This window comes from Pseudomonas sp. GD04058, from assembly GCF_029836855.1.
In the GTDB taxonomy this organism is placed as follows: domain Bacteria; phylum Pseudomonadota; class Gammaproteobacteria; order Pseudomonadales; family Pseudomonadaceae; genus Aquipseudomonas; species Aquipseudomonas bharatica.
Genome location: NZ_JAOECN010000020.1, coordinates 57,672 through 103,830, shown reverse-complemented (window position 1 = coordinate 103,830; position 46,159 = coordinate 57,672). Strand labels below are relative to the sequence as shown.

Annotated in this window: 45 protein-coding genes (1 of these 45 running past the window's edge); 24 read left to right on the top strand and 21 right to left on the bottom strand. The window is 62.7% G+C overall.

All coding sequences use genetic code 11. The features are described 5' to 3' along the window. Positions 1 to 19: 19 nt before the first annotated feature. The 4 genes from N7650_RS17375 to purE form a co-directional block, all read right to left on the bottom strand. The gene (locus tag N7650_RS17375; RefSeq protein WP_279899276.1) at positions 20 to 553 is read right to left on the bottom strand and encodes a DUF3299 domain-containing protein; all 534 of its coding nucleotides are present in this window, start codon (positions 551 to 553) and stop codon (positions 20 to 22) included. 50 nt (positions 554 to 603) lie between these two features. Next, on the bottom strand, positions 604 to 849 hold the full coding sequence (locus N7650_RS17370) for a GlsB/YeaQ/YmgE family stress response membrane protein (RefSeq protein ID WP_009402432.1): 246 nt from the start codon (positions 847 to 849) through the stop codon (positions 604 to 606). Positions 850 to 935: 86 nt separating this feature from the next. Then, a complete protein-coding gene (locus tag N7650_RS17365; RefSeq protein WP_279899275.1) occupies positions 936 to 2,018 on the bottom strand; it encodes a 5-(carboxyamino)imidazole ribonucleotide synthase in 1,083 nt (360 codons plus the stop codon). A gap of 10 nt (positions 2,019 to 2,028) precedes the next feature. Then, the gene (gene purE / locus N7650_RS17360; RefSeq protein WP_009402441.1) at positions 2,029 to 2,520 is read right to left on the bottom strand and encodes a 5-(carboxyamino)imidazole ribonucleotide mutase; all 492 of its coding nucleotides are present in this window, start codon (positions 2,518 to 2,520) and stop codon (positions 2,029 to 2,031) included. A 258-nt stretch (positions 2,521 to 2,778) separates the two neighbouring features. On the opposite strand from purE, the gene N7650_RS17355 reads away from it, so the two are divergent. Next, on the top strand, positions 2,779 to 3,411 hold the full coding sequence (locus tag N7650_RS17355) for a hypothetical protein (RefSeq protein ID WP_009402442.1): 633 nt from the start codon (positions 2,779 to 2,781) through the stop codon (positions 3,409 to 3,411). On the opposite strand, the gene N7650_RS17350 is transcribed toward N7650_RS17355, so the two are convergent. Further along, positions 3,392 to 4,321, bottom strand: coding sequence for a LysR substrate-binding domain-containing protein (locus tag N7650_RS17350; protein WP_279899274.1), 930 nt, complete (start codon positions 4,319 to 4,321; stop codon positions 3,392 to 3,394). The genes N7650_RS17355 and N7650_RS17350 overlap by 20 nt on opposite strands. A 182-nt stretch (positions 4,322 to 4,503) precedes the next feature. Between N7650_RS17350 and aspA the strand changes: the two genes are divergently transcribed. The 5 genes from aspA to N7650_RS17325 all read left to right on the top strand — a co-directional run bounded on the left by aspA (position 4,504) and on the right by N7650_RS17325 (position 10,463). After that, positions 4,504 to 5,928 (top strand): aspartate ammonia-lyase, encoded by a 1,425-nt coding sequence (gene aspA, locus N7650_RS17345; RefSeq protein ID WP_009402447.1) that lies wholly within the window; start codon positions 4,504 to 4,506, stop codon positions 5,926 to 5,928. Positions 5,929 to 6,088: 160 nt separating this feature from the next. Then, the gene (locus N7650_RS17340; RefSeq protein WP_279899273.1) at positions 6,089 to 7,072 is read left to right on the top strand and encodes an asparaginase; all 984 of its coding nucleotides are present in this window, start codon (positions 6,089 to 6,091) and stop codon (positions 7,070 to 7,072) included. 52 nt (positions 7,073 to 7,124) lie between these two features. After that, positions 7,125 to 8,102 (top strand): AraC family transcriptional regulator, encoded by a 978-nt coding sequence (locus tag N7650_RS17335; protein WP_279899272.1) that lies wholly within the window; start codon positions 7,125 to 7,127, stop codon positions 8,100 to 8,102. A gap of 214 nt (positions 8,103 to 8,316) precedes the next feature. Next, the gene (locus N7650_RS17330; protein WP_279899270.1) at positions 8,317 to 9,363 is read left to right on the top strand and encodes a histone deacetylase family protein; all 1,047 of its coding nucleotides are present in this window, start codon (positions 8,317 to 8,319) and stop codon (positions 9,361 to 9,363) included. Further along, positions 9,360 to 10,463: a polyamine ABC transporter substrate-binding protein gene (locus N7650_RS17325; protein WP_279899268.1), complete on the top strand. Its 1,104-nt coding sequence runs from the start codon at positions 9,360 to 9,362 to the stop codon at positions 10,461 to 10,463. The genes N7650_RS17330 and N7650_RS17325 overlap by 4 nt, the downstream gene beginning before the upstream one ends. A 94-nt stretch (positions 10,464 to 10,557) precedes the next feature. Here the strand turns inward: N7650_RS17325 and N7650_RS17320 are convergent, their stop codons facing one another. Then, positions 10,558 to 12,090: a PLP-dependent aminotransferase family protein gene (locus N7650_RS17320; protein ID WP_279899267.1), complete on the bottom strand. Its 1,533-nt coding sequence runs from the start codon at positions 12,088 to 12,090 to the stop codon at positions 10,558 to 10,560. A 92-nt stretch (positions 12,091 to 12,182) separates the two neighbouring features. On the opposite strand from N7650_RS17320, the gene N7650_RS17315 reads away from it, so the two are divergent. From N7650_RS17315 to N7650_RS17305, 3 genes are read left to right on the top strand one after another with little or no spacing between them, the layout of a single operon-like run. Further along, complete coding sequence (locus N7650_RS17315) at positions 12,183 to 12,812, top strand: FMN-binding negative transcriptional regulator (RefSeq protein ID WP_279899265.1); 630 nt, start codon at positions 12,183 to 12,185, stop codon at positions 12,810 to 12,812. A 13-nt stretch (positions 12,813 to 12,825) separates the two neighbouring features. After that, the gene (locus N7650_RS17310; protein WP_279899264.1) at positions 12,826 to 13,275 is read left to right on the top strand and encodes a GNAT family N-acetyltransferase; all 450 of its coding nucleotides are present in this window, start codon (positions 12,826 to 12,828) and stop codon (positions 13,273 to 13,275) included. 14 nt (positions 13,276 to 13,289) lie between these two features. After that, complete coding sequence (locus N7650_RS17305) at positions 13,290 to 13,964, top strand: GNAT family protein (RefSeq protein ID WP_009402459.1); 675 nt, start codon at positions 13,290 to 13,292, stop codon at positions 13,962 to 13,964. 4 nt (positions 13,965 to 13,968) lie between these two features. Here the strand turns inward: N7650_RS17305 and N7650_RS17300 are convergent, their stop codons facing one another. Beyond that, positions 13,969 to 14,868: a homocysteine S-methyltransferase family protein gene (locus N7650_RS17300; RefSeq protein ID WP_064302185.1), complete on the bottom strand. Its 900-nt coding sequence runs from the start codon at positions 14,866 to 14,868 to the stop codon at positions 13,969 to 13,971. A 105-nt stretch (positions 14,869 to 14,973) separates the two neighbouring features. Between N7650_RS17300 and N7650_RS17295 the strand changes: the two genes are divergently transcribed. Together N7650_RS17295 and N7650_RS17290 are read left to right on the top strand one after the other, a co-directional pair. Further along, the gene (locus N7650_RS17295) at positions 14,974 to 15,795 is read left to right on the top strand and encodes an ABC transporter substrate-binding protein (protein ID WP_279899262.1); all 822 of its coding nucleotides are present in this window, start codon (positions 14,974 to 14,976) and stop codon (positions 15,793 to 15,795) included. After that, positions 15,792 to 16,613: an amino acid ABC transporter permease gene (locus tag N7650_RS17290; protein ID WP_279899260.1), complete on the top strand. Its 822-nt coding sequence runs from the start codon at positions 15,792 to 15,794 to the stop codon at positions 16,611 to 16,613. The genes N7650_RS17295 and N7650_RS17290 overlap by 4 nt, the downstream gene beginning before the upstream one ends. Before the next feature lie 106 nt (positions 16,614 to 16,719). On the opposite strand, the gene N7650_RS17285 is transcribed toward N7650_RS17290, so the two are convergent. The 4 genes from N7650_RS17285 to N7650_RS17270 all read right to left on the bottom strand — a co-directional run bounded on the left by N7650_RS17285 (position 16,720) and on the right by N7650_RS17270 (position 20,558). Continuing rightward, positions 16,720 to 16,998, bottom strand: a complete 279-nt coding sequence (locus N7650_RS17285) for a helix-turn-helix transcriptional regulator (protein WP_009402464.1) — start codon at positions 16,996 to 16,998, stop codon at positions 16,720 to 16,722. Then, a complete protein-coding gene (locus tag N7650_RS17280; protein WP_279899258.1) occupies positions 16,995 to 17,126 on the bottom strand; it encodes a hypothetical protein in 132 nt (43 codons plus the stop codon). Before N7650_RS17280 ends, N7650_RS17285 begins: the two co-directional genes overlap by 4 nt. Before the next feature lie 197 nt (positions 17,127 to 17,323). Beyond that, entirely contained in the window at positions 17,324 to 19,132 is a 1,809-nt protein-coding gene (oadA, locus tag N7650_RS17275) for a sodium-extruding oxaloacetate decarboxylase subunit alpha (protein WP_279899256.1), read from the bottom strand. Between the two features lie 10 nt (positions 19,133 to 19,142). Beyond that, a complete protein-coding gene (locus N7650_RS17270) occupies positions 19,143 to 20,558 on the bottom strand; it encodes an acetyl-CoA carboxylase biotin carboxylase subunit (protein WP_279899254.1) in 1,416 nt (471 codons plus the stop codon). A 204-nt stretch (positions 20,559 to 20,762) separates the two neighbouring features. On the opposite strand from N7650_RS17270, the gene N7650_RS17265 reads away from it, so the two are divergent. Beyond that, the gene (locus tag N7650_RS17265) at positions 20,763 to 21,710 is read left to right on the top strand and encodes a LysR family transcriptional regulator (RefSeq protein WP_279899253.1); all 948 of its coding nucleotides are present in this window, start codon (positions 20,763 to 20,765) and stop codon (positions 21,708 to 21,710) included. On the opposite strand, the gene N7650_RS17260 is transcribed toward N7650_RS17265, so the two are convergent. Both N7650_RS17260 and hexR read right to left on the bottom strand, forming a co-directional pair. Next, positions 21,652 to 21,870, bottom strand: coding sequence for a hypothetical protein (locus N7650_RS17260; RefSeq protein WP_080604778.1), 219 nt, complete (start codon positions 21,868 to 21,870; stop codon positions 21,652 to 21,654). The two genes, N7650_RS17265 and N7650_RS17260, sit on opposite strands and share 59 nt — an antisense overlap. A gap of 194 nt (positions 21,871 to 22,064) precedes the next feature. After that, positions 22,065 to 22,931, bottom strand: a complete 867-nt coding sequence (gene hexR, locus N7650_RS17255) for a transcriptional regulator HexR (protein WP_009402472.1) — start codon at positions 22,929 to 22,931, stop codon at positions 22,065 to 22,067. 103 nt (positions 22,932 to 23,034) lie between these two features. On the opposite strand from hexR, the gene zwf reads away from it, so the two are divergent. Next, positions 23,035 to 24,477, top strand: coding sequence for a glucose-6-phosphate dehydrogenase (gene zwf / locus N7650_RS17250; protein ID WP_279899251.1), 1,443 nt, complete (start codon positions 23,035 to 23,037; stop codon positions 24,475 to 24,477). Positions 24,478 to 24,481: 4 nt separating this feature from the next. Here the strand turns inward: zwf and N7650_RS17245 are convergent, their stop codons facing one another. Then, positions 24,482 to 27,352 carry an EAL domain-containing protein gene (locus N7650_RS17245; RefSeq protein WP_279899250.1) on the bottom strand — a complete coding sequence of 957 codons (2,871 nt, stop codon included), beginning with the start codon at positions 27,350 to 27,352 and terminating at the stop codon, positions 24,482 to 24,484. Between the two features lie 236 nt (positions 27,353 to 27,588). Here N7650_RS17245 and uvrD point away from each other — a divergent pair, with 236 nt between their 5' ends. From uvrD to N7650_RS17225, 4 genes are all read left to right on the top strand, one after another. Next, positions 27,589 to 29,769: a DNA helicase II gene (uvrD, locus tag N7650_RS17240; RefSeq protein WP_009402476.1), complete on the top strand. Its 2,181-nt coding sequence runs from the start codon at positions 27,589 to 27,591 to the stop codon at positions 29,767 to 29,769. 178 nt (positions 29,770 to 29,947) lie between these two features. Beyond that, positions 29,948 to 30,802 carry a Tim44 domain-containing protein gene (locus N7650_RS17235; protein WP_009402478.1) on the top strand — a complete coding sequence of 285 codons (855 nt, stop codon included), beginning with the start codon at positions 29,948 to 29,950 and terminating at the stop codon, positions 30,800 to 30,802. Between the two features lie 119 nt (positions 30,803 to 30,921). Then, a complete protein-coding gene (locus tag N7650_RS17230; RefSeq protein ID WP_009402480.1) occupies positions 30,922 to 31,329 on the top strand; it encodes an SMI1/KNR4 family protein in 408 nt (135 codons plus the stop codon). Positions 31,330 to 31,504: 175 nt separating this feature from the next. Next, a complete protein-coding gene (locus N7650_RS17225) occupies positions 31,505 to 32,320 on the top strand; it encodes a hypothetical protein (RefSeq protein ID WP_009402482.1) in 816 nt (271 codons plus the stop codon). Here N7650_RS17225 and N7650_RS17220 read toward each other — a convergent pair. After that, a complete protein-coding gene (locus N7650_RS17220) occupies positions 32,314 to 34,074 on the bottom strand; it encodes a cation:proton antiporter (RefSeq protein WP_009402483.1) in 1,761 nt (586 codons plus the stop codon). The genes N7650_RS17225 and N7650_RS17220 overlap by 7 nt on opposite strands. A 319-nt stretch (positions 34,075 to 34,393) precedes the next feature. Between N7650_RS17220 and N7650_RS17215 the strand changes: the two genes are divergently transcribed. Then, positions 34,394 to 34,885: an acyl-CoA thioesterase gene (locus N7650_RS17215; RefSeq protein WP_009402486.1), complete on the top strand. Its 492-nt coding sequence runs from the start codon at positions 34,394 to 34,396 to the stop codon at positions 34,883 to 34,885. A gap of 120 nt (positions 34,886 to 35,005) precedes the next feature. Here N7650_RS17215 and pdxY read toward each other — a convergent pair whose 3' ends face one another. Continuing rightward, entirely contained in the window at positions 35,006 to 35,872 is an 867-nt protein-coding gene (gene pdxY / locus N7650_RS17210; protein ID WP_009402487.1) for a pyridoxal kinase PdxY, read from the bottom strand. Between the two features lie 117 nt (positions 35,873 to 35,989). On the opposite strand from pdxY, the gene N7650_RS17205 reads away from it, so the two are divergent. After that, positions 35,990 to 36,382, top strand: a complete 393-nt coding sequence (locus tag N7650_RS17205; RefSeq protein WP_009402489.1) for a DUF3301 domain-containing protein — start codon at positions 35,990 to 35,992, stop codon at positions 36,380 to 36,382. On the opposite strand, the gene N7650_RS17200 is transcribed toward N7650_RS17205, so the two are convergent. From N7650_RS17200 to zigA, 3 genes are read right to left on the bottom strand one after another with little or no spacing between them, the layout of a single operon-like run. Further along, positions 36,376 to 37,353, bottom strand: coding sequence for a CobW-like GTP-binding protein (locus tag N7650_RS17200; RefSeq protein WP_009402491.1), 978 nt, complete (start codon positions 37,351 to 37,353; stop codon positions 36,376 to 36,378). The genes N7650_RS17205 and N7650_RS17200 overlap by 7 nt on opposite strands. A 43-nt stretch (positions 37,354 to 37,396) precedes the next feature. Further along, positions 37,397 to 38,032, bottom strand: coding sequence for a DUF1826 domain-containing protein (locus tag N7650_RS17195; RefSeq protein ID WP_279899245.1), 636 nt, complete (start codon positions 38,030 to 38,032; stop codon positions 37,397 to 37,399). Further along, a complete protein-coding gene (gene zigA, locus N7650_RS17190; RefSeq protein ID WP_279899244.1) occupies positions 38,032 to 39,243 on the bottom strand; it encodes a zinc metallochaperone GTPase ZigA in 1,212 nt (403 codons plus the stop codon). Before zigA ends, N7650_RS17195 begins: the two co-directional genes overlap by 1 nt. Positions 39,244 to 39,370: 127 nt before the next feature. Here zigA and N7650_RS17185 point away from each other — a divergent pair, with 127 nt between their 5' ends. The 3 genes from N7650_RS17185 to N7650_RS17175 all read left to right on the top strand — a co-directional run bounded on the left by N7650_RS17185 (position 39,371) and on the right by N7650_RS17175 (position 41,293). Further along, positions 39,371 to 39,751, top strand: coding sequence for a glutamine synthetase (locus tag N7650_RS17185; protein ID WP_279899242.1), 381 nt, complete (start codon positions 39,371 to 39,373; stop codon positions 39,749 to 39,751). Between the two features lie 75 nt (positions 39,752 to 39,826). Next, entirely contained in the window at positions 39,827 to 40,714 is an 888-nt protein-coding gene (folE2, locus tag N7650_RS17180; protein ID WP_279899240.1) for a GTP cyclohydrolase FolE2, read from the top strand. Between the two features lie 18 nt (positions 40,715 to 40,732). Beyond that, complete coding sequence (locus N7650_RS17175; protein ID WP_279899239.1) at positions 40,733 to 41,293, top strand: carbonate dehydratase; 561 nt, start codon at positions 40,733 to 40,735, stop codon at positions 41,291 to 41,293. Here N7650_RS17175 and N7650_RS17170 read toward each other — a convergent pair. Further along, on the bottom strand, positions 41,290 to 41,817 hold the full coding sequence (locus tag N7650_RS17170) for a DUF3617 domain-containing protein (protein WP_009402504.1): 528 nt from the start codon (positions 41,815 to 41,817) through the stop codon (positions 41,290 to 41,292). The genes N7650_RS17175 and N7650_RS17170 overlap by 4 nt on opposite strands. A gap of 130 nt (positions 41,818 to 41,947) precedes the next feature. On the opposite strand from N7650_RS17170, the gene cls reads away from it, so the two are divergent. Beyond that, positions 41,948 to 43,387 carry a cardiolipin synthase gene (gene cls, locus N7650_RS17165; RefSeq protein ID WP_279899238.1) on the top strand — a complete coding sequence of 480 codons (1,440 nt, stop codon included), beginning with the start codon at positions 41,948 to 41,950 and terminating at the stop codon, positions 43,385 to 43,387. Here cls and cfaB read toward each other — a convergent pair whose 3' ends face one another. Further along, a complete protein-coding gene (gene cfaB, locus N7650_RS17160) occupies positions 43,388 to 44,569 on the bottom strand; it encodes a C17 cyclopropane fatty acid synthase CfaB (RefSeq protein WP_279899237.1) in 1,182 nt (393 codons plus the stop codon). 196 nt (positions 44,570 to 44,765) lie between these two features. Here cfaB and lpdA point away from each other — a divergent pair, with 196 nt between their 5' ends. Beyond that, on the top strand, positions 44,766 to 46,159 hold the 5' portion of the coding sequence (gene lpdA, locus N7650_RS17155; protein WP_279899235.1) for a dihydrolipoyl dehydrogenase. It continues 7 nt past the right edge of the window; only the first 1,394 of its 1,401 coding nucleotides appear in the window; its start codon is at positions 44,766 to 44,768; its stop codon lies off the right edge, out of view.

Genomic DNA, 46,159 nt, shown 5'->3' with positions numbered 1-46,159 from the left:
CAATGGGCTACTGAAAGCTCTACAGGTCTGAGTCCTCCACAACCCGCACCTTCGCCGCATCCATGGCATAGGCCGCATCCGCCAGGTCATTGCTGACCTTCTCGACCTTCAAGGTCCCGCTGACCCACAGTGGCGTGTAGATATCCGCCAGCTTCACACCTTTCGGATAACGCACCAGCACCAGCTGGTTCGGCGGCGGCGGCGGCACGTGGATGCAGGCGCCCGGGTAAGGCACGAGGAAGAACAGGGTGCTGTTGCCCTTGGCATCGGCCTCCAGCGGTACCGGATAGCCACCCAAACGGATGGACTTGCCGTTCATGCCGGGCACGGTCTTGGTCGAGTACATCACCGCAGGCAGCCCCTTGCTCTGCTTCAGGCCGCCCTTGGCGGTGAAGGTGCCCTGGGCCTCGGGCGAGTTGTGGTCGATCTCGGGCATTTCTTCCAGGGCTTTCTGGTCTGACCTGGGCATCAGCTCCAGCCAGTCGGTTTCAGGCAGTTCGGCCCGGGCAAGGGTGCTGCACAACAGCAATGGGATCAGGAAAAGCGCGCGCATGAAAAAGCTCGGCAACCGTAGGAAAAGTTGCCGAGCATTCTATCCCGCAATCAGTTTCTTTTGATCAGGCCGTAGATCACCAGCAGGATGATCGCGCCCACCACCGCGCCGATGAAACCGGCCGCCTCACCCGCCTGGTAGATGCCCAGGGCCTGGCCACCGTAGGTCGCCGCGAGCGAGCCGCCGATGCCGAGCAGAATGGTCATGATCCAGCCCATGCTGTCATCGCCGGGCTTGAGGAAGCGCGCGACGAGTCCGACGATCAGGCCGATGAAGATGGTTCCGATGATTCCCATGGCAATCCCTCTGAGTGAGTCCACCACCAAAAGCCTAGTCAGCGCTTCGGTGTCCTGCCATCAGAGGGCTGCCGGGCGGGAGAGGTTCAACCCGTGATCAGGGCTTCGACCTGCTGGATCTTCTGCTCCAGCGTGGTCATGTCGGCGCAGCGCAGGGTGGCATGACCGACCTTGCGCCCGGCCTTGAAGGCCTTGCCGTAGTGATGCAGGTGGCAATCGTCGATGGCGACGACCTTGTCCACCGCCGGCACTTCACCGATGAAGTTCAGCATGGCGCTTTCGCCGACCTTGGCGGTCGAGCCCAGCGGCAGGCCGGCCACGGCGCGCAGGTGGTTCTCGAACTGGCTGCACTCGGCACCTTCGATGGTCCAGTGCCCGGAGTTGTGCACCCGCGGAGCGATCTCGTTGGCCTTCAGGCCGCCATCGACCTCGAAGAACTCGAAGGCCAGCACGCCGACGTAGTCCAGCTTCTCCAGCACACGCCCTGCGTAGTCCTCGGCCAGCGCCTGCAGCGGGTGTTCGCTGCTGGCGATCGACAGGCGCAGGATGCCGCTCTCGTGGGTGTTGTGCACCAGCGGGTAGAAGCGGGTTTCACCATCGCGGGCACGCACGGCGACCAGCGAGACTTCACCGGTGAACGGCACGAAGCCTTCCAGCAGGCACGGCACGCTGCCCAGCTCGGCGAAGGTGTTGACCACATCGGCGGCGCTGCGCAGGACCTTCTGGCCCTTGCCGTCGTAGCCCAGGGTGCGGGTTTTCAGCACGGCCGGCAGGCCGATGCTGGCCACGGCGGCGTCCAGGTCGGCTTGCGACTGGATATCGGCGAAGGCCGGGGTCGGGATGCCCAGGTCCTTGAACATGCTCTTTTCGAACCAGCGGTCACGGGCGATGCGCAGGGCTTCGGCACTCGGGTAGACCGGGACGAACTGCGAGAGGAAGGCGACCGTTTCCGCCGGCACGCTTTCGAACTCGAAGGTCACCAGATCGACTTCATCGGCCAGCTGGCGCAGGTGGTCCTGGTCGCCGTAGTCGGCACGCAGGTGCTCGCCCAGCGGCGCGGCGCAGGCGTCCGGCGCGGGGTCGAGGAAGGCGAAGTTCATGCCCAGCGGAGTGCCCGCCAGGGCCAGCATGCGGCCGAGCTGGCCGCCACCGATTACACCGATCTTCATGGCAGCGACCTCAGGCCTGGCGCGGGTCTGGATTGTCCAGAACGCTGTCTGTCTGTTCTGCGCGGAACTGCTTCAGCACAGTGTGGAATTGCGGATGCTTGGCACCGAGGATGCTCGCCGAGAGCAATGCCGCGTTGATCGCACCGGCCTTGCCGATCGCCAGGGTGGCAACCGGGATGCCGGCGGGCATCTGCACGATGGACAGCAGCGAGTCGACACCGGACAGCATCGACGACTGCACCGGCACGCCCAGCACCGGCAGGTGGGTCTTGGCCGCGCACATGCCCGGCAGGTGTGCAGCGCCACCGGCTCCGGCGATGATCACCTCGATCCCGCGACCTTCCGCCTCTTCGGCGTACTGGAACAGCAAGTCCGGGGTGCGGTGGGCGGAAACCACCTTCACTTCGTAGGGAATGCCGAGTTTTTCCAGCATATCGGCGGTGTGGCTAAGGGTGGACCAATCGGACTTGGAGCCCATGATCACGCCAACCAGTGCACTCATCGTCGAGTCTCTCCTGCAAGCGTCTTGTGACGCGCCAAAAGCAACGAGCCACGCGGGAAGACCGGCGTGGCTCGTCATACGGATTCTGAATCGACCGGGTCGGCCGAAGGCGCGGGATTATAGCGCAGTCGGGGCAAAGCCGCCCAGCCCCGTTGGTAAGGTCGGGCGATGGCCCGCTGAGAGACTTCCAGATGCTCGGGCACCAGCCTTGGGGACTACTGTCGAGGCGCACTACCCCCAAACGCCAAGGATGTCCTTATGCGCAAACGAATACGTACCACCCTGCCCCTGGCCTTCGCCGCCCTGTACCACGCCGCCTTCGTCAATGCCGACAGCGCGTTGACCGTCTGGGTGTTTCCCCATGATGAACTGGTGGACATTTCCAACGAACAGCTCCGGCTGGACTATTTCGCACCCTGGCTGGCAGAGATGCGCGAAATCACCGATCTGCCCGTGCAAATCCGTTTTCAGCGCAACGTTCCCGGCCTGACCGACCTCGACTATCACGCCGACGATCCCTCCCAGTCCCTCGCGGCCTGGTCCGATGCCGCCTGGACATGGCGCCGGCAACAGAACGCGGCAGGCGGCGTCCTGCACAACAAGTACCTGCTGCTGACCCGCCTGCCGCTGGATCCCGGCAACGAAACCCTGGGCCTGGCCCACCAGACCGGCCACGCCGCGATCGCTTCGATACACTCCTACGCCACCCCTGGCCACGAGCTGGGCCATACGCTCAGCGCCACCCACGAGGCGGCCGAAGTCAATTTCAACGGTTGGTTCTGCGAAACCTACATGTTCCCAACCCGTCTGAACGTGCGCTCCAACTGCTACCGCTATTCCGAGGAAAACCGCGCCAACATCGCCCGCTACCTCAGGCGTTCGGGGAACTGACCGGTGCCTGCTCCTGCAAGCCCGACTCCAGCTTGCGCCAAAGTAACCGCACGTTGGCCTTGCGCACCAAGGCACATCGATAGAGGCGGATCTCCAGTGGCACATGCCACTGGGGACCGCCGCAGATCACCAGCTCACCTCGCTCCAGCTCGGCTCGTGCCGACAAGCGCGGGACCCAGGCGATCCCCAGGCCTTCCAGGGCCATGCTCTTCAGGCTATCGGCCATGGCCGTCTCGTAGACCGTGGTGAAACGCAGGTTGCGCTGGCGCAGCAGCAGGTTCACCGAGCGGCCGAGGAACGCGCCGGCACTGTACGCCAGCAACGGCACGCTGCCCTCGCCTTCAAGATCGAACAAGGGCTTGCCGTCGGGCCCGGCGGCGCACACCGGCAACATCTCGGTGTGGCCCATATGCAGGGACGGGAAGATCTCCGCGTCCATCTGCAGCGCCGCATCCGGATCGTAGAACGCCAGCATCAGGTCGCAGCCGCCTTCGCGCAGGGCATGCACGGCATCGCCGACGTTGGTGGCGACCAGGCGCGTGGCGATATTCAGCCCGTCGTTGCGCAACTGGGCGATCCAGCGCGGGAAGAAACCCAGGGCCAGGGAATGCGCGGCAGCCACCTGGATGACCTCACCCTGCCCCCCTTCAAGATGATGCAAATGGCGGAGAACTTCGCTCAACTGGTCGACAACGGTACGTGCCGTAACGAGGAACAACTGCCCAGCGGCGGTGAGCTCTATGGGCGTGCGCGAGCGGTTGACCAGGGTCAGCCCGAGCGCCGCCTCAAGGCTGCGGATCCGCCGGCTGAACGCCGGCTGGGTGACGAAACGGCGCTCGGCGGCCTGGGAAAAGCTGCGGGTAGCGGCCAGCGCACTGAAGTCTTCCAGCCATTTGCTTTCAAGGTTCATGAAACTCTCTCCGAAAGCATGCACCAAAATGGAACACGCTCGATCTCGACAAAACGTCACATGGGGCGTTATGCCGTTTGTGCATAGGTTAGCGTGCAACAGCATTGGCCGCAAAAGGGGGCTCGCCCCTAGGATTAGCGCCATTCCGGCATGTGCCGGGTTAATTCGAGATGATATCCATCATGTCCGCTGCTGCATCGTTCCGCATTGAAAAAGACCTGCTTGGCACCCTGGAAGTCCCTGCCGACGCCTACTACGGCATCCAGACCCTGCGCGCTGCCAACAACTTCCATCTGTCCGGTGTTCCGCTGTCGCACTACCCGAAGCTGGTCGTGGCCCTGGCCATGGTCAAGCAGGCCGCTGCCGACGCCAACCGTGAGCTGGGTCACCTGAGCGATGCCAAGCACGCCGCCATCAGCGAGGCCTGCGCCCGTCTGATCCGTGGCGACTTCCACGAGCAGTTCGTGGTGGACATGATCCAGGGCGGTGCTGGCACTTCGACCAACATGAACGCCAACGAAGTGATCGCCAACATCGCGCTGGAGGTCATGGGCCACCAGAAGGGCGAGTACAAGTACCTGCATCCGAACAACGACGTGAACATGGCGCAGTCGACCAACGACGCCTACCCGACCGCGATCCGCCTGGGTCTGCTGCTCGGTCACGATGCCCTGCTGGCCAGCCTCGACAGCCTGATCCAGGCCTTCGCGGCCAAGGGTGAAGAGTTCAACCACGTACTGAAGATGGGCCGTACCCAGTTGCAGGACGCGGTACCTATGACCCTGGGCCAGGAATTCCGTGCCTTCGCCACTACGCTGACCGAAGACCTGAACCGCCTGCGCACCCTGGCGCCGGAAGTGCTGACCGAAGTGAACCTGGGCGGTACCGCCATCGGTACCGGCATCAACGCCGACCCGGGCTACCAGGCCCTGGCCGTACAGCGCCTGGCCACCATCAGCGGCCAGCCGCTGGTTCCGGCTGCCGACCTGATCGAAGCCACCTCGGACATGGGCGCCTTCGTCCTGTTCTCCGGCATGTTGAAGCGCACCGCGGTCAAGCTGTCGAAGATCTGCAACGACCTGCGCCTGCTGTCCAGCGGCCCGCGTACCGGCATCAACGAGATCAACCTGCCGGCGCGCCAGCCAGGCAGCTCGATCATGCCAGGCAAGGTCAACCCGGTTATCCCGGAAGCGGTGAACCAGGTGGCCTTCGCCATCATGGGCAACGACCTGGCCCTGACCGTCGCTGCCGAAGGCGGCCAACTGCAGCTGAACGTCATGGAACCGCTGATCGCCTACAAGATCTTCGACTCCATCCGCCTGCTGCAGCGCGCCATGGACATGCTGCGCGAGCACTGCATCGTCGGCATCACCGCCAACGAACAGCGCTGCCGCGAACTGGTCGAACACTCGATCGGCCTGGTCACCGCCCTGAACCCGTACATCGGCTATGAAAACGCCACCCGTATCGCCCGCGTCGCCCTGGAAACCGGCCGCGGCGTGCTGGAACTGGTGCGCGAGGAACAGCTGCTGGACGAAGCGATGCTCAACGACATCCTGCGTCCGGAAAACATGATCGCTCCGCGTCTGGTTCCGCTGAAGGCGTAACCCCACGCACCAACCGTCTCACCAGGTCGAGGGACTAGACACCTCTCACCTTTGAGGGCCCAGGGCTTACACCCCGGGCCCTTTTTTTATGCCTGACAGAAACGCCCCGGATGTCGTAACGTGCCCGGCTACGAACAAGACCGACCATGGAGAATGGCGCATGAATCCGGCGTCCCCCCGTCCCGCCCGCAGCATCATGGTGCTGTACACCGGTGGCACCATCGGCATGCAGGCCAGTGCCGACGGCCTGGCCCCCGCATCCGGTTTCGAGCAGCGCATGCGTGAGGAGTTATCCACAAGGACGGACCTGGCGCCCTGGCGTTTCCGGGAAATGGCGCCACTGATCGACAGCGCCAACATGACGCCTCATTACTGGCTGCGCCTGCGCGATGCCGTCATCGATGCCGTGGATGGCGGCTGCGATGCCGTATTGGTCCTGCACGGCACCGATACCCTGGCCTACAGCGCGGCGGCCATGAGCTTCCAGCTGCTCGGGCTGGAAACGCCGGTCCTGTTCACCGGCTCGATGCTGCCGGCCGGTGTGCAGTACAGCGATGCCTGGGAAAACCTCACCGGCGCCCTGCAAGCCCTGACCGATGGACAGCCGGCCGGCGTGCAACTGTTCTTCCATGGCGAGTTGCTGCCACCCCAGCGCACCACCAAAGTGCGCAGCTATGGGCGAAACCCGTTCGTGGCGCTCAAGCGCAATGGCCTGATCACTACCGCTTCCACCTTGCCCGCCGCATTGAGCTACCGCCAGCCACGGCAGCCTGTGGATATCGCCGTGCTTCCCTTGGTCCCGGGGATTTCCGCGGATCTGCTGCGGGCAGTTATCCACAGCGGCGCCCAAGGCCTGATTGTGGAATGCTACGGCAGCGGTACGGGGCCAAGCGACGACCAGGACTTTATCCACGCTCTCGAACAGGCCCATTCCCGTGAACTCGTGGTGGTGGCGATCAGCCAATGCCATGAAGGTGGTGTCGAGTTGGATATCTATGCGGCCGGCAGCCGCCTGCGCCAGGCCGGCGTGCTATCGGGTGGCGGGCTCACCCGCGAAGCGGCTTTCGGCAAGCTGCAATGGTTGCTGGGCAGCGGCCTGCCGTTCGAGGAAGTGCGCCGCCTGATGGAACTGGACCTGGTGTAAAGGCATGCAAATTGCTCGTTTTGCGCACAGTCCACCAGCCCGGTAACCGAGCATGCTGCACTCCCACCTGACCACGCTGCACGCGGTATCCCTGGTCGTGCAGACCTTCCGCGACGAAGCCCTGCTCCAGGGCAGCGGTATCAGCACCGCCGACCTTGGCCGTGCCGACTCGCGCATCACCACGCGCCAGGAAATGCAGGTGTGCGCCAATGCGGTGGCCCGGCGCCGGGATATCGGCCTGGAACTCGGGCGGCGCATGCATGTTTCGTCCTACGGCATGCTCGGTTATGCCCTGCTGTCCAGTGCCACTTTGGGTGACGCTTTGCGCCTGGCGCTGCGCTACCCCGCGCTGCTGGGAACACTTTTCCGCCTGCGCCTGGTCGAGGAAGGCGAACGCGTCTGGTTCAGCGCCAGCGATTACCGCGAGGAGCCGGAACTGGCGGCGTTCAATGCAGAGTTCTGCCTGGTTTCGCTGAAGGTGATCTGCGATGACCTGCTGGGCAAGCCCCTGCCGCTGCTCGCCGCACGTTTCGCCCATGGTGAGCCGGACTATCGCCAGCAGTACGGGGAAACCTTCACTTGCCCGCTGCACTTCGATGCCGTGGACAACGCCTTCGCATTCGATCGCAACTGGCTTGAGCAGCCATTGCCGCTGGCAGACCAGGTAACCCACGGAACCATGAGCGAGCGTTGCCGGCAGCTGAACCTGGAATTCACCGGACGCCAGGCCTGGCTCGGGCGGATCCGCCAGTTGCTCGCCGATCAGCTGGGCGCACCCCCGGGGCTGGAGGGCCTGGCGCGACAGATGAACTGCTCGTCGCGCACCTTGCGCCGCCACCTCGGCGAGATGGGCAGCAGCTACCAGCAACTGCTGGACGAGCTACGCTTCGAACGGGCCAAGCATTTGCTCGGTGAAGGGCAGATGCCGATCTACCGGATCGCCGAGGTGCTGGGTTTCAGTGAAACAGCGAGTTTCCGGCATGCGTTCATGCGCTGGAGCGGGGTCGCCCCCAGCCATTTCAGGGCCTGAACCAGCCTCATCGCTGGCAACGCCAGCTCCCACAGATCCGGTGTATGCAGTACCTGTGGGAGCTGGCTTGCCAGCGATTGGGAGCACCACCGAATCAAGCCTGGCCACCAGGCCTTGGCCATATCGATCCCCTTTTGGCCACTTCCACCGTTCAGCCTCACCGCTTTGCACCGCACCATCCGGGAATCAACGCCAGTGCTCCGGAGAACAACAAATGCTGACGATCTATTCCGATGACCACCGCCTGCACCACGGCCGCTGCGAGCTGATCGACGGGCAACTCATGCCCTGCTTCGAAATGCCGTCGCGCGCCGACCACGTCCTTGAGCGGGTCAAGGCACGCAACCTTGGTCCCATCAGCGGCCCGACCGATTTCGGCCGCGCCCCGCTGCAACGGGTGCACAGCGCCGATTACCTGAATTTCTTCGAGGGCGCCTGGGCGCGCTGGGCCGAACTGGAGCGCGACGGCGACCTGCTGCCGTTCACCTGGCCGGCCCGTACCCTGCGCTCGGTCAAACCCACCAGCCTGCTGGGCGAACTCGGCTACTACAGCTTCGATGCCGGCGCACCGATCACCGCTGGCACCTGGCAGGCAGCCTACAGCGCAGCGCAGGTCGCCCTGACCGGCCAGGCCGCGATCCAGGCCGGTGCCCATAGCGCCTTCGCCCTTTGCCGTCCGCCAGGGCACCACGCCGCCAGCGACGTGATGGGCGGCTATTGCTACCTGAACAACGCCGCGATTGCCGCCCAGGCCTTCCTCGACCAGGGCCACCAGCGCGTGGCGATCCTCGATGTCGACTACCACCATGGCAACGGCACCCAGGAAATCTTCTATACGCGCAGCGACGTGTTCTTCGCCTCGATCCACGGCGATCCGCAGGCGGAATTCCCGTTCTTCCTCGGCTATGCCGACGAACACGGCGAAGGCGATGGCGAGGGCTACAACGTCAACTACCCGCTGCCCGCCGGCAGCGACTGGGCCACCTGGAGCGCCGCCCTCGACCAGGCCTGTGCGCGGATCGATGCCTACGCCCCGGACGTGGTGATCGTGTCCCTCGGCGTCGACACCTTCAAGGACGACCCGATCTCCCAGTTCAAGCTCGACAGCCCCGACTACCTGGCCATGGGCGAGCGTATCGCGCGCCTGGGCAAGCCGACCCTGTTCGTGATGGAAGGCGGCTACGCGGTGGAAGAAATCGGCATCAATGCCGTAAACGTTCTCGAAGGTTTCGAACGCAGTCAACAGGAAGCCCAAGCATGACCCGACTCAAGCGCCTGCTCGCCCCCCTGCTGTGTACCTCCCTGCTCGCCGGCAGCCTCCAGGCTGTCGCCGAACCGCGTACCTTGCGGGTCTACAACTGGTTCGACTACATCACGCCGCAGACCCTGACCGACTTCCAGAAGGACGGCCAGATCAAGCTGGTGTACGACATCTTCGACACCAACGAGGCCCTGGAAGCCAAGCTGCTAACCGGCAACTCCGGGTATGACGTGGTGGTGCCGTCCAACGTGTTCCTGGCCAAGCAGATCGAAGCCGGGGTATTCCAGCCGCTGGATCGCAGCAAGCTGCCGAACTGGCAGCACCTGGATCCGGCCTTGATGAAGCTGATCGAAGCCAACGACCCGGGCAACAAGTTCGCCGTGCCCTACATGTATGGCACCGTGCTGATCGGCTTCAACCCGGCCAAGGTCAAGGCCGCGCTGGGCGACAACGCACCGGTGGACAGCTGGGACCTGATCTTCAAGGAAGAGAACATCGCCAAGCTCAAGCAATGCGGCGTGGCGCTGCTCGATTCGCCGTCGGAAATCATGCCGCTGGCCTTGCAGTACCTGGGCCTGTCGCCGAACAGCAGCAAGCCCGAGGACTACAAGAAAGCCGAAGCGCTGATGCTGAAGATCCGCCCGTACATCACCTACTTCCACTCCTCCAAGTACATGGCCGACATCGCCAACGGCGATATCTGCGTGGCGGTGGGCTATTCGGGCAGCTTCTCGCAGGCGGCCAACCGCGCGATCGAGGCGAAGAACGGCGTGGTGGTGGATATGCGCCTGCCGAAGGAAGGCGCACCGATCTGGTTCGACATGCTGGCGATTCCGAAGGGCGCGGCCAATCCCGAGGATGCACATGCGTTCATCAACTACCTGTTGCAACCGAAGGTGATTGCGCCGATCAGTGATTTCGTCGGGTATCCGAACCCGAACAAGGACGCGACGGAGCTGGTGGCGCCGGCGATCCGCAACAACCCGAACCTGTACCCGACGGCAGAGGCAATGACCAGGCTGTACACGTTGCAGCCTTTGGCCAGGGATGCGGAACGGGCTCGGACCCGGGCCTGGACCAAGATCAAGGCCGGGACCTAGATCTCCTGTGTTGCTCCCACAGTGTCCGCGGGCGCCGCTGGACCTGTGGGAGCTGGCTTGCCAGCGATAGGGCCCTGAAGAACACCAAAGATCTTCACCCCCTCCACACCTTCCTAAGCTTGCCCAAAGCCTCGGCAATCCCGCTCTCCCCAACAGCCGCAAACCCCAGCACCAGCCCCGCAGTCTTATCCACAGCCCCCGGCAACCAGTAATCCCCCAACCCATTCAGCTCCACCCCTGCCTCCAGCGCCTTTTCCACCAGCCAGCGCTCCCGTTCCGGGGTATCCACATCCACCTTCACATGCAGCCCAGCAACCATTTCCGGCAATGCGCCGACACCGGGGATATCCACAGGCCAGCCCGCGATCAGCGCATTGCGGCGGCTCAAGGCCGCCCGACGCATGCGCCGGATATGCCGCTGGAAATGCCCCTGGGCCATGAACTGCGCCATCACCGCCTGCGTACCTGCCTCCGAATGGCGCACCATCAGCGCCCTGGCGCGGGAGAACGGTTCCACCAGTTGCTTCGGCAACACCAGGTAGCCCAGGCGCAACGCCGGGAACGCCACCTTGCTGAAGGTGCCGACATACAGGACCCGCCCGCTGCGATCGAGTGCCGCTAGCGGCGCCAAAGGCGCGCCGCTGTAGCGATACTCGCCGTCGTAGTCGTCCTCGACGATCCAGCCATCGCTGCGCTCGGCCCAGGCAAGCAACTCCAGGCGCCGGGCCAGGCTCATCACCACCCCGGTGGGGTACTGGTGCGACGGCGTGACATACGCCATCCGGCAGTTCTGCAACGCTGCCAGTGCGGTGCAATCCAGTCCCTCGCTATCCACCGCAACACCGTGCACCGTCGCCCCCGTCAATCCGAAGGCACATCCGGCAGCCCGATACCCCGGGTTTTCCACAGCTACGCCTACTCCAGGCTCCAACAGCAACTGTGCACAAAGGCTAATCGCCTGCTGCGCTCCGGTGGTGATCACAATTTGTTCAGGCGTGCAGGAAAGCCCCCGCGAACGCCGCAGGTAGGCGGCGATGAGTTCCCGAAGCAGCGGTTCCCCCGCCGGATCGCCGTAACCGAGCGATTGCGCTTGCGGATTTCGCCAGAAACCCGCCTGCAGCTTGGCCCAGACCTCGAACGGGAATAGATCGAACGCCGGTACGCCGACGCGAAATGCCCGGGGCGGACCGCTTCTTGGCGTAGGCAGATGGTGGGTTTCAAGGCGAAAAATCGGAGCAGTGTGGATAACTTTACTGGATGAATCGCCAGTGTTTTCCAGAAGAAATGTGGATAACCCTGTTGATAAACCCCGGGATAACCCTGTGGACACTTTTGTGGATACTTTCGTGGACAGCTTCGGCAGCTGACTGACGTAGGTTCCATCACCAACCCGGCTTTCGATGAAGCCCTCGGCGTAGAGCTGGTCGTAGGCGCGAACCACGCTGTTGCGCGACAAACCGAGGATCGCCGCCATGTCACGGCTCGCCGGCAAGCGCGTGCCACTGCCGAGGCGTCCGTCCAGCACCCGTGCGCGTAGGGCCTGGTAAAGCTGGCGGGTCAGACCCTGGCGGCGGTCGAGGACAATGCCCGAGGGATCGAAAGGCAGGGAAACGGACGGCTCGTTCATGGCGATTGGACCCAGAAAACTGACCTGAAATGGCTCTTACACTGAACCAATAGCCTGCCTAGGATGAAGCCATTCGCCAAGGAAAATTCTTCATGTACACACCCAGCGCGTTCAGAGACGACGATCTGCAAAGCCTGCACGCCCATATCGGCAACACCCGCCTGGCCGTATTGATTACCCACGGGGAACAGGGCCTGCAGGCCACTCACGTGCCGCTGCTGCTGGATCCGCAGTCGGGGGCGAAAGGCACGCTCTATGGCCATATGGCCCGCGGCAACAAGCAGTGGCGTGACCTGGAAAGCGGTGCCGAGGTGCTGCTGGTATTCCCGGGCGCCGATGCCTATGTCAGCCCCGGCTTCTACCCGAGCAAGGCGCAGGACCCGCGCACCGTACCAACCTGGAACTACGTCGCCGTGCACGCCTGGGGCATACCGGAAGTTATCCACGATGCAGAACCATTGCTGGAGATCGTCCGCCGCCTCAGCGACCGCCACGAGCAGGGCCGTGAGCGTCCCTGGTCGGTGGACGACGCCCCTGCCGACTACCTGGACGGCATGCTCAAGGCCATTGTCGGGTTCGCCATCCCTATCGAACGCCTGCAATGCAACCGCAAACTGAGCCAGAACCGCTCGGCCATCGATCGCGAAGGCGTGCGCAGCGGCCTGGCCGCCAGCACCGATCCGCTGGACAACCACCTCGCTGCCCTGATGCAGCAACCCTGAAGGAACGTGTCACATGCCAACCGTACAGATCCTCCCGGTCAGCGCCGCCAGCCATGAGGCCTGGTACCCGCTGTGGCAAGCCTACCTGCGCTTCTACCAAACCGCCCTGCCCGACACGGTCAGCGCCGTGACCTGGCAGCGCTTCCTCGACCCGTCCGAGCCGACCAACGCCGCCCTGGCCTGGGTCGATGGCGAGGCGGTGGGCATGGTCCACTGGATCTACCATCGTTCCAACTGGGCCGTGGAAAACTCCTGCTACCTGCAGGACCTGTACGTAGAGAGCACGCAGCGCGGCCTGGGTATCGGTCGCCAGTTGATCGAGCACGTCTACGCCCAGGCCGCCGAAGCAGGCTGCGCCAAGGTCCACTGGCTGACACACGAAACCAATGCAACCGCGATTTCCCTGTACGAGCAGGTCGCCGAACGCCCTGGCTTCATCCAGTTCCGCAAGCAGATTCCGTAAGCCGAGGTGCATCGATGAGCAACAATCTGAACTGGCATCCGGCCAGGGAGCCACAGGCCGAGCCGTTGACCGGCCGCTTTATCCGTCTGGAAAAACTCGATCCGCGCCAGCATGGCGATGATCTCTGGGAGGTGCTGCAAGGTCGCGAGTCCGACGGCAAGCTGTGGGACTACCTGCCTTATGGTCCTTTCACCGAACGTGCGCCGTTCGATCAATGGCTGGAAGGCAATGCCGCCAGTCGCGATCCACTGTTCTACAGCGTGATCGACCTGGCCAGCGGGCAGGTGCAGGGCATTCTCAGCCTGATGTCCATCGTGCCGGCCCAGGGCCGTATCGAGGTCGGGCACATTGCCTTCGGCGCGGCGATGCAGCGCACGCCCAAGGGCACCGAGGCGGTGTACCTGTTGAGCAAGCTCTCGTTCGAGCTGGGCAATCGCCGCCTGGAATGGAAATGCAACAACGCCAACGCCCGCTCCAAGCGCGCGGCGGAGCGTTTCGGCTTCACCTACGAGGGGGTGTTCCGCAAGCATATGGTGGTCAAGGACCAGAACCGCGATACGGCCTGGTACTCGATCACCGATGACGAATGGCCGGCGATTGCCGCCGCCTATGAACGCTGGCTGAGCGCCGACAACCAGCGCCCCGAGGGTCAGCTCAGGACGTTGGAAGCCTGTCGCGCCGAAGCCTAGCGGCTTACTTCAGCTGCTTGGCCAGGAGCTCGATGTGCTCCGGGCCGATACCACAGCAACCACCCAGCAGACTGGCGCCACGTTGGCGCCAGTTCTGCGTCCAGTGCAGGTAGCCCGGTGGGTCGAGATCTTCGCGAAGCTCGTCGAGGCCATCGTTGGCAGTGGCATCCTTCGGCTGCGGCGGGAAGGCATTGGCATAGGCGCCAACGGAGATATCCACAGCCAGGCGCTTGAAGGTCGCCAGGGCCGCATCGATGGCATCGCCGATCACTTCCGGTTGGCTGCAGTTGAACAGCAAGGTCTGCACGCCCAGCGCCGCCACGGCTTCGGCCGCTTCGCTGACCGGCTCGCCGGAACGCAGGCGCGGTACGTTATCCACATCCTCGTCCTGCAGGGTGAACGAAACCCAGAACGGCTTGCCATCCTGCGGCAGGCCGGCACGGATCGCCTGGACCTCGGCAATGGCGCTCTGGGTTTCCGCCAGCCATAGGTCGACGTGCTCGGACAGGCCTTCGACCAGCGGAGTCAGGACTTCGCCAACCCGCTCGGGCTGGTAAAGATCCGGGCGATAGGAACCGAACAGCGGCGGCAGCGAGCCGGCGACACGAACCTTCTGCGGTCCGGCATCAGCCGCCGCGCGGGCCAGTTGCCCGGCGGTACTGGCCAGGGCGCGGCCCTCGTTCTTGAACCGCTCTTCACCAATATGGAAAGGCACCACCGCGTAGCTGTTGCTGGTGATCACCTGCGCACCGGCATCGATATACGCCCGATGCACCGCCACCACCGCCTCCGGCGCCTCGCTCAATGCGAGCGCCGACCACTCCGGCTGGCGGAACGGCGCACCGCGGCGCGCCAGTTCCCGGCCCATGCCGCCATCAAGAATGACCAACGACTTTTCGCCCATATAACACTCGCTTCTATAAATATAAATAAAACGTATTAGTGCCCACCTACTTATAACTATTTAATACTTGATACGTTTTGTCTTACAACTTTTCCGGTGATTCCCATGCAACTTTTCTCTCTGTTGGGCGCGGGCCTGCTGGCCTTGACCGCTGCCACCCAAGCCTTCGCCGGTGCCACCCTGGACCGTGTGGAATCCCGCAAGGAACTGGTCAATGTGCTGATGGAAAGTTATCCACCGTTTTCCTTCCTCAACGAACAGAACCAGCTGGATGGCTTCGACGTGGACGTGGCCAAGGCCGTGGCCGAGAAGCTGGGCGTGAAACTGCGTCTGGAAACCCCATCGTGGGACGTTATCGCCGCCGGCCGTTGGAGCGGTCGCTATGACATCTGCGTTTGCTCCATGACCCCGAGCAAGGCGCGCGCCGAGGTGTTCGATTTCCCGGTCGAATACTACGCCTCGCCAGCGGTGATCGTGGTCAACGCCAAGGACGAGCGCATCCACTCGGCCAAGGACCTGAACGGCCTCAAGGTCGGCCTGACCAGCGCCTCCAGCTACGAAAGCTATCTGAACAAGAACCTGGTGATCGAAGGCGCCGAGGACCAGAAGATCAACTACCCCTTCGATGCGGTACAGATCGCCCCGTACGACACCGACAACGTAGCCTTCCAGGACCTGGGCCTCGGCGCGGGCGTGCGCCTGGATGCCATCCTTACCAACCTGGTCACCGCCCAGCCGCGCCTGAACGAAGACAAGCGCTTCAAGCTGGCCGGTGCGCCGCTGTATGAAGAGCCGAACTCGGTCGCCATCGAGAAAGGCGACGCCGAATGGAACGCCAAGGTTCGCGAAGTCTTCGCCCAGCTCAAGGCCGACGGCACCCTGGCCAGGCTGTCGAACAAATGGATCGGCGCCGACATCAGCAAATGAGTGCCCACGAACCCTCGCCCAAGCCCGCCGCCTCGCGCGCGGGCCTGCCGCTACCGGGCTTCCGGACGCGGCTGTACCTGACCTGGCTGGTCCTGCTGCTGGTGTTCGTAGGTTTCTTCCTGAGTTTTGATCTGAAGTTTTCGATCATCGTCGAGAAGTTTCCAAATCTGGCGGGCTTCAAGCTAGGGCCGAACGGCTTCCTCCAAGGGGCGGCGCTGACACTGTTCCTCTGCCTGTGCTCGATGGTCTGCTCGGTAGCGCTGGGCTTCGCCGCTGCACTGGCGCGCCTGTCGAGCAGCGCGGTGCTGCTGGGCGTAGCGAGCTTCTACACCTCGTTCTTCCGCGGGACGCCGCTGCTGATCCAGATCCTGCTGATCTACCTCGGTCTGCCGCAGATCGGCCTGGTACCGGGCGCGATCAGTGCCGGGATCATCGCTTTATCGTTGAACTACGGCGCCTACCTCAGTGAAATCTTCCGCGCCGGCATCCTCGGCGTTGCTGCGGGCCAGCGCCAGGCCGCACTGGCGCTGGGCATGAAGCCGGCGACCATCTTCTGGCACATCACCCTGCCCCAAGCGATGCGCACCATCATTCCGCCGGGCGCCAACCAGTTCATCTCGATGCTCAAGGATTCGTCACTGATTTCGGTGATGGGTGTGTGGGAAGTGATGTTCCTGGCGCAGTCGTATGGACGCTCGAGCTATCGGTACCTGGAGATGCTGACCACCGCAGCGTTGATCTACTGGTTGCTGTCGGTGGCGCTGGAGCTGTTGCAGGCGCGGCTGGAGGGACATTTCGGCAAAGGCTTCGAGCGGTAACCGCGGCGCCTCGATCGCTGGCAAGCCAGCTCCCACAGGGACCGCGCCGCTCTCGAGAGTACTGCAAAAACTTGTGGGAGCTGGCTTGCCAGCGATGATCTAAAGATCACCTCAATCTATCAGGCCGCCGCAGCACCCCCATCTGCAACCCGAACGGCCGGAACACCGCATTCAGCGAGTTGAGCGTCGGATTCCCCTCCCCCTGCTCGATCTGGATCAGGGTCCGCACGGAAATCTTGCACATCCGCGCGAACTGGGTCTGCTGCAGCTTCGCCACCTCCACCCGCAACTTGCGCACCGCCTGGCCCAGTTCCAACGAGCCATCGGCAATCCCCTGCAGTACGCCTTCGATCAGTAAAGCGCGAATCTCGATCGAAACCGTCATAGACGGCCAGCCGAGGTGTAACCGTACTGGCATGAGCCGAGGAAGCCTTTCTCGGGCTCGGCAAAGTTCAAGGCCATGGCGTCCTGCCATTTGCCTTGGGCGTGAAGCTGTAGGGTCAAGGTGTACATGGGGGCTCTATCAGCGTGAACGGTCTTATCTGCAATATAGTGCAATTCACGCAAGCAGCCTGGCATTTATCTGTATTAAAGTGCAGAAATACAAGAAATTTGGCTGCAAATCTGTATTTAAATGCAGATCATCAGAATAAAAAAAGGGGAGCAATCCGCTCCCCGATGAGGTTAACCGTTTACCGCCGAAGGCTGTCTCAGCCTTCGATCTCGATGAGGATTTCGCCCGGGTTGACGCGGTCGCCCTTGGTGATGTGGATGGCGGCAACCTTGCCGGCGATCGGCGATTGCACTTCGGTTTCCATCTTCATCGCTTCGGTGATCAGTACTGCCTGACCGGCCTTGACCACGTCGCCTTCCTTGACCAACACATCGACGATGTTGCCCGGCATGGAGGTGCTGATATGGCCCGGTTCGCTGGCCTGCTTGCGCTTGCTGCCGCCACCGCCGACGAATTCGTTGAGCGGTTCGAACACCACTTCTTCCGGCATGCCGTCGATGGACAGGTAGAAGTGACGCTTGCCTTCGGCCTTGACGCCGACACCGGTGATGTCGACGCGGTAGGTTTCGCCGTGGACGTCGATGACGAACTCGGTCGGCACACCTTCGCCGCTGGCCGAGGCCACCGCGCCAGCTTCCGGAATCGGCAGCAGCACTTCCGGAGTCAGGGTGCCGGCTTCGCGTTCTTCGAGGAACTTGCGTCCGATATCCGGGAACATGGCGAAGGTCAGCACGTCTTCTTCGGAGTGCGCGAGGTTGCCGATATCGGCACGCAGCTTGGCCATTTCCGGCTTGAGCAGGTCGGCCGGACGTACGTCGATGACCTCTTCGCTACCGATGGCCTGGCGCCGCAGTTGTTCGTTGACCACACCCGGAGCCTTGCCGTAGCCGCCTTGCAGGTACAGCTTCACCTCATTGGTGATGGTCTTGTAGCGTTCGCCGGCCAGCACGTTGAAGAACGCCTGGGTGCCGACGATCTGCGAAGTCGGGGTAACCAGCGGCGGGAAACCAAGGTCTTCGCGAACCCGTGGGATCTCGGCCAGCACTTCGTTCATGCGATTGAGTGCGCCCTGCTCCTTGAGCTGGTTGGCGAGGTTGGAAATCATGCCGCCCGGCACCTGGTTGACCTGTACGCGGGTGTCGACCGAAGTGAATTCGCTTTCGAACTGGTGGTACTTCTTGCGCACGGCGTAAAAGTACAGGCCGATTTCCTGCAGCAGTTCCAGGTCCAGGCCGGTATCGAACTCGCTGCCCTTGAGCGCCGCGACCATGGATTCGGTACCCGGGTGGCTGGTACCCCAGGCGAAGCTGGAGATGGCGGTGTCGATGTGGTCCGCGCCGTTCTCCACCGCCTTGAGCTGGCACATGGCGGCCAGGCCGGCAGTGTCATGGGAATGGATGAACACCGGCAGCGATTGCTCGGCCTTCAGCGCCTTGACCAGCTCGCCGGTGGCGAACGGGGTCAGCAGGCCGGCCATGTCCTTGATCGCGACCGAGTCGCAACCCATGGCTTCCATCTGCTTGGCCTGGGCGACGAAAGCGTCGATGGTGTGAACCGGGCTGGTGGTGTAGGCAATGGTGCCCTGGGCGTGCTTGCCGGCAGCCTTCACCGCTTCGATGGCGACGCGCAGGTTACGCACGTCGTTCATGGCGTCGAAGATGCGGAACACGTCGATGCCGTTGACTGCGGCCTTGGCCACGAAAGCCTTGACCACGTCATCGCTGTAGTGGCGGTAGCCCAGCAGGTTTTGACCACGCAGAAGCATCTGCAGGCGAGTGTTGGGCAGCGCGGCGCGCAGCTTGCGCAGGCGCTCCCACGGGTCTTCCTTGAGGAAGCGCACGCAGGCGTCGAAGGTCGCGCCACCCCAGACTTCCAGCGACCAGTAGCCAACCTTGTCGAGCTTGTCGCAGATCGGCAGCATGTCTTCGGTGCGCATGCGGGTGGCCAGCAGGGACTGGTGGGCGTCGCGCAGGATCGTGTCGGTTACGAAGATTTTCTTGGACATTATGGGTTCCTCACAGGCCTGCATGCGCGGCGATGGCGGCGGCGATGGCGAGCGCCAGCTCTTCGGGTTTGCGCTTGATCGAGTAATTGGTCAGTTCCGGATGGCTTTCCACGAAGCTGGTGTTGAACTGGCCACTGCGGAATTCCGGATTGCGCAGGATTTCCTGGTAGTACGCGGCGGTGGTCTTGACCCCTTGCACGCGCATGTCGTCCAGGGCACGCAAGCCGCGGTCCATGGCTTCTTCCCAGGTCAGCGCCCAGACCACCAGTTTCAGGCACATGGAGTCGTAGAACGGCGGAATGGTGTAGCCGGTGTAGATCGCCGTGTCGGTCCGCACGCCGGGGCCGCCGGGAGCGTAGTAACGGGTGATCTTGCCGAAGCTCGGCAGGAAGTTGTTCTTCGGGTCTTCGGCGTTGATGCGGAACTGCAGGGCGAAGCCACGGTGCTGGATATCTTCCTGCTTGACCGACAGCGGCAGGCCCGAGGCGATGCGGATCTGTTCGCGAACGATGTCGATGCCGGTGATTTCCTCGGTGATGGTGTGCTCCACCTGCACCCGGGTGTTCATTTCCATGAAGTACACCTCGCCCTCGGCGAGCAGGAACTCCACGGTACCGGCGTTCTCATAGCCGACCGCCTTGGCCGCACGCACCGCCAGGTCGCCGATGTAGGCGCGCTGCTCCGGGGTGAGCTGCGGGCTCGGGGCGATCTCGATCAGCTTCTGGTTGCGGCGCTGGATCGAGCAATCACGCTCGAACAGGTGCACCACGTTGCCGAAGCTGTCGCCAATGATCTGGGCTTCGATGTGCTTGGGGTTGACGATGCATTTTTCCAGGAAGACTTCCGCCGAACCGAAGGCCTTGGTGGCTTCGGAGATCACCCGCGGGAAGGCCTGTTCCAGCTCCTCGCGGCTGTTGCAGCGACGGATACCGCGGCCGCCACCGCCGGACGTGGCCTTGAGCATCACCGGGTAACCGATGCGGTCGCCTTCGCTCAGGGCCTCGTGGATGTCGGCTACGTTGCCTTCGGTGCCCGGGGTCACCGGGACGCCGGCCTTGATCATGCTGCGGCGGGCTTCGGTCTTGTCGCCCATGCGGCGAATGACTTCCGCTGCCGGGCCGATGAACTTGATCCCGCGTTCGGCACAGATATCCGCCAATTCCGCGTTTTCCGAGAGGAAACCGTAGCCGGGGTGCAGGGCGTCGCAACCGGTTTCCACCGCCAGGTTCACCAGCTTGCGCGGGTTCAGGTAGCCGGCCAGGGGCTCGGCACCGATGCTGTGGGCCTCGTCGGCGCGCTTGACGTGCAGGGCGTGCCGGTCGGCGTCGGAATAGATCGCTACCGAGCGGATGCCCATCTCGGCGCAGGCCCGCACGATCCGAACTGCGATTTCACCCCGGTTGGCGATCAGGATTTTTTTTATCACTGGAGTCTTCCCAAAGCCGCTGGACAATCGACCCGAATTGGCGGGTCGGCGCGTGACCAGAATCACCTGGCCAGTCGTGCAATCACCCTAGCGCCGTGTGTGAATAAACAAAAATCAATAATTATTAGAGGCTCCATTAACAATTGCTTATAGTGCGGTAACAAGGTTTTTCACAGGGCTGGGGATAACGTGCGTAAGTCATTGATGCGTATGACATTGCGTCAACTGCAGATCTTCAATGAAGTGTGTGATTTGCGGTCATATAGCCGCGCTGCGGAAGAGATGGCGCTGACGCAACCCGCCGTTAGTCTACAGATTCGCCAGTTGGAAGAATTGGTCGGCCAACCCTTGTTCGAGTATGTCGGCAAGAAGCTGTACCTCACCGAAGCCGCCGAAGCCTTGCAACGCGCCAGCCGTGACATCTTCGGCCGCCTGGAAAGCCTCGACATGCAGCTGTCGGACATGCAGGGCTCGCTCCAGGGCCAGTTGAAGCTGGCCGTGGAATCCAGCGCCAAGTACTTCGTGCCGCACCTGTTCGCGGCGTTCAAGCGGCTGCACCCGGAAGTCAACCTGACCCTGACCGTGGTCAACCGTGCCCAGGCAATCCGCCGGCTCTCCGACAACCGCGACGACCTGATCATCATGTCCATGGTCCCCCAGGACATGGGCCTGGAGTTCCTGCCGTTCCTCAACAACCCCATCGTTGCCGTCGCCCCGCCGGATCATCCGCTGTGCAAGCTGGACAGCCTGCGCCTGCAGGACCTGGAGCCGCATACCTTGCTGGTCCGCGAGCAGGGCTCGGGTACGCGCAAGGCTTGTGAAGAGTATTTCAAGGAGAAGCGCGTGCACTTCACCCAGACCCTGGAGGTGGCCTCGGCCGACGCCCAGCGCGAGTGCGTGATTGCCGGCCTGGGAATCGCCTTGCTGACCCGTCACGCGCTCAATCTGGAACTGGCTACCGGGGTGTTGCGCGAGCTGCCGGTGGAAGAGCTGCCGCTGTATCGCAGTTGGTGCGTGGTGCAATCCAAGGCCAAGCGGCAATCGCCGGTGGCCCTGGCCTTTCTTGCGTTCATCCGCAGCGAACGTGCGCAGATCAGCGGCCTTGTTGAGCGCTTCTCCGGTGTTCTGCCGCCGACACCTGCCATACGTTGAAGCGTTGCAGATCGCCGAAATCGGTGATGTCCTGAAGCAGGCGACGCTGCTCGGACCAGCTTTCGATCGCGCGGCGGAACTCCATGCGACGCTGATCCTTTTCCTGCTGCTTGCGGGATTTGGCGCTGGGTTGATACGAGCCATCGAAGTCACGAGCCATTTCATATCTCCCTGATCGAGTGCGTACGGGAGTTTCAAAATGAATCGTGAAGTTGACGATTTGACGGCGGGAGGGTGACAGGGGTGTTAAGGGTGATGAACCGCTGATGGCCTCATCGCTGGCAAGCCAGCTCCCACAGGTGTGGGAGCTGGCTTGCCAGCGATGAGGCCCTTAAGAACGACACAGAACGACGATCAGTCTTCCATGTTCTTCAATGACTTCGGCGAAAGCCGCAGGCTGCGCAGGCTGCGCTTCACACTCTTCAGGTGATTGACCAGGCTCGGCCCCCGGGCCATGGCCACGCCCATCGCCAGCACGTCGATCACCACCAGGTGGGCGATGCGCGAGGTCAGCGGCGTGTAGATTTCGGTGTCCTCATGCACATCGATGGCCAGGTTGACCGTCGACAGCTCGGCCAGCGGGGTCTGGCTCGGACACAGGGTGATCAGGTTGGCGCCGCTTTCCCGCACGATATTGGCGGTGATGAGCAGGTCTTTGGAGCGGCCGGACTGGGAAATGCACACCGCGACATCGCCCGGTTTCAGGGTCACCGCCGACATCGCCTGCATGTGCGGGTCGGAATAGGCCGCCGCGCTGAGCAGCAGGCGGAAGAACTTGTGCTGGGCATCCGCGGCCACCGCACCCGACGCACCGAAGCCATAGAATTCGACACGCTGGGCCTGGGCCATGGCCGTCACCGCGCGTTGCAGGGCCACCGGATCGAGGTGCTCGCGCACTTCCATCAGCGTATGCAGGGTGGTGTCGAAGATCTTCAGGCTGTAGTCGGCGACCGAGTCGTCCTCATGAATCGCGAACTGGCCGAAACTGGCGCCGGCGGCCAGGCTTTGCGCCAGCTTGAGCTTGAGGTCCTGGAAGCCGGTGCAGCCGATCGCCCGGCAGAAGCGCACGATGGTCGGCTCGCTGATGCCGACGCTGTGGGCCAGGTCAGCCATGGAGCTATGCATGACCGCCGCAGGGTCAAGCAATACGTGGTCGGCAACCTTGAGTTCCGACTTGCGTAGCAGATGCCGCGACTGGGCGATGTGTTGCAACAGATTCAATGGCGGGACTCGGTTATGATCGGCTGGCCGGTTGTAGCAATCTTGTAGTTATACTACATGACTGGCGAACCGCCCAGCTAATCGAGACAGGAGTGTGGTGGGTTTGACTATTCCTTGTGACATTCTGGTCTTCGGCGGCACTGGCGATCTGGCTCTGCACAAGCTGCTTCCAGCGCTCTACCATCTGTATCGCGAGGGTCGCCTGCACTCGGCGGTGCGCGTCGTCGCCCTGGCCCGCAGCCCGATGCCGCGCAATAGTTTTCAAAAGCTTGCAGAGCGCCGTTGTCGCGCGCAGATCGCCCGCAACGACTTCGATGAAGACACCTGGGACCGCTTCTCCACCCGCCTCGACTACTTTTCCATGGACGCCTCGCAGAGCGCCGATTTCGGTCGCCTGTCGCACTTTCTTGGCGAGCCCGGGGGCCTGGCGCGGATCTATTACCTGGCCACCGCGCCCAACCTCTTCGTGCCCATCGTCACCCACCTGAATATCGCCGGGCTGGTAGACAGCGAATCGCGCATCGTCCTGGAAAAACCCATCGGCCATTCCCTGGAATCGGCCACGGCGATCAACAGTGCCATCGGCGCGGTATTCGACGAATCCCAGGTGTTTCGTATCGATCACTACCTGGGCAAGGAAACCGTGCAGAACCTCATGGCTCTGCGCTTCGCCAACGCCCTGCTGGAGCCGGTATGGCGCGCCAGCCAGATCGACCATGTGCAGATCAGCGTCTGCGAGACCCTCGGCGTGGAAAACCGCGGCGCCTACTACGACCGTGCCGGCGCTACCCGCGACATGCTGCAGAACCACCTGCTGCAACTGCTCTGCCTGGTGGCCATGGAGCCACCGGCGCAGTTCGAGGCCGAGGCGGTGCGGGACGAGAAGGTGAAGATTCTTCGTGCCCTCAAGCCGATCACCGGCCAGGACGTGCAGGACAAGACCGTGCGCGGGCAGTACAGCGCCGGCAAGATAGGCGGCCAGGAAGTGCCGGCCTATTACTTCGAGAAAGATGTGGATAACGACAGCGATACCGAGACCTTCGTCGCTGTCGAAGCCCACATTAACAACTGGCGCTGGGCCGGGGTACCGTTCTACCTGCGCACCGGCAAGCGCCTGGCCAAGCGCTCGTCGCAGATCGTCATCCAGTTCAAGCCGGTGCCGCATCGCCTGTTCGAGAGCGACCGCGCCAATCAGTTACTCATTCAGTTGCAGCCGGACGAGCGCATCAGCCTGCAGATGATGACCAAGACCCCGGGCAAGGGCATGCGCCTGGAGCCGGTGGAACTCAACCTGAACCTGGCCCAGGTGTTCGGCCAGACGCGGCGCTGGGACGCTTACGAGCGCCTGTTGCTGGATGTGCTGGACGGCGATTCGACGCTGTTCATGCGCCGCGACGAGGTGGAGGCTGCCTGGGCCTGGATCGACCCGATCCTCAATGGCTGGCTGGAACACTTCCAGACGCCGCGCCCCTACCACGCCGGCACCAATGGCCCGGAACAGGCCCACAGCCTACTGGCCCGGCATGGGCGGGAATGGCACGGCTAGAGCTTTACCAGACCGTCTGCTCGCTCAACAGCCGCGCCAGCGCATCGGCCTGCAACGGCCGGCTGATCAGGTAACCCTGGACTTCATCGCAGTCCTGCTCGCGCAGGAAGCGCAGTTGCTCCTCGGTTTCCACGCCTTCGGCAACCACCATGAGGTCCAGGCTGTGGGCCATGATGATGATCGCCCGGGTGATCGCCGCATCTTCACTGCCTTCCTCAAGCCCGCGGATAAAGGCCTGGTCGATCTTTACGTAGTCCACTGGCAGGCGTTTCAGATAGCTGAGCGAGGAATATCCCGTGCCGAAGTCATCGATTGCCAGCTTCACCCCGAGTTCGTGTAGCTGTTTGAAGGTGGCGATGATGTGTTCGACGCTGTCCAGCAACTGGCTTTCGGTCAGTTCCAGCTCCAGCAGATGCGGCGCCAGGCCGCTTTCCTCCAGGACCTGGCGCACCAGGCTGACCAGCTTGCCCTGGCGCAACTGGTAAACCGACAGGTTCACCGAAACCCGGATCGGCTCCAGGCCCTGACGTTGCCATTCGCAAGCCTGCCAGCACGATTGGCGAAGAACGAACTCGCCCATCGGCGCGATCAGCCCGGTTTCCTCCGCCAGGCCGATGAACTCCCCGGGCGGCACCATGCCCATGGCCGGGTGATTCCAGCGCACCAAGGCCTCGGCAGCCTCGATGCGCCCGCTCGCCAGGCAGACCTTGGGCTGGTAGTAGACCTCCAGCTGGCCCTCGTCGATAGCCTTGCGCAGCTGGTTCTCCAGTTGCAGGCGGTCCAGGGTGCTGGCCTGCAGGCTTTCGGTGTAGAACTGGAAATTATCACCGCCCAGGTGCTTGGCATGCTGCATGGCCATGTTGGCCTGGCTGACCAGCACATTAAGGTCGAGACTCATGTCCGAGTGCAGGGCGATGCCCACCGAAGCGCTGATCACCAGCTCATGATTGTCGAAGCGCACCGGCACCCGCAGTTTCTCCAGCAGGCGGGTCGCCACCCGGACCAGGCTGGACAGGCTGCTGTAGCCGTCGAACAGCACCACGAACTCATCGCCGGACAGTCGCGCGACCGTATCCGCTTCGGCCATGGCATTGCCGATACGCATGGCGATCTGCTTGAGCAATTGGTCTGCCACTTCATGGCCGAGGCTGTCGTTGAGCAGCTTGAAACGGTCGAGATCGATGTGCATCAGCGCCAGGCAGCGCCCGCTGGTTCGCAGGCGCTGGCCGGCCTCTAGCAGACGCAGCCGGAACAGGGCGCGATTGGCCAGGCCGGTCAGCTCGTCGTAATGGGCGAGATAACGCAGGCGTTCCTCGGATTCACGGCGCTCCGACAGGTCGCTGAAGAAACCCACCACGTTGCTGATCTTGCCGCGGCTGTCGAATACGCCGTTGAGCTGCAGCCATTGTGGATAAAGCGTCCCGTCCTTGCGTGCCTCAACCAGTTCGCCCTGCCAGCGGCCGTTCTGCTCCAGCGCCTGGTCGATGGCACCGTAATGCCGTCGCGCATCGAGGCTGCACGGCAGTTCAAGGGCGTTGCGGCCGAGCAATTCCTCGCGACCGTAACCTGTCATCCGGCAGAACGCCTGGTTCAGGGCCAACAGCTCATAGTCGGGGCCGAGGATGGCGATCCCTTCGCTGGCCGCCTCGAACACTGTCGCCGCCAGGCGCTGCTGCTCTTCCTGGGCGCGACGCGCGCTGATATCGCGGCGGGTACCGATCATCCGTACCACCCGGCCTTCGGCATCGCGCTCGACAGCACGTCCACGGTCCTCGATCCAGCACCAGTGGCCATCGTTGTGGCGGAAGCGGTACTCGATGCGGTAATCCTCGGTCCGGCCCTTGAGGTGCTCGACCAGGGTGCGCTTCAGCGCCTGCACATCGTCCGGGTGCAGGCGCGGCTTGAGGTGCACCAGCATGGCCTTGACCGCATCCGGGTTCAGGCCGAACAGCTCGCGCAACTGGGTGTGATGGACTTCATCGGTTTGCAGGTTCCAGTCCCACAGACCCAGTTCGCTCGCCTCCAGGGCCAGGGCCAGGCGCTGTTCGCTCTTGCTCAGGGCCTGGTTGGCCGCGTCCAGCTCGGCACTGCGCTGGGCAACACGGGTTTCCAGCCCGGCCTGGGCCTCGCGCAACTGGTCCTCGACGCCGCGACGCTGCTCCACTTCGGCACCCAGCGCCTTGTTCAACTGTTCGCTGCGGGTATGGGCCGCTTGCAAGTGCTCGATCAGCGCCTGGTTCTGGAAGCGCCGCAGCAAGCTGTTCTCGATCAGCCGGTTGACCTGCCAGGCCACTACCAGCAAGGCGCCCAGCAACAAGAGGCCGAGCAGGCCCCAGCCCCGCTGCTGTTGATCGCCGCTCCAGAACAGGAAGGCGATCGGCGGTAACAGGCAGGGCAGCACGAAACTCAGGAATGCCGGGAGGCTTACCGCATAGGCCACGCTCGCCGAGAGCGCGGCGGCGCCGAGCAGGCCGAACACCCAGGCCTGCTGCACGAAGTTATCCACAGGCACGAGGGCGATCGCCGCGCTGGCGAGGGTCAGCCCGCTGAACGCCGAACCGAGCAGGAACATGCGCCGCCAATGCGGCCTGGCCTGGCGATCCGGCATGGCGGCGTCGAAGGCGGCGACCTGGATGACCCGCAGGGCGACCAGCGCCATCAGCCATACCACCCACACGCTGACCAGCAGATAACGCTGCGGGCTCCACAGCAGCCAGGCACAGACCAGGCCGTTCAACAGCATGAATATCGTGGGTAGCAAGGAGCCTTGGTACAACAGACGGATACGCTCGACCGCCAATTGCGTGGCAAATTGCTTGCGAATGCCGCGACGTGCCTCGATCGGCACACCGACGGGTCCTGGTGCGAGTGTCATGGGCAGTGTTCTTGTAATGGTTAGCCACAAACGTGGACGGAGCATACACAAGCAATGCCCGGTGCCAAACTGCTCTGTGTCATAAATTCGCACCTCCGGAATCTCCTTCCTTGGTACAAGGCAACCGCTCAAGCACGCGGGCCAAGGGCCGCCTCGGATGACCGGGCGGTCGCGCCATCCGGTCTTTTTGCCGAGCGGGTTTGCCCAGGGATCCATTGCCCCCATAGAATGGCCGGATGCATGACGACCTCTCTCTCCTTTTGAATTCCCTCAACGATGCCCAGCGCCAGGCGGTAGCCGCGCCGGTCGGGCGTCAGTTGGTCCTGGCCGGTGCCGGCTCCGGCAAGACCCGCGTGCTGGTGCACCGCATCGCCTGGTTGATCCAGGTCGAGCAGGCCTCCCCGCACTCGATCCTGTCGGTGACCTTCACCAACAAGGCCGCCGCCGAGATGCGCCACCGCATCGAGCAACTGCTGGGCATCAACCCGGCGGGCATGTGGGTAGGCACCTTCCACGGCCTGGCCCATCGCCTGTTGCGCGCGCACTGGCAGGAAGCGGGGCTGGTACAGAATTTCCAGATCCTCGACAGCGATGACCAGGGCCGCCTGGTCAAGCGCGTGATCCGCGACCTCGGCCTCGACGAGCAGCGCTGGCCGGTGCGCCAGGCCCAGTGGTTCATCAACGGACAGAAGGACGAGGGCCTGCGGCCGCACCATATCCAGGTCAATGGCGACCTGTTCCTCGGCACCATGCGCAGCATCTATGAAGCCTATGAAGCCGCATGCCAGCGTACCGGTGTGATCGACTTCTCCGAGCTGCTGCTGCGCGCCCTGGACCTGTGGCGCGACCATCCGGGCCTGTTGCAGCACTATTCCCGCCGCTTCCGCCATCTACTAGTGGACGAGTTCCAGGACACCAACGCCGTGCAGTACGCCTGGCTGCGCCTGCTGGCGCAGGGTGGCGACAGCCTGATGGTGGTGGGCGACGACGACCAGTCCATCTACGGCTGGCGCGGTGCACGGATCGAGAACATCCAGCAGTTTTCCAGCGACTTCCCCGACGCCGAGCTGATCCGCCTGGAGCAGAACTACCGTTCCACCGCCGGCATCCTCAAGGCGGCCAACGCCCTGATCGCCAATAACAGCGGGCGCCTGGGCAAGGAGCTATGGACCGAGGGCGGCGACGGCGAGCCACTGAACCTTTACGCCGCCTTCAACGAGCATGACGAAGCCCGCTACGTGGTGGAAACCATCGAAAGCGCGTTGAAGACCGGCCTGGCGCGCAGCGATATCGCCATCCTGTACCGCTCCAACGCCCAATCGCGGGTGCTTGAGGAAGCCCTGCTGCGCGAGCGCATTCCCTACCGCATCTACGGCGGCCAGCGCTTCTTCGAACGCGCCGAGATCAAGAACGCCATGGCCTACCTGCGTCTGCTCGAAGGCCGCGGCAACGACGCGGCGCTGGAGCGGGTGATCAACGTGCCACCCCGTGGCATCGGCGAAAAGACCGTCGAAACGATCCGCGAGCATGCCCGCCATGCCCAGTTGTCGATGTGGGAAGCCATGCTCCAGTTGCTGGCCAACAAGGCCCTCAAGGGCCGCGCCGCCAGCGCCTTGGGTGCGTTCATCGAGCTGCTGGACAACCTGTCGGCCAAAGTCCTGGATATGCCCCTGCACCTGATGACCCAGACCGTTATCGAGCAGTCCGGGCTGATCGCCTATCACCAGGAAGAAAAAGGTGAAAAGGGCCAGGCACGGGTAGAGAACCTGGAGGAGCTGGTCAGCGCCGCACGCAACTTCGAGCCGAGCGAGGAAGATGGCGAGCTTTCCGCGCTTTCTGCTTTCCTTGGCCACGCCTCGCTGGAGGCCGGCGACGCCCAGGCCGACGAGCACGAAGACAGCATCCAGCTGATGACCCTGCACAGTGCAAAGGGCCTGGAGTTCCCCTACGTGTTCCTGGTGGGCATGGAGGAAGGCCTGTTCCCGCACAAGATGAGCCTCGAAGAGCCCGGCCGTCTCGAAGAAGAACGTCGCCTGGCCTATGTCGGGGTGACCCGGGCCATGCAGAACCTGGTCATGACCTACGCCGAAACCCGTCGCCTGTATGGCAGCGAGACCTACAACAAGGTATCGCGCTTCGTTCGCGAGATTCCTGCCGGCCTGGTCCAGGAAGTGCGCTTGTCCAACAGCGTCAGCCGCCCGTTCGGCGGCGCCAAGCAAACCGTCAGCAGCCTGTTCGCCGACGCCAACATCCCGCAGACAGCCTTCAACCTGGGGCAGCGGGTGCAGCATGCGGTGTTCGGCGAAGGCGTGATCCTCAACTTCGAAGGCTCCGGCGCGCAGGCACGGGTCCAGGTGAATTTCGCCGAGGGCAGCAAGTGGCTGATGCTCGGCTACGCCAAGCTCGAAGCGATCTAGTCGAATATCCGACCGCTGGTGTAAGCCTTTTCTTCAGCAATGAAGAAAGGGCCTACAGCCCATTACGCAGGCCGTCCGCCTTTTCAGGCAAAAGATAGAAACATCTTGTCGCTGTCATGGGTCCAAGAACTTGTGCAACATGGCGCGCGTGTAATCCACAAAACGGGAATACCCTTCTATGCAACGTTTTCTCAGCATCGCCCTGGCGCTGTGCATCGGTCTCACCATGAGCCTCGACGCCAACGCCAAGCGCTTCGGCGGCGGCAAGAGCTCAGGCGCCGCGCCGACGCACCAGGCCCGCCAGGCCACTCCTGCCAACCCTGCCGCCACCCCGACTGCGCCAGGCCGTGCACCTGCCGCTGCCAGCGGCGCCTCGAAATGGCTCGGCCCGCTGGCCGGTATCGCCGCCGGTGGCCTGCTCGCCTCGATGCTGATGGGTGATGGCTTCGAAGGCATGCAGATCTTCGACATCCTGATCATGGCGCTGATCGCCTTCCTGGTGTTCCGCTTCATCGCTGCCCGCCGCCGCAAGCAGCAGCCGCAGATGGCTGCCGCTGGCCACCCGGCCTACCAGCGTGAAGTCCACGAGCAGCCAGCCCAGCCGTCGATCTTCGGTGGTTCTGCCGCGCCTGCCGCTGCTGCCCGCCCGGTGATCAACGCACCGGCCTGGTTCAACGAGCAGAGCTTCCTGGCTGCCGCGCGCAATCACTTCCAGTCGCTGCAGCAGCACTGGGATGCCAATGAAATGGACAAGATCGCCGAGTTCGTCACCCCGCAGATGCTGGAGTTCCTCAAGCGCGAGCGTGCCGACCTGGGTGATGGTTTCCAGTCCACCTACATCGATAACCTCGACGTACAACTGGAAGGTGTCGACGATCGCGCCGACAAGACCATCGCCACCCTGACCTTCACTGGCGTGTCGAAGACCTCTCGTTTCGACCAGGGCGAAGTGTTCAGCGAGAGCTGGAACATGGAGCGCGCCCAAGGCGAAAACCAGCCTTGGCTGGTCGCGGGTATCCGCCAGAACGGCTGATCTTGAGCCGTTTGCAGAAAAAACCCCGGGCTTGCCCGGGGTTTTGCTTTTAGCGCAGCGCCCTACTAGGGTATAACCCGCAACATTTGCACAAGGCCAGGATAGAGAGGACGCGAACCGTGGAAGAAGTCATTGAACAGCTTCGTGAAGCCAACGAGCCGGTACCGGTACCGCTCGAACTGCCCGACGAAGACATGCTGGTCGAGGTCGAAGAGCAGTTGTTCATCAATATCCCGTTCGTGTTCAAGGAGTTCCTCCTCACGGTCAGTGATGTCGTATACGGCAGCCTCGAGCCGGTGACCGTGACCGACCCGCAATCCCACACCTATCTGCCGGAAGTGGCCGCCAATGCGTGGGACGCCGGCGTACCTCGCGACCTGATACCACTGTGCCAGGACGGCGACGACTACTATTGCGTCGAGGAAGACGGCACCGTGGTGCTGTGGTCCGGCGAGGAGGAAATCGTTACCGAGGAAAGCTGGGAATCGGTCTGGCACTGGGCTCGGGATGTCTGGCTGGAAAGCTGAGTCGTTTCCCACACAAAAATAATGGCCTAGCGCCATCAATGTTCGTAGAATCGCCACGCCTTCCTGTGCGTGGCGGGCCGCTACCGCTCCATCCCCTCGGACATTCGTCCCGCTCGCACATGAAGCCTATTTCTGGGCCCGCGAAGGGTCGCAAAGCGGCCCCCAAGAGATCTGGATGTCAAACCGATATCTCCTGCCCCTCGCCCTGCTCCTGCTCTCCGGCTGCCAGTCCCCCATGACCCAGCTCCAACAGCTCAGCAGCCAGAACGCTCACCAGGTCAGCATCCAGCCCACCCGGACCTTCCCGTTGGCGATGAGCGTACCGTCGGTCAAACCTGGCAGCGCCCGACTGCGCATCTACCTGGAAGGTGATGGCCATGCCTGGGCCACGCCTTCACAACCGAGCCTGGACCCAAGCCCGCAGAACCTGCTCATGGCCCGCCTGGCCGTGACCGACCCGCAACCCAGCCTCTATCTTGCCCGCCCCTGTCAGTTCGTCAGCGCTCCGGCCTGCAACCCCCAGGTCTGGACCGACCAGCGCTTCAGCCAGGCCGTGCTCGACAGCCTGGATCAGGCGTTGAACGAGGTGCGCCGGCAATATGGCAATCGGGATTTCGAACTGATCGGCTATTCCGGCGGCGCTGCCCTGGCCCTGCTGCTGGCCGCTCAGCGTAACGATATTGCGGTGGTGCAGACCCTGGCCGGCAACCTTAGCCCGCGACAATGGGCACAATCGCTGGACCTGACCCCCCTGAGCGGTTCGCTGGAGCCGCTGGACCGCGCCGAACGCCTGCGCCATGTGGCCCAGCGGCATTTCATCGGGTTCGAAGACCGCACCGTACCGCCGATCCTCTACCAGCATTACCGCCGCACCCTCGGCCCGGCCGATTGCATGGAAGTGATTCGCCTGCCCGGCGTGGATCATGCCAATGGCTGGACCGAAGCCTGGGCGCAGTGGCGTTACAAGCCACTGCGCTGCGCACCTCAGTGATGGTGCTCCTTCTGGTTTTCCAGGGTTTCCAGCAATGCGATCTGCATTTTGGTATGCACCCGGATAAACCAGCGCCATAGCAGCGCCACCACTCCGGCGGCCACTACCCCGATCAGCAACAACAGCTCGCTGGTCGGCAGGATGCTCGCCGACAGTGCCGAAAGCAGCAGGAAGATCACCAGCAGCGAGATCAGCGGGATCACTTCGGCAATCACCCGGCGTACGCGCTGGGTATGTCGCCCGGCCATCTCCGGCTTGACGCCCATCTCCGCGAGCAGCATCGACAGTGCCTTGAGCTTACGATAGGCCGCGATCAGGAACGGCAGCGAAAGCAGCAGCGCCAAGCCCCAGATCAGTGCTTTCTGCTGGCCGACATCGGTGAGCCAGTCACTCAGGTAGTCACCAATCTGCGCGGCGAAGTAACCGCCGCTGAAGAAGATCGCCACCACCAATGCCAGGTTCACCCCGACCTGCAGAAGGATGCGCCGGATCATCGAGGCCAGCATCGCCCCCTCGCCTTGCGGCTGGATGCTGCGCAGCCACTCGCCGTACAGCGACAACACCCGTGACAGACGGCTCGGCACCACCTTCGCCAGTTTCAGTGACAGCGGATCGGCGGCACGGATCAGGTAGGGGGTGAGCAAGGTGGTAATGGCGGAAACCGCCACGGCCACCGGGTAGAGAAAGTCGCTGGTGACCTGCAGGGTCATGCCCAGGGCGGCAATGATGAAGGAGAACTCGCCAATCTGCGAAAGACCCATCCCGACTCGCAGCGAGGTGCGTCCATCGTTACCGGCGATAAAGGCCCCCATGCCGCAGGACAGCATCTTGCCCAGCACCACGGCAATGGTGATCACCACGATCGGCCAGATGTATTCCACCAGTACGTTCGGGTCGATCATCAGGCCGATGGCCACGAAGAAGATCGCGCTGAACATGTCGCGAACCGGTTCGATCAGGCGTTCGATCTTCATCAACTGACGCGACTCGGCCATGATCGCGCCAATCAGGAACGCCCCCAGGACCATGCTGTATTCCAGCTTGACCACCAACAGGCAGAAGCCGAAGCACAGGCCGAGCACGGTGATCAGCAGCATCTCATTACTTTCGAACCTGGCCACGTAGGCCAGCAGTCGCGGTACCAGGAGAATGCCCACCACCAGCGCGACGATCATGAACAGCGACAGCTTGCCGACCGTGGAGAAGACTTCGCCTGAACTGACCGTACCGCTCACGGCGATGCCGGAAAGCAGGGCGATGATGCCGATGCCAAGGATGTCCTCGACGATCAGCACGCCGAAGATCAGTTGGGCGAAGCGCTCATTCTTCATCTTCAGGTCGTTGAGCGCCTTGACGATGATGGTGGTCGAGGAAATCGCCAGGATCGCGCCGAGGAACAACGAATCCATGGTGCTCCAGCCGAACCAGCGGCCGATCTCGAAACCGATCCAGATCATCAGGACGATTTCCAGGAAGGCCGCGATGAACGCGGTCGCGCCCACCTTGAACAGCTTGCCGAGGCTGAACTCAAGACCCAGGCAGAACATCAGGAAGATCACCCCGAGCTCAGCCAGGGTCTTGATCGTGTCTTCGTCGTGGATCAGACCGAAAGGTGGGGTGTGCGGGCCGATGATGAAGCCGGCGACGATATAACCAAGCACCACGGGCTGTTTAAGACGATGGAAAAGAATGGTGACCACACCGGCAACCAGCATGATCACCGCCAGATCCTGGATAAAGCTGATGGCATGCACGGCGGGACGCTCCTTACTCCACGACGAAGACCAAAGCGCAGCTCAACCGTCAGATCTGGTTGAGCCGCGGAAATTTCTGAATTAAATGTAGGAAACGGCCTGATTGCAGGGCCGTCCACGCAGGTTAACATCGACGCCATGGGCGAAAAGGCTGTGCAATATGTAGAAACAGATCGGCACTTTCCTCGTCGCAAATGGCATGAACCACGTGACGACAGGCATGCGGTCAGCGTCCCGTTTCAAGATGGCAACCCACATGGGGGAAGAAGCGCGAGCAGCGCGCCGCCCCGCCTAAGCGCAATCTCACCGTGAGCACACTATGGAACCCGGAAACGCCCAACTGTCGATGACCGTCCTGATGACCCCGGACATGGCCAACTTCTCCGGCAATGTCCACGGCGGCACCCTCCTCAAGTATCTCGACGAGGTGGCTTATGCCTGCGCCAGCCGGTATGCCGGTCGCTACGTGGTGACCCTGTCGGTGGACCAGGTGGTGTTTCGCGAACCGGTGCATGTCGGCGAGCTGGTCACCTTCCTGGCCTCGGTCAACTACACCGGCAACACCTCGATGGAGGTGGGCATCAAGGTGGTGACCGAGAACATCCGCGAGCGCTCGGTGCGTCACAGCAACAGTTGCTTCTTCACCATGGTGGCGGTGGACGATGATCGAAAGCCGGTGGCCGTACCGCCGCGCCAGCCGCAGACCGGCGAGGAAAAGCGCCGCTTCCTGCAGGGCAAGCAGCGCCGCTTGATCCGCCAGGAGCTGGAAAAGCGCTATCAGGAACTGAAGACCGAGAGCGACACGATCTAACAGCGCGACGCGGCCCCCTGTGGGAGCTGGCTTGCCAGCGATAGGGCCCGTTCTGACAACATCATTGCCCCTTCCGGCCTCATCGCTGGCAAGCCAGCTCCCACAGAGGTTCCGGGGTGCCTAGAGTTTACGTGCTTCGAAGCGCAGCCGCGGGTGGACGATGCGGTCCTGCGCTCGCACCACTTCCAGCTCATAGCTGCCGCAGGCCTGGGTTTCCAGCAGCACTTCATGCACCGCCGCCGCGGTGAACTCGAAAGCAACGACCGGCTCGTCCCCGAGCAGCAACCGGGCCAGGAACAACCCCGCCGTCAGATCCCCCACTCCCACCGGCTGCCGCGGGAACGCCAGCAACGGCCGTTGCAAGTGCCAACTGCCCTCGGCGGTCACCAACAGCATTTCGAAATCGTCCGGATTCTTTCCGGCATAGGCCAGGTGCTTGACCAGCACCATCTTCGGACCACGGACCAACAGCTCGCGGGCCATGCCGACACAATCCTCCAGCGACTGCGCACGCCGCCCGGCAAAGCTGTCCAGCTCCAACTGGTTCGGGCACAGCAGGTCGGCTGCGGCAACAGCTTCCTCCAGCAGAAACTCGCTGACCTGCGCAGGCACGATGCAACCCTTTTCCGGATGCCCCATCACCGGGTCGCACAGGTACAGCGCCCGCGGGTTCGCCTGCTTGACCCGCTGCACCACGCTGAGGATCGCCCGGCCCTGGTCGGCACTGCCGAGATAACCCGATAGAACTGCGTCGCAATTGCCTAGCTCACCGATATTGCTAATCCCTTCCACCAACGCAGGAATTTGCTCTGGAGCAAGCACTTCACCCGTCCACTGGCCATACTGAGTGTGATTGGAAAACTGCACGGTATTGAGTGGCCAGACATTCACCCCGACCCGCTGCATCGGAAACACTGCGGCGCTATTGCCGGCGTGGCCGAACACGACGTGGGACTGGATCGCAAGCAGGTGCGGTGTGCGTTTCATGCGGGACGTCCAAAGCAATGAAATGACAAACAAGGCGCGCAGTATGGCGCCAAATGCCACCTGTACGACAGGCCGGGGTGGCAGTTAAGCTGGCACACCTCGTTGGAGCACGTGTAGATGGTTACCCTCGAAAACATCCTGGTGTTGATGGTCCTGGCCACGGCGGGTGCCTGGCTGTGGCATAACCACGGATTGCGGGAAAAGGCCCTGGAACGGGTCAAGCAGCATTGCGCCAAGCTCGACCTCGAATTGCTCGACGGTGCCGTGGCGTTGAAGAAAATCGCCTTCGTCCGCGATGCCAACGGCCGCAAGCGTCTGGCCCGGATCTACGCCTTCGAATTCACCGTGACCGGCGAGCAACGCCACCCGGGCACGGTCACCCAGTTCGGCGCCCACAGCGTACAGATCGAACTGGCGCCCTATCCGTTCGAGATCAAGCCGCCGGTGCATGGCGACAATGTGATCGAAATGAAGCAGTGGCGCCAGGAACACAACCGCTGGCGTCAGTGATCCACAGGCGTGCGGCAGGCCAGCATCCCCCGCTCCAATACCGCATGATCCTGGGGTTCGTCGAAAATCAGCTCGATCCGCGAATCGCGCCGCCAGGCGCTCTCCTCCCAGACCAGCCGCTGGCCCCCAAGGGCGTTAGCCGAGCGCCAGCCCTGCCCGCTGTGGATAACCATCTTGGCCCGGCGCCACTCCTGACCTTCGAGGAATGTCTGCAACTGGCCGATGTCGAGAACTTGCTGTGGATGAAAGCGCCAGCCGATGCTCCAGCCTTCTGCACCCTGTTGATAACTGCACAAAGGCTGCCGCGAATCTGTCCACAGGGCTGGAATGGAAGCTGTTCCGACAGGGATAAGGTTATCCACAGCGCCTTTTTCCGTGGCGGCGCCATTGCTAATCGGTAGCTGCGACAGGGAAATCCGGCCGTGGTCGACCCAGCAAAGCGGTACTTTTGGCAAGGTCGAGGTTATCCACAGGCGACTCGCTTCATCCACCGCGCAGGCCTTGTTCATGACCAGCAGGCCGGCATCGGCCAGCGCCTGTTTCTGCGCCTCTGGCAATCCGGCTCCCATCGCCATTGCTTGCGCATCCAGCACCAGCACCGCAGGCTGCACCGCCAGCACACCGGTCCATGGCGGCGACCGTAACTGCGCCAGCACCTGAGCCGGGTGCCCAAGGCCGGAAGGTTCGATAAACACCCGGTCCGGCCGCGCCTTGCGCAGCAACCGACCCAGCCCTACCTGAAAGGGCGCACCGTTCACACAGCAGAGGCAGCCACCCGCCACCTCGCCCATGCTCACGCCATCGTCGTCACTGGTGAGCAACGCTGCGTCGAGGCCGATCTGGCCGAATTCATTGATCAGCACCGCCCAGCGTTCGTTGGCCGGGCGCTGGCCGAGCAGGTGGCGGATCAGGCTGGTCTTGCCGGCGCCAAGCGGGCCGGCAATCAGATGGGTCGGAATGTTATGCAGCATAGGCGCAGTCTGGTCGGGGAATCGTTACCACTATGCTCCGGACTCAGGCCAGCCAGTCAAGGGTCAGGATCAGGCGACGCTCGCCATTGCCCTGCGACGGCGAACGATGCACCAGCCCGGCGCCCTCGTTGCCCAGCCACTTCTCGCCCTTGAGCAAGGCCACATCACCGCAGGCCAGGTGCCGTATATGCGCCGGATCGACCTGCTCCTGCGCCAGGCGGCGGCGATTGATCACGCCTTCCTCCAGCCATTCGCTGGCGGGGCCGGCATAGGTGGTGATCAGCCGCAGCGACACATGATCGACATGGAAACGCGGGCACATGGCGCCATCCAGCACCCTCAAGCGCAAACCGACGCTACGCGCATCGAGCAGGCAGGCGTAGGCGCCGACCAACCACCTCAGGTCGGCGACAAAGCCTTCATAGCCAGCCAGGTCGGCGTAGGCGCTGGCGACCCCGTCCAGCGTGGGTACTTCACCATCCTTGCCGATCTCCAGGGTGCGTGCATCGGCCAGCGGCTCGCCGAGCGACAGCAGCAAGCGGGCGAAATCCTCGATATGCGCCGGCAGCCGGCGCTGCCAGACCGCCAGGTTGACCCCGTCCTGCAAGGCTTCGGTCAGCACCTTCGGCGTCTCGCCGAAGGCCTGGCGTACAGGCACCAGCGTCTCGGCAAGCTGCATCAGGCGACCTCCTCTTCATCGTGCCAGGCGCCGAACGGGTCCGACAGGCGCAGCCAATGGGGGGCGCCCAGGGCCATTTCGTCGTCGTTCAACAGGCAGGCGTCCAGTTCGGCATGCAGGCGCGCAACATCGATATGCTGGCCGATCAAAACCAGTTCCTGGCGGCAATCACCGCATTCCGGGTCCCACTGCTTGAGGATCGCTGCGGTACTTTCCTGATCCTGCGGCCAGTGGGCCTTGGGCACGAAGCGCCACCAGCGTCCGGCAAAGCCATGCCGCATCATGCCGCCGGCCTGCGACCAACTGCCGGCTTCCTGGTACTTGCTGGCCAGCCAGAAGAAGCCCTTGGAACGCAGTAGGCGGCCGTTCTCCCAGGGCCTGTGGATAAAATCGAAGAAGCGCTGCGGGTGCAGGGGCCGGCGGGCCTGCCAGGTGCTGGCGGCGATGCCGTATTCCTCGGTTTCCGGGACGTGTTCGCCACGCAACTCCTGCAACCAGCCCGGCGCGCTGGCGGCGCGGTCGAAATCGAACAGGCCGGTATCGAGGATCTCCTTGAGGTCCACCTGGCCCATCACCATCGGCACGATGCGCGCATGGGCATTGAGGCGGCGAAGGATGGCGCAGAGCTCTTCGCGCTCGTGGCTGCTGATCAGATCGATCTTGCTGAGGAGGATGACGTCGGCGAATTCCACTTGGTCGATCAGCAGGTCGCTGATCGAGCGCTCGTCGTCTTCGCCGAGGGTTTCACCACGGGACGCGAGGCTTTCAGCGGCTTGATAGTCGCGCAGGAAGTTCAGGCCATCGACCACGGTGACCATGGTGTCGAGACGGGCCATTTCGGCCAGGCTGCGGCCCTGTTCATCACGGAAGGTGAAGGTCTCGGCCACTGGCAACGGCTCGGCGATGCCGGTGGATTCGATCAACAGGTAATCGAACCGGCCTTCGGCAGCGAGGCGGCCGACTTCTTCCAGCAGGTCTTCGCGCAAGGTGCAGCAGATGCAACCGTTGCTCATCTCGACCAGTTTTTCTTCGGTGCGGTTAAGGCTGACGTTGCGCTGCACCTCGGTGGCGTCGATATTGATCACGCTCATATCGTTGACGATGACCGCCACCCTCAGATTGTCGCGGTTGCGCAGCACATGATTGAGCACCGTGCTCTTGCCGGCACCAAGGAAGCCGGACAGCACGGTTACGGGAAGACGATCGGACATGGCGCGGTTCCTCATCAGGGGCGGCAAAGTGCATTCGAACGATGCTTTGTTACAAGGTTATATTATAACAATGCACTTTAGCCAACCGCCTATCCGTCATCCATGGGTTCAAGGTGAAGAGATGTTAATGAAGTCATTCAAGCGCGGGCTGTGGATAACCCTGCTGTGCACCGTCGGCGGCGCCCAGGCCATGCCCCGCGTCGAACTGGCCAACTGCACGCGTAGCGCCAATCTGCTGGCCTGTGACGACCGCCAGGGCAGCTACTACGGTGTGCAGACCCAAGGCGGCACCATTTACTTGCGCGGCTACGACGCCCCGAGCGGGCGCCGCTGGGCGCAGACCACCAGTCGCTATGGCCTGCTGAATTTCTATACCGGTATCGCCAGCGACGGCGAGGCCTGGGTGGGCTACAGCCGCAGGGTGGGCTGGACCACCCTCAACCGCGTTTCCAGTTCCAGCGGTCAGCGCTTCAGCCTGCGCTGCAATCGCCTGAATGGCTGTCAGTGAAGCGGTGGAAAAAATGCTGGCAATCGAATTGTTATAATGTAACGTATTGCGACTTTCTTGCCGATGGTTCGCAACATGACCGCCCTGACTCTCCCCGATATCGCCGCCCAGGCCAGCGGACAATCCCTGCCACTGGACTGGGTCGGCATGTGCGGGATCGCCCTGCCGATCCGTCTTGATCAACTCAGCCTCCAGGCCATGGCAGATGCCGGCGTCGATCTGGCCGATGGCTCCTGTCGCGGCATTCATATGTCGCGGTTGTATCTGGCCCTGTCTGCTTTCAAGGATGAAGCGCTGTCGGTGTCGCTGATCCGCCGGGTGCTGCAACAGTTCCTCGACAGCCATGAGGGGTTGTCCACCTGCGCTTACCTGACCTTGCGCTTCGATGTACAGCTTGAGCGATCAGCGCTGGTCAGCTCCGAATCGGGCCACAAGCGCTATCCGCTGGTCATCGAAGCGAAGCTCTCCGATGAAATGTTCCACGTGGAACTATCTGCCGACGTGGCCTATTCCTCGACTTGCCCCTGCTCCGCAGCGCTAGCCAGACAGTTGATTCAACAGCAATTCCTCAGCGATTTCGCCAATCGCAGCCTGAGCCATGAAGAGGTGTTGAGCTGGCTCGGCAGTCCGCAAGGGATCGTCGCCACGCCCCATAGCCAGCGCAGCACGGCAAAACTACGGATACGCTTGAAGAACGGCTGCAACGAGCTACCCGTTCGGGAATTGATCGATCAGGCCGAAGCCGCCTTGGGTACCGCCGTGCAAACGGCAGTGAAGCGCGCCGACGAACAGGCGTTCGCCCTGGCTAACGGGCAGAACCTGATGTTCTGCGAGGACGCCGCACGGCGCCTCAACCTGGCATTGCGACACCTGCCTGCGGTGGCCGGCTTCCAGTTGCGTGTGGAACACGCCGAGAGCCTGCACGCCCACGATGCTGTCGCCCAAAGCCAGTGGAACTGGTAACCGAACGGAGAGACCTCGATGATCCGCAAGAACCCGACCGGCGACCTGCCGGTCATTGCCGAATCGGCCTACATCGATCACACCGCGATCATCTGCGGCAAAGTGGTGATTGGCGAGAATGTGTTCGTCGGCCCCTACGCGGTGATCCGTGCCGACGAGGTGGATGACAGCGGCTCGATGCAGCCGATCACCATCGGCTGCAACTCGAATATCCAGGACGGCGTGGTGATCCACTCCAAGTCCGGCGCCGCGGTGACCATTGGCGAGTTCACCTCCATCGCCCACCGCTCCATCGTGCATGGCCCATGTATGGTAGGCGACCGGGTGTTCATCGGCTTCAACAGCGTGCTGTTCAACTGCGTGGTCGGCAATGGCAGCGTAGTGCGGCACAACTCGGTGGTGGACGGCCGCGACCTGCCGGAAAACTTCTACGTGCCCTCCACCACACGCATCGGCCCCCTCACCGACCTGAGCCAGTTCCCACCCGTGAGCGTCAGCGCCTCGGAATTCTCCGAGGACGTCGCCCATACCAATATCGACCTGGTGAAGGGCTACAAGGCGCTGCAGAACGAGTTCTAGCTGCGCGGCTTGACCGTGCCGCAGTCTGCTCCGAGCCATACCGCCCGGGTGTTCATGCTGCCCTGCTGCTGAACCCCCGAGGCGTTGAAGGTACCTTGCACCTTGGTGACGAACTCGCGATCGCTGAGGAATTGTGCCTGGCCAGTGCCCCGGGCCTTGGGGCAACTGAACTCGAAATTCCAGGTCTTGCCGTTGCGATCGGTGATCCGCTGGGTGCAACCGGACTGTGGATCCTGCAGCGGAATGTCATCGGTCTTTACCTGCTCGGGGGTCAGGCACGAGCGCACACCCTTGCCGGCCACGGTGATGCCCTGCTTGGCCAGCACGCCTTCCATCATCGCCCGCTGTTCCGGCGGCAGGTTCTTCAACTGGCCGAGCATGAACTCCATGTCCGGCAGTGGTTTGCCATCGACCTGCATATTGCTGGTGGTCAGCTCCCACAGGCCCGGTTGCAGCATCTGCGCCTGAACCAGGGGACTCGACAGGCCAAGCAGCAGCGCCAGCGCCGATACACGAATGTTCATCTAATGACTCCTGAAAATTTCCGGCCCGATGCCGGACTGTGGCTTAGACGTCGAAATGCCGTCCGGGTTGCAAGACCAGTCCGGAACATGCTCTGTTAGGCGACTGATTGGCGGACGTCACAGGACGTGTATGGATTACCACAGCCCCCAGTTCTTCGCCTACCTGATTGGCGCGACCCACTTCATCGGTGCCATCGCCGCACTGCATGCGGTTTTCACCGTACGGACCGCCCAGGGCTCGATTGCCTGGGCACTCTCGCTGCTGTTCATCCCCTACCTGACCCTGATTCCTTACCTAGTATTCGGCAGCCGCACCTTCGACGCCTATATCCAGGCCCGACGCCAGGCCAACCAGGAAATGCACGTTGCCATGGCCGACCTCAACTGGCGCCCCTGGGTCGAGGAAGCACTGGCCGCCAGTAATTCGCCGGCCTATGCAGGCCTGCGTGCCTTGAGCAAGCTCGGACGCATGCCATGCCTGGCAAACAACCAGGTTAGTCTTCTGGTCAATGGCAAGGCCACCTTCGATGCCATCTTCAGCGCTATCGAACAAGCCCGCGATACCGTGCTGGTGCAGTTCTTCATCATCCATGACGACCTGCTCGGCCGACGCCTGCATGACCTCCTGCTGAGGAAGGCCGCCGAAGGCGTAAAGATCTATGTGCTTTACGACCGGGTAGGCAGCCATGCCCTGCCCGCCAGGTACAGCCAGAGCCTGCGCGAGGGTGGCGTGGAGATTCGCGCGTTCGCTACCAAGCGCGGCTGGTTCAATCGATTCCAGGTCAATTTCCGTAATCATCGCAAGATCGTTGTGGTGGACGGTGTGCAGGGTTTTCTCGGCGGGCACAACGTCGGCGACGAGTACCTTGGCGCCAGGATGCCGCTATCGCCCTGGCGCGATACCCATGTGCAAGTGACCGGCCCGGTGCTGGCCTGCCTGCAGGAATCCTTTGCCGAAGACTGGTACTGGGCCGCACGGAAATTGCCGCCCCTGATCCTTCCGGAAACCTACCCGGAAAACGGCGTGCTCTGTCAGGTGCTGGCCAGCGGGCCGGCAGATCCGCAGGAAACCTGCTCGCTGTTTTTCGTCGATGCGATCCAGGCGGCGCAACATCGGGTATGGATCACCAGCCCCTACTTCATCCCCGACGAGGCGGTATTCGCCTCGCTGCGGCTGGCCGTGATGCGCGGGGTGGATGTGCGCATCCTGATTCCAGCACGCCCCGACCACCGCATCGTCTACGCTGCGTCAAGCCTGTTCGCCTTCGAAGCGGTGCGCGCCGGTATACGCATGTTCCGTTACCAGCCCGGGTTCCTGCATCAGAAAGTCATGCTGGTGGACGACGACGTCGCCGCTATCGGCAGCGCCAACCTGGATAATCGCTCGTTCCGCCTGAACTTCGAGATCACCTTGGTAACCATCGATCCAGGCTTTGCCGGCACCGTGGAAAGCATGCTGCTCGAGGATTTCGAACAATCTCGCGAAATCACGCTGGAAGACAGCCGCGACACGCATCGCCTGCAACAGCTGGGGATGCGCATCGCTCGGCTGATTTCACCCATTCTATGATCAGCGGTAGAGGTCTTCGCGGGTCAGTGGCAGATCATGGCTGCCGTCGGCCTTGGGTTTGACCGCGAGAATCTGGTGCAGATTGATCCAGCCGCGGGAGAAGGCATAGGAGCAACCAGCCAGGTAGAGGCGCCAGATCCGCAGGGCTTTTTCCGGGACCATGGCCGCAGCCTTGTCGAGATTGCCTTCGAGGTTATCACTCCAGAATTTCAGGGTCCGTGCGTAATGCAGGCGCAGGCTCTCCACGTCCACCACTTCCAGCCCTGCTTCGCTGACGAAGCCGCTGATCATCGACAAGTGTGGCAGCTCGCCATGCGGGAAGACGTAGCGCTCGATGAAGTTGCCAGCCCCGCGGCCGACCGGACGGCCGTCAATGTGCTTGGCCGTGATGCCGTGGTTCATCACCAGGCCGCCCTCACGCACCGCACCGAACAGGCGCTGGCAATACAGTTGCAGATTGGCGTGGCCGACATGTTCGAACATGCCGACGCTGACCACCTTGTCGAAGCGACCATCCTGGGGCAGATCGCGGTAGTCGAGGATCTGCAGATCGACCTGCTTCTCCAGGCCTTCCGCCGCCACCCGCTCACGCCCGAGCTTGAGCTGCTCCTTGCTCAGGGTGATGCCGAACACCCTGGCGCCATACTCGCGCGCGGCAAAACGCGCCAGCCCGCCCCAGCCACAACCGACATCCAGCAAGTAATCGCCGGGCTGCAAGCGCAGCTTGCGGCATAGATGATCGAATTTGTTCTGCTGGGCCTGGTCGAGGCTATCCTCAGGCGTCTTGAAATACGCACAGGAGTAGGCCATGTCGCGGTCGAGCCACAACTGGTAGAACTCGTTGGAGAGGTCGTAATGGTAGGAAATGGCCGCCGCGTCGGTAGCCTTGTCATGCTCGCTGCGCACCGGCAGCGCTTCCTCTTCGTCCTTGAGCAGCGCCTCGCTGAGCTGGTCGCACAAGCGGATGACCTCGCTCATGGCCCCTTCCAGTTCAAGCTTGCCTTCGACGAACGCCGAGCCCAGATCGTCCAGGCCCGGATGGGTCAACTGACTGATGAGCGCCGGGTCCTTGAGCATGATGGTGACCTGGGGCTGCGGGCCCAGATCGAACTCATGGCCGTCCCAGAGACGCAGACGGAGTGGAAGATGCAGGCTTTGCAGAACCGAGAGTTGCGCATGCATGAGTGAGCCTCCCCATTTATACAGATGGACGTCAACGGATCAGGGTAGTTCATACGCAGGATCTTTCCGGCTATCGAGACCATAGTCGGAGGCTATCGAAAGGCTTTCACTACATAAACAACCTCAAATTGTATACAAAACTCAACACGAGCCATTAACCTTGGCGCCAGTCGATTCTTCATCCGGGAGCACAACAATGAAAAACTACGATGTCATCATCATCGGTGGCGGCCCCGGCGGCTACAACGCCGCCATTCGAGCTGGCCAGCTGGGCCTGAGCGTGGCCTGCATAGAAGGTCGCGCTACCCTCGGCGGTACCTGCCTGAACGTAGGCTGCATGCCTTCCAAGGCGCTGCTGCATGCATCCGAACTCTATGAGGCCGCTGCCAGTGGCGAACTCGGTCACCTCGGTATCGAGGTCAAGCCGAGCCTGAACCTCGCGCAAATGATGAAGCAGAAGGATGAGAGCGTGACCGGCCTCACCAAGGGCATCGAGTTCCTGTTCCGCAAGAACCAGGTCGACTGGATCAAGGGCTGGGGCAAGCTGGACGGCGTTGGCAAGGTCAAGGTCAGCGACGCAGAGGGCAATGTCAGTGAGTACCAGGCCAAGGACATCGTTATCGCCACGGGCTCCGAACCAACGCCCCTGCCCGGCGTGACCATCGACAACCAGCGCATCATCGACTCCACCGGCGCCCTGTCGCTGCCGGAAGTACCCAAGCACCTGGTGGTTATCGGTGCCGGGGTGATCGGCCTCGAACTGGGCTCGGTGTGGCGCCGCCTCGGTGCCGAAGTGACCGTGATCGAATACCTCGACCGCATCTGCCCGGGCATCGACGAAGAAACCGCCAAGACGCTCCAGCGCTCCCTGGCCAAGCAAGGCATGAGCTTCAAGCTGGGCAGCAAGGTCACCCAGGCCACGCCTTCGGCCGATAGCGTCAGCCTGACCCTGGAACCCGCCGCCGGCGGCGAAGCGCAAACCCTGCAGGCGGACTACGTGCTGGTCGCCATCGGTCGTCGCCCCTATACCCAGGGCCTGGGCCTTGAAAGCGTCGGTCTGCAGACCGATAAGCGCGGCATGCTGGAAAACCAGGGGCATCGCACACAGGTACCCGGCATCTGGGTGATCGGCGACGTCACGTCCGGACCGATGCTCGCGCACAAGGCCGAGGATGAGGCCATCGCCTGCATCGAACTGATCCATGGCAAGCCGCACCAGGTGAACTACGGCCTGATCCCCGGGGTGATCTACACCAAGCCTGAACTGGCCACCGTCGGCAAGACCGAAGAACAACTGAAAGCCGAGGGCCGCGCCTACAAGGTCGGCAAGTTCCCGTTCCTCGCCAACAGCCGGGCCAAGATCAACCACGAGACCGAAGGCTTCGCCAAGGTCATCGCCGACGCCAATACCGATGAGGTGCTGGGCGTGCACCTTGTCGGGCCAAGCGTGAGCGAGATGATCGGCGAATATTGCGTGGCGATGGAATTTGCCGCGTCGGCGGAAGACATCGCGCTGATTTGCCACCCGCACCCGACCCGCTCCGAGGCGTTGCGCCAGGCGGCGATGAACGTGGACGGGATGGCGATGCA

Bases quoted from the DNA above. Each gene is read 5' to 3' on its own strand.
- N7650_RS17335 (WP_279899272.1), top strand. From the start codon at position 7,125: ATGCTGCACTCCCACCTGACCACGCTGCACGCGGTATCCCTGGTCGTG.
- N7650_RS17200 (WP_009402491.1), bottom strand. From the start codon at position 37,353: ATGCTGCATAACATTCCGACCCATCTGATTGCCGGCCCGCTTGGCGCC.
- N7650_RS17280 (WP_279899258.1), bottom strand. From the start codon at position 17,126: ATGTACACCTTGACCCTACAGCTTCACGCCCAAGGCAAATGGCAGGAC.
- oadA (WP_279899256.1), bottom strand. From the start codon at position 19,132: ATGTCCAAGAAAATCTTCGTAACCGACACGATCCTGCGCGACGCCCAC.
- N7650_RS17295 (WP_279899262.1), top strand. From the start codon at position 14,974: ATGCAACTTTTCTCTCTGTTGGGCGCGGGCCTGCTGGCCTTGACCGCT.
- N7650_RS17305 (WP_009402459.1), top strand. From the start codon at position 13,290: ATGAGCAACAATCTGAACTGGCATCCGGCCAGGGAGCCACAGGCCGAG.
- N7650_RS17300 (WP_064302185.1), bottom strand. From the start codon at position 14,868: ATGGGCGAAAAGTCGTTGGTCATTCTTGATGGCGGCATGGGCCGGGAA.
- zigA (WP_279899244.1), bottom strand. From the start codon at position 39,243: ATGTCCGATCGTCTTCCCGTAACCGTGCTGTCCGGCTTCCTTGGTGCC.
- N7650_RS17170 (WP_009402504.1), bottom strand. From the start codon at position 41,817: ATGAACATTCGTGTATCGGCGCTGGCGCTGCTGCTTGGCCTGTCGAGT.
- N7650_RS17375 (WP_279899276.1), bottom strand. From the start codon at position 553: ATGCGCGCGCTTTTCCTGATCCCATTGCTGTTGTGCAGCACCCTTGCC.
- N7650_RS17325 (WP_279899268.1), top strand. From the start codon at position 9,360: ATGACCCGACTCAAGCGCCTGCTCGCCCCCCTGCTGTGTACCTCCCTG.
- N7650_RS17285 (WP_009402464.1), bottom strand. From the start codon at position 16,998: ATGACGGTTTCGATCGAGATTCGCGCTTTACTGATCGAAGGCGTACTG.
- N7650_RS17245 (WP_279899250.1), bottom strand. From the start codon at position 27,352: ATGACACTCGCACCAGGACCCGTCGGTGTGCCGATCGAGGCACGTCGC.
- folE2 (WP_279899240.1), top strand. From the start codon at position 39,827: ATGACCGCCCTGACTCTCCCCGATATCGCCGCCCAGGCCAGCGGACAA.
- N7650_RS17205 (WP_009402489.1), top strand. From the start codon at position 35,990: ATGGTTACCCTCGAAAACATCCTGGTGTTGATGGTCCTGGCCACGGCG.
- N7650_RS17330 (WP_279899270.1), top strand. From the start codon at position 8,317: ATGCTGACGATCTATTCCGATGACCACCGCCTGCACCACGGCCGCTGC.
- purE (WP_009402441.1), bottom strand. From the start codon at position 2,520: ATGAGTGCACTGGTTGGCGTGATCATGGGCTCCAAGTCCGATTGGTCC.
- aspA (WP_009402447.1), top strand. From the start codon at position 4,504: ATGTCCGCTGCTGCATCGTTCCGCATTGAAAAAGACCTGCTTGGCACC.
- N7650_RS17355 (WP_009402442.1), top strand. From the start codon at position 2,779: ATGCGCAAACGAATACGTACCACCCTGCCCCTGGCCTTCGCCGCCCTG.
- N7650_RS17260 (WP_080604778.1), bottom strand. From the start codon at position 21,870: ATGGCTCGTGACTTCGATGGCTCGTATCAACCCAGCGCCAAATCCCGC.
- cfaB (WP_279899237.1), bottom strand. From the start codon at position 44,569: ATGCATGCGCAACTCTCGGTTCTGCAAAGCCTGCATCTTCCACTCCGT.
- N7650_RS17340 (WP_279899273.1), top strand. From the start codon at position 6,089: ATGAATCCGGCGTCCCCCCGTCCCGCCCGCAGCATCATGGTGCTGTAC.
- N7650_RS17365 (WP_279899275.1), bottom strand. From the start codon at position 2,018: ATGAAGATCGGTGTAATCGGTGGCGGCCAGCTCGGCCGCATGCTGGCC.
- uvrD (WP_009402476.1), top strand. From the start codon at position 27,589: ATGCATGACGACCTCTCTCTCCTTTTGAATTCCCTCAACGATGCCCAG.
- N7650_RS17265 (WP_279899253.1), top strand. From the start codon at position 20,763: ATGCGTATGACATTGCGTCAACTGCAGATCTTCAATGAAGTGTGTGAT.
- N7650_RS17310 (WP_279899264.1), top strand. From the start codon at position 12,826: ATGCCAACCGTACAGATCCTCCCGGTCAGCGCCGCCAGCCATGAGGCC.
- N7650_RS17315 (WP_279899265.1), top strand. From the start codon at position 12,183: ATGTACACACCCAGCGCGTTCAGAGACGACGATCTGCAAAGCCTGCAC.
- N7650_RS17195 (WP_279899245.1), bottom strand. From the start codon at position 38,032: ATGCAGCTTGCCGAGACGCTGGTGCCTGTACGCCAGGCCTTCGGCGAG.
- N7650_RS17235 (WP_009402478.1), top strand. From the start codon at position 29,948: ATGCAACGTTTTCTCAGCATCGCCCTGGCGCTGTGCATCGGTCTCACC.
- N7650_RS17215 (WP_009402486.1), top strand. From the start codon at position 34,394: ATGGAACCCGGAAACGCCCAACTGTCGATGACCGTCCTGATGACCCCG.
- cls (WP_279899238.1), top strand. From the start codon at position 41,948: ATGGATTACCACAGCCCCCAGTTCTTCGCCTACCTGATTGGCGCGACC.
- N7650_RS17225 (WP_009402482.1), top strand. From the start codon at position 31,505: ATGTCAAACCGATATCTCCTGCCCCTCGCCCTGCTCCTGCTCTCCGGC.
- pdxY (WP_009402487.1), bottom strand. From the start codon at position 35,872: ATGAAACGCACACCGCACCTGCTTGCGATCCAGTCCCACGTCGTGTTC.
- N7650_RS17185 (WP_279899242.1), top strand. From the start codon at position 39,371: ATGAAGTCATTCAAGCGCGGGCTGTGGATAACCCTGCTGTGCACCGTC.
- N7650_RS17370 (WP_009402432.1), bottom strand. From the start codon at position 849: ATGGGAATCATCGGAACCATCTTCATCGGCCTGATCGTCGGACTCGTC.
- N7650_RS17320 (WP_279899267.1), bottom strand. From the start codon at position 12,090: ATGAACGAGCCGTCCGTTTCCCTGCCTTTCGATCCCTCGGGCATTGTC.
- N7650_RS17350 (WP_279899274.1), bottom strand. From the start codon at position 4,321: ATGAACCTTGAAAGCAAATGGCTGGAAGACTTCAGTGCGCTGGCCGCT.
- N7650_RS17175 (WP_279899239.1), top strand. From the start codon at position 40,733: ATGATCCGCAAGAACCCGACCGGCGACCTGCCGGTCATTGCCGAATCG.
- N7650_RS17290 (WP_279899260.1), top strand. From the start codon at position 15,792: ATGAGTGCCCACGAACCCTCGCCCAAGCCCGCCGCCTCGCGCGCGGGC.